General features: G+C 51.3%; 52 protein-coding genes and 1 rRNA gene. 32 read left to right on the top strand and 21 right to left on the bottom strand.

The features are described from left to right. Nucleotides 1-237 precede the first annotated feature (237 nt). Nucleotides 238-1,371, top strand: coding sequence for a TRAP transporter substrate-binding protein (locus Q0499_RS14080; RefSeq protein WP_299200375.1), 1,134 nt, complete (start codon nucleotides 238-240; stop codon nucleotides 1,369-1,371). 88 nt (nucleotides 1,372-1,459) lie between these two features. On the opposite strand, the gene Q0499_RS14075 is transcribed toward Q0499_RS14080, so the two are convergent. Together Q0499_RS14075 and Q0499_RS14070 are read right to left on the bottom strand one after the other, a co-directional pair. Beyond that, nucleotides 1,460-2,839: a TRAP transporter large permease subunit gene (locus Q0499_RS14075; RefSeq protein WP_299200373.1), complete on the bottom strand. Its 1,380-nt coding sequence runs from the start codon at nucleotides 2,837-2,839 to the stop codon at nucleotides 1,460-1,462. Next, nucleotides 2,836-3,390, bottom strand: a complete 555-nt coding sequence (locus tag Q0499_RS14070; RefSeq protein WP_299200372.1) for a TRAP transporter small permease subunit — start codon at nucleotides 3,388-3,390, stop codon at nucleotides 2,836-2,838. Before Q0499_RS14070 ends, Q0499_RS14075 begins: the two co-directional genes overlap by 4 nt. 190 nt (nucleotides 3,391-3,580) lie before the next feature. Here Q0499_RS14070 and Q0499_RS14065 point away from each other — a divergent pair, with 190 nt between their 5' ends. From Q0499_RS14065 to Q0499_RS14025, 9 genes are all read left to right on the top strand, one after another. After that, nucleotides 3,581-4,177, top strand: coding sequence for a YjaG family protein (locus Q0499_RS14065; protein ID WP_299200371.1), 597 nt, complete (start codon nucleotides 3,581-3,583; stop codon nucleotides 4,175-4,177). After that, nucleotides 4,177-4,437 (top strand): hypothetical protein, encoded by a 261-nt coding sequence (locus Q0499_RS14060; RefSeq protein ID WP_299200370.1) that lies wholly within the window; start codon nucleotides 4,177-4,179, stop codon nucleotides 4,435-4,437. Before Q0499_RS14065 ends, Q0499_RS14060 begins: the two co-directional genes overlap by 1 nt. Before the next feature lie 16 nt (nucleotides 4,438-4,453). After that, nucleotides 4,454-4,903, top strand: coding sequence for a hypothetical protein (locus Q0499_RS14055; protein ID WP_299200369.1), 450 nt, complete (start codon nucleotides 4,454-4,456; stop codon nucleotides 4,901-4,903). Between the two features lie 622 nt (nucleotides 4,904-5,525). Beyond that, nucleotides 5,526-6,332, top strand: coding sequence for a response regulator (locus Q0499_RS14050; protein ID WP_299200368.1), 807 nt, complete (start codon nucleotides 5,526-5,528; stop codon nucleotides 6,330-6,332). A 57-nt stretch (nucleotides 6,333-6,389) separates the two neighbouring features. Beyond that, nucleotides 6,390-6,752 carry a response regulator gene (locus Q0499_RS14045; protein ID WP_299200367.1) on the top strand — a complete coding sequence of 121 codons (363 nt, stop codon included), beginning with the start codon at nucleotides 6,390-6,392 and terminating at the stop codon, nucleotides 6,750-6,752. Nucleotides 6,753-6,765: 13 nt separating this feature from the next. After that, nucleotides 6,766-7,266, top strand: coding sequence for a chemotaxis protein CheW (locus Q0499_RS14040; protein ID WP_299200366.1), 501 nt, complete (start codon nucleotides 6,766-6,768; stop codon nucleotides 7,264-7,266). 40 nt (nucleotides 7,267-7,306) lie between these two features. After that, the gene (locus Q0499_RS14035; RefSeq protein ID WP_299200364.1) at nucleotides 7,307-9,445 is read left to right on the top strand and encodes a methyl-accepting chemotaxis protein; all 2,139 of its coding nucleotides are present in this window, start codon (nucleotides 7,307-7,309) and stop codon (nucleotides 9,443-9,445) included. Nucleotides 9,446-9,466: 21 nt separating this feature from the next. After that, nucleotides 9,467-13,288, top strand: coding sequence for a response regulator (locus Q0499_RS14030; protein ID WP_299200363.1), 3,822 nt, complete (start codon nucleotides 9,467-9,469; stop codon nucleotides 13,286-13,288). A gap of 13 nt (nucleotides 13,289-13,301) precedes the next feature. Next, nucleotides 13,302-14,099, top strand: coding sequence for a hypothetical protein (locus Q0499_RS14025; RefSeq protein ID WP_299200362.1), 798 nt, complete (start codon nucleotides 13,302-13,304; stop codon nucleotides 14,097-14,099). Nucleotides 14,100-14,106: 7 nt separating this feature from the next. Here Q0499_RS14025 and Q0499_RS14020 read toward each other — a convergent pair whose 3' ends face one another. Further along, the gene (locus Q0499_RS14020; protein ID WP_299200361.1) at nucleotides 14,107-15,051 is read right to left on the bottom strand and encodes an NADP-dependent oxidoreductase; all 945 of its coding nucleotides are present in this window, start codon (nucleotides 15,049-15,051) and stop codon (nucleotides 14,107-14,109) included. A gap of 144 nt (nucleotides 15,052-15,195) precedes the next feature. Here Q0499_RS14020 and Q0499_RS14015 point away from each other — a divergent pair, with 144 nt between their 5' ends. Both Q0499_RS14015 and cysZ read left to right on the top strand, forming a co-directional pair. Further along, nucleotides 15,196-15,420: a hypothetical protein gene (locus Q0499_RS14015; RefSeq protein ID WP_299200360.1), complete on the top strand. Its 225-nt coding sequence runs from the start codon at nucleotides 15,196-15,198 to the stop codon at nucleotides 15,418-15,420. A gap of 26 nt (nucleotides 15,421-15,446) precedes the next feature. After that, nucleotides 15,447-16,241 carry a sulfate transporter CysZ gene (gene cysZ / locus Q0499_RS14010; RefSeq protein ID WP_363317802.1) on the top strand — a complete coding sequence of 265 codons (795 nt, stop codon included), beginning with the start codon at nucleotides 15,447-15,449 and terminating at the stop codon, nucleotides 16,239-16,241. 68 nt (nucleotides 16,242-16,309) lie between these two features. On the opposite strand, the gene phoR is transcribed toward cysZ, so the two are convergent. The 4 genes from phoR to Q0499_RS13990 form a co-directional block, all read right to left on the bottom strand. Beyond that, entirely contained in the window at nucleotides 16,310-17,626 is a 1,317-nt protein-coding gene (phoR, locus tag Q0499_RS14005) for a phosphate regulon sensor histidine kinase PhoR (protein WP_299200359.1), read from the bottom strand. Nucleotides 17,627-17,635: 9 nt separating this feature from the next. After that, nucleotides 17,636-18,331 (bottom strand): phosphate regulon transcriptional regulator PhoB, encoded by a 696-nt coding sequence (gene phoB / locus Q0499_RS14000; RefSeq protein WP_299200358.1) that lies wholly within the window; start codon nucleotides 18,329-18,331, stop codon nucleotides 17,636-17,638. Nucleotides 18,332-18,435: 104 nt separating this feature from the next. Then, the gene (gene ubiA, locus Q0499_RS13995; RefSeq protein WP_299200356.1) at nucleotides 18,436-19,326 is read right to left on the bottom strand and encodes a 4-hydroxybenzoate octaprenyltransferase; all 891 of its coding nucleotides are present in this window, start codon (nucleotides 19,324-19,326) and stop codon (nucleotides 18,436-18,438) included. A gap of 16 nt (nucleotides 19,327-19,342) precedes the next feature. Continuing rightward, entirely contained in the window at nucleotides 19,343-19,885 is a 543-nt protein-coding gene (locus Q0499_RS13990) for a chorismate lyase (RefSeq protein WP_299200355.1), read from the bottom strand. A 91-nt stretch (nucleotides 19,886-19,976) separates the two neighbouring features. On the opposite strand from Q0499_RS13990, the gene Q0499_RS13985 reads away from it, so the two are divergent. After that, nucleotides 19,977-20,552 (top strand): DUF1415 domain-containing protein, encoded by a 576-nt coding sequence (locus tag Q0499_RS13985; protein ID WP_299200354.1) that lies wholly within the window; start codon nucleotides 19,977-19,979, stop codon nucleotides 20,550-20,552. Between the two features lie 15 nt (nucleotides 20,553-20,567). On the opposite strand, the gene Q0499_RS13980 is transcribed toward Q0499_RS13985, so the two are convergent. Further along, on the bottom strand, nucleotides 20,568-22,082 hold the full coding sequence (locus Q0499_RS13980; RefSeq protein WP_299200353.1) for a diguanylate cyclase: 1,515 nt from the start codon (nucleotides 22,080-22,082) through the stop codon (nucleotides 20,568-20,570). 238 nt (nucleotides 22,083-22,320) lie between these two features. Here Q0499_RS13980 and Q0499_RS13975 point away from each other — a divergent pair, with 238 nt between their 5' ends. After that, nucleotides 22,321-22,608, top strand: a complete 288-nt coding sequence (locus tag Q0499_RS13975) for a hypothetical protein (protein ID WP_299200352.1) — start codon at nucleotides 22,321-22,323, stop codon at nucleotides 22,606-22,608. 96 nt (nucleotides 22,609-22,704) lie between these two features. Here Q0499_RS13975 and phoU read toward each other — a convergent pair whose 3' ends face one another. The 5 genes from phoU to Q0499_RS13950 form a co-directional block, all read right to left on the bottom strand. Then, nucleotides 22,705-23,439, bottom strand: a complete 735-nt coding sequence (phoU, locus tag Q0499_RS13970; RefSeq protein ID WP_299200351.1) for a phosphate signaling complex protein PhoU — start codon at nucleotides 23,437-23,439, stop codon at nucleotides 22,705-22,707. A gap of 16 nt (nucleotides 23,440-23,455) precedes the next feature. After that, complete coding sequence (gene pstB, locus Q0499_RS13965; protein ID WP_299200407.1) at nucleotides 23,456-24,286, bottom strand: phosphate ABC transporter ATP-binding protein PstB; 831 nt, start codon at nucleotides 24,284-24,286, stop codon at nucleotides 23,456-23,458. Nucleotides 24,287-24,316: 30 nt separating this feature from the next. Beyond that, on the bottom strand, nucleotides 24,317-26,005 hold the full coding sequence (gene pstA, locus Q0499_RS13960) for a phosphate ABC transporter permease PstA (protein ID WP_299200350.1): 1,689 nt from the start codon (nucleotides 26,003-26,005) through the stop codon (nucleotides 24,317-24,319). 26 nt (nucleotides 26,006-26,031) lie between these two features. Continuing rightward, complete coding sequence (locus Q0499_RS13955; protein ID WP_299200348.1) at nucleotides 26,032-28,308, bottom strand: ABC transporter permease subunit; 2,277 nt, start codon at nucleotides 28,306-28,308, stop codon at nucleotides 26,032-26,034. Nucleotides 28,309-28,472: 164 nt separating this feature from the next. Beyond that, nucleotides 28,473-29,444 (bottom strand): phosphate ABC transporter substrate-binding protein PstS family protein, encoded by a 972-nt coding sequence (locus Q0499_RS13950; RefSeq protein WP_299200347.1) that lies wholly within the window; start codon nucleotides 29,442-29,444, stop codon nucleotides 28,473-28,475. 219 nt (nucleotides 29,445-29,663) lie between these two features. Here Q0499_RS13950 and Q0499_RS13945 point away from each other — a divergent pair, with 219 nt between their 5' ends. Further along, nucleotides 29,664-30,062, top strand: coding sequence for a hotdog domain-containing protein (locus Q0499_RS13945; RefSeq protein ID WP_299200346.1), 399 nt, complete (start codon nucleotides 29,664-29,666; stop codon nucleotides 30,060-30,062). An 11-nt stretch (nucleotides 30,063-30,073) separates the two neighbouring features. Here Q0499_RS13945 and Q0499_RS13940 read toward each other — a convergent pair whose 3' ends face one another. From Q0499_RS13940 to Q0499_RS13910, 7 genes are all read right to left on the bottom strand, one after another. After that, nucleotides 30,074-31,303: a spore maturation protein gene (locus tag Q0499_RS13940; RefSeq protein WP_299200345.1), complete on the bottom strand. Its 1,230-nt coding sequence runs from the start codon at nucleotides 31,301-31,303 to the stop codon at nucleotides 30,074-30,076. A gap of 104 nt (nucleotides 31,304-31,407) precedes the next feature. Then, nucleotides 31,408-33,624: a DNA helicase II gene (gene uvrD / locus Q0499_RS13935; RefSeq protein WP_299200344.1), complete on the bottom strand. Its 2,217-nt coding sequence runs from the start codon at nucleotides 33,622-33,624 to the stop codon at nucleotides 31,408-31,410. 313 nt (nucleotides 33,625-33,937) lie between these two features. Then, nucleotides 33,938-34,891, bottom strand: a complete 954-nt coding sequence (locus tag Q0499_RS13930; protein WP_299200343.1) for a homoserine kinase — start codon at nucleotides 34,889-34,891, stop codon at nucleotides 33,938-33,940. 16 nt (nucleotides 34,892-34,907) lie between these two features. Beyond that, on the bottom strand, nucleotides 34,908-35,195 hold the full coding sequence (locus Q0499_RS13925) for a DUF2782 domain-containing protein (RefSeq protein WP_299200342.1): 288 nt from the start codon (nucleotides 35,193-35,195) through the stop codon (nucleotides 34,908-34,910). Nucleotides 35,196-35,611: 416 nt separating this feature from the next. Further along, a complete protein-coding gene (locus Q0499_RS13920; RefSeq protein ID WP_299200340.1) occupies nucleotides 35,612-37,825 on the bottom strand; it encodes a PepSY domain-containing protein in 2,214 nt (737 codons plus the stop codon). Nucleotides 37,826-37,844: 19 nt separating this feature from the next. Further along, nucleotides 37,845-38,315, bottom strand: coding sequence for a DUF2271 domain-containing protein (locus Q0499_RS13915; RefSeq protein WP_299200339.1), 471 nt, complete (start codon nucleotides 38,313-38,315; stop codon nucleotides 37,845-37,847). 19 nt (nucleotides 38,316-38,334) lie between these two features. Further along, the gene (locus Q0499_RS13910; protein WP_299200338.1) at nucleotides 38,335-38,727 is read right to left on the bottom strand and encodes a PepSY domain-containing protein; all 393 of its coding nucleotides are present in this window, start codon (nucleotides 38,725-38,727) and stop codon (nucleotides 38,335-38,337) included. Nucleotides 38,728-38,915: 188 nt separating this feature from the next. Between Q0499_RS13910 and Q0499_RS13905 the strand changes: the two genes are divergently transcribed. The 7 genes from Q0499_RS13905 (at nucleotide 38,916) to polA (ending at nucleotide 48,372) form a co-directional block, all read left to right on the top strand. Beyond that, nucleotides 38,916-39,590 (top strand): response regulator transcription factor, encoded by a 675-nt coding sequence (locus tag Q0499_RS13905; RefSeq protein ID WP_299200337.1) that lies wholly within the window; start codon nucleotides 38,916-38,918, stop codon nucleotides 39,588-39,590. Then, nucleotides 39,587-40,924 (top strand): ATP-binding protein, encoded by a 1,338-nt coding sequence (locus Q0499_RS13900; protein WP_299200336.1) that lies wholly within the window; start codon nucleotides 39,587-39,589, stop codon nucleotides 40,922-40,924. Before Q0499_RS13905 ends, Q0499_RS13900 begins: the two co-directional genes overlap by 4 nt. Nucleotides 40,925-41,277: 353 nt before the next feature. Next, complete coding sequence (locus tag Q0499_RS13895) at nucleotides 41,278-42,324, top strand: AraC family transcriptional regulator (RefSeq protein ID WP_299200335.1); 1,047 nt, start codon at nucleotides 41,278-41,280, stop codon at nucleotides 42,322-42,324. Nucleotides 42,325-42,478: 154 nt separating this feature from the next. Further along, on the top strand, nucleotides 42,479-43,861 hold the full coding sequence (gene glnT, locus Q0499_RS13890; RefSeq protein WP_299200334.1) for a type III glutamate--ammonia ligase: 1,383 nt from the start codon (nucleotides 42,479-42,481) through the stop codon (nucleotides 43,859-43,861). A gap of 13 nt (nucleotides 43,862-43,874) precedes the next feature. Continuing rightward, a complete protein-coding gene (locus Q0499_RS13885) occupies nucleotides 43,875-44,741 on the top strand; it encodes a phytanoyl-CoA dioxygenase family protein (protein ID WP_299200332.1) in 867 nt (288 codons plus the stop codon). After that, nucleotides 44,738-45,469 carry a type 1 glutamine amidotransferase gene (locus Q0499_RS13880; protein ID WP_299200331.1) on the top strand — a complete coding sequence of 244 codons (732 nt, stop codon included), beginning with the start codon at nucleotides 44,738-44,740 and terminating at the stop codon, nucleotides 45,467-45,469. The genes Q0499_RS13885 and Q0499_RS13880 overlap by 4 nt, the downstream gene beginning before the upstream one ends. A 161-nt stretch (nucleotides 45,470-45,630) precedes the next feature. After that, a complete protein-coding gene (polA, locus tag Q0499_RS13875; protein ID WP_299200330.1) occupies nucleotides 45,631-48,372 on the top strand; it encodes a DNA polymerase I in 2,742 nt (913 codons plus the stop codon). Between the two features lie 234 nt (nucleotides 48,373-48,606). On the opposite strand, the gene yihA is transcribed toward polA, so the two are convergent. Further along, a complete protein-coding gene (yihA, locus tag Q0499_RS13870) occupies nucleotides 48,607-49,242 on the bottom strand; it encodes a ribosome biogenesis GTP-binding protein YihA/YsxC (protein WP_299200329.1) in 636 nt (211 codons plus the stop codon). A gap of 205 nt (nucleotides 49,243-49,447) precedes the next feature. On the opposite strand from yihA, the gene Q0499_RS13865 reads away from it, so the two are divergent. The 10 genes from Q0499_RS13865 to Q0499_RS13820 all read left to right on the top strand — a co-directional run. Beyond that, nucleotides 49,448-50,050 carry a c-type cytochrome gene (locus Q0499_RS13865; protein WP_299200328.1) on the top strand — a complete coding sequence of 201 codons (603 nt, stop codon included), beginning with the start codon at nucleotides 49,448-49,450 and terminating at the stop codon, nucleotides 50,048-50,050. 132 nt (nucleotides 50,051-50,182) lie between these two features. Next, a complete protein-coding gene (locus Q0499_RS13860; protein WP_299200327.1) occupies nucleotides 50,183-50,806 on the top strand; it encodes a thiol:disulfide interchange protein DsbA/DsbL in 624 nt (207 codons plus the stop codon). Between the two features lie 149 nt (nucleotides 50,807-50,955). After that, on the top strand, nucleotides 50,956-52,491 hold the full coding sequence (locus tag Q0499_RS13855) for a GGDEF domain-containing protein (protein WP_299200326.1): 1,536 nt from the start codon (nucleotides 50,956-50,958) through the stop codon (nucleotides 52,489-52,491). Nucleotides 52,492-52,595: 104 nt separating this feature from the next. After that, entirely contained in the window at nucleotides 52,596-54,233 is a 1,638-nt protein-coding gene (gene ubiB, locus Q0499_RS13850) for a ubiquinone biosynthesis regulatory protein kinase UbiB (RefSeq protein ID WP_299200325.1), read from the top strand. A 116-nt stretch (nucleotides 54,234-54,349) separates the two neighbouring features. After that, on the top strand, nucleotides 54,350-54,739 hold the full coding sequence (hisI, locus tag Q0499_RS13845) for a phosphoribosyl-AMP cyclohydrolase (protein WP_299200323.1): 390 nt from the start codon (nucleotides 54,350-54,352) through the stop codon (nucleotides 54,737-54,739). A gap of 8 nt (nucleotides 54,740-54,747) precedes the next feature. Continuing rightward, nucleotides 54,748-55,083: a phosphoribosyl-ATP diphosphatase gene (locus tag Q0499_RS13840; RefSeq protein WP_299200322.1), complete on the top strand. Its 336-nt coding sequence runs from the start codon at nucleotides 54,748-54,750 to the stop codon at nucleotides 55,081-55,083. Nucleotides 55,084-55,212: 129 nt separating this feature from the next. Then, on the top strand, nucleotides 55,213-55,458 hold the full coding sequence (tatA, locus tag Q0499_RS13835; RefSeq protein ID WP_299200321.1) for a Sec-independent protein translocase subunit TatA: 246 nt from the start codon (nucleotides 55,213-55,215) through the stop codon (nucleotides 55,456-55,458). Nucleotides 55,459-55,475: 17 nt separating this feature from the next. Beyond that, the gene (gene tatB, locus Q0499_RS13830; protein WP_299200320.1) at nucleotides 55,476-55,856 is read left to right on the top strand and encodes a Sec-independent protein translocase protein TatB; all 381 of its coding nucleotides are present in this window, start codon (nucleotides 55,476-55,478) and stop codon (nucleotides 55,854-55,856) included. Then, on the top strand, nucleotides 55,843-56,613 hold the full coding sequence (tatC, locus tag Q0499_RS13825) for a twin-arginine translocase subunit TatC (protein ID WP_299200319.1): 771 nt from the start codon (nucleotides 55,843-55,845) through the stop codon (nucleotides 56,611-56,613). Before tatB ends, tatC begins: the two co-directional genes overlap by 14 nt. Nucleotides 56,614-57,363: 750 nt before the next feature. After that, nucleotides 57,364-57,671: ribosomal RNA gene (locus Q0499_RS13820) — 16S ribosomal RNA — on the top strand; the annotation flags it as partial.

Here is a 57,671-nt window from a genome sequence, read left to right as displayed (position 1 = left end):
GTTTCCGTTTTCAGGTTAGGCATAACGGAGCAGAGTATATCAGTAATTCAGGTCAATAGAATAAATGCGTCCGTCATTCTGTGCGCATTCATGATTGGAAACAGACCAATAAGGCCTTGCTTACTATTTGAAATTGCAGCAATTATGACTTGGTGCTATGTTCAGTGGGTTATAAATGACAAAACAACAAAGATAGACAGTTATATAACTAAAAAATGACGATTAGGGAGAAGCCTTGTGAAACGTCGTGAAATTGTCAAAGTCCTCGGTCTGGGAGTCGCTGCTGCGGGCCTGGCAGCGTGTACTGAAGAGAAAAAAGCAGAGGTTGTCGATTGTAAACCGACAGCAGCACCTGCCGCACCAGTGGCGGAAAAGCCGGACGTTATTGAATGGAAAATGGTTACCACCTGGCCGAAGAACTTTCCGGGGCTGGGAACCGGCGCTAACTACCTGGCAGAACTGATCGGCCAGATGTCCGGTGGCCGGATTCATGTAAAAGTATATGGTGCTTCAGAACTGGTAGGCGCGTTGGAAATTTTTGATGCCGTTTCCAGGGGTACTGCGGAAATGGGTCATGGAGCGTCCTACTACTGGAAAGGAAAATCCCGCGCCGCGCAGTTTTTTGCCGCTGTTCCGTTTGGTCTGACAGCGCAGGAGATGAACTCCTGGTTGTATCATGGCGGCGGCATGGAGCTTTGGGAAGAGGTCTATGCTGAGTTTGGTCTGATCCCTGGCGCTGCGGGTAATACCGGTGTGCAGATGGGGGGCTGGTTCAACCGTGAGATTAATTCTGTTGAAGACCTGAAAGGTCTGAAAATGCGGATACCAGGTCTTGGCGGTGAGGTATTAAAGCGTGCAGGTGGTACTCCGGTGCTGTTACCGGGGGGTGAGATCTTCCCATCGTTGCAGTCTGGCGCAATCGACGCAACTGAGTGGGTAGGTCCATATAACGACCTGGCGTTCGGTCTGCATAAAGCGGCTAAGTACTATTACTATCCTGGCTGGCATGAGCCGGGCACCACACTGGAATGCTTCATGAACAAGGAGGCCTTCGAGAAACTGCCGGAAGATCTGCAGATTATCGTTCGTAATGCTCTGCGGGTAGCGAATCAGGATATGCTGGCTGACTTCACGGCGAAGAATAACCGCGCACTGGAACAGCTGGTAAATGAGCACGGTGTTGAGCTGCGTCCATTCCCTGACGATGTGCTGAAGCAGATTAAAGCGTTGTCTGATGAAGTGGTGTCTGAAGAAGCGGCGAAAGATCCGATGTCACAGAAAGTATTCGAGTCGTTTGTTAAGTTCCGCGAGCAGGCAATCAAGTGGCATGCGGTGTCTGAGCAGGCTTATCTGAACGCCCGGACCCTGTAAGCATCTAATATGGCGTGACAGTCGCCCGGCGCTGCGCAATAAAAAACCCGCTGATTCTCAGCGGGTTTTTTCGTTTTTGCCGTTCCGATTAACCATACACCAGATTCGGCAGCCAGGTTGCCAGTGCTGGCCACTGCGCCAAAGCCATCAGCGCCACCAGCTGAATCATAATAAACGGTATGACACCCCGATAGATCTGCATGGTAGAGATGCTTTCCGGTGCTACACCTCGCAGGTAGAACAGGGCAAAGCCAAACGGCGGCGTGAGGAACGAGGTTTGCAGGTTGAGGGCGATCATCACTCCGAGCCAGACCGGATCGAGCCCCATCGCCAGTAGAATCGGTGCAACAATCGGCACCACCACAAAGGTAATCTCGATAAAGTCGAGAAAGAAGCCCAGCAGAAAGATGATGAGCATCACTAATGCTACCGCGCCAAAGACACCGCCGGGCAGATCTGAAAGGAAGTCGCGTACCAGATCATCGCCGCCGTAACCACGGAAAACCAGCGAAAAGATCGACGCGCCGACGAGAATGATAAACACCATTGAACTAACCTGCGTTGTGGTGCGCATCACATCTTTCAGAATCGGCAGGGTGAAGCAGCGACGTGCCATTGCCAGCAGCATCGCACCCACCGCACCGACCGAAGCCGCTTCGGTTGGGGTTGCCCAGCCTCCCAGAATCGAGCCCAGTACCAGACCGACCAGAAACACCGGCGGCAGCAGCGCGAAGATTACCCGCTTAAACATGTTATCCATGGCGGCCCGCTCTTCCGGTGGGATTGCCGGCACGGTTTCCGGGTGGAAGATCGCTTTAAAAATCAGGTAAACGATATAGGCACCCACCAGCAACAAGCCTGGCAGCAGGGCACCGAGGAACAGATCGCCCACAGTCACTGTTTTGGGCGAGTAGATGCCCTGATCTAGCTGAGCCTGCTGGTATGCAGAGGAGATAACATCACCAAGTAATACCAGCACAATGGAGGGGGGAATAATCTGCCCCAGGGTTCCTGAAGCGCAGATGACGCCGGTAGCGACCTTGGGGTCATAACCCCGGCGCAGCATGGTGGGTAGTGATAGCAGCCCCATGGTGACCACCGTCGCGCCGACGATACCGGTACTTGCCGCTAGCAGCATACCGACCACGGTAACCGAGATGCCTAAACCGCCCCGGATAGGGCCAAACAGGGCGGCCATGGTGTCCAGCAACTCTTCTGCTACTTTTGATTTTTCCAGCATCACCCCCATAAAGACAAACAGGGGGACGGCGATCAGGACGGAGTTATTCATGATGCCAAACAGGCGGTTGGGCACCGCTTCAAGGAAACTGGCCTCAAAGTGACCGGTCATGATGCCGATGGCGGCAAAAATAAGGCCGGTACCCGCCAGCGAAAAGGCGACAGAATATCCCAGCAACAGAATAAAAATGGCTCCCGCAAACAGCAGTAGGGGTAACAATTCGATCATAACGGGTGCTCCTGAATATCGACTTCAGTCAGATGTGCCTGTCCGGTCAGCACCAGAATATTGCGCAGCAGCTCAGCAATACCCTGCAACATCATCAGCGCCGGCATCAGCAACAGCGAAGTCTTGAGCAGATAAAGTGCTTCAATACCGCCCGCTTCCTGAGAGCCTTCCATGGTGTGCCATGAGAAGCGCACATATTCCCAGGAGACCCAGAAGATAAATAGCGACACGGGAAGCAGCAGAAAGAGGGTGCCGAGGATATTAATCACCGCTTTGCCCCGTTCACCCAGCGGCCGATAGAAAATATCCACGCGCACATGGCCGTCATGCTTGAGGGTGTAGCCCGCCCCGAGCAGAAAGACGAAGCTATGCATATAGATGACTGATTCCTGCAGCTGGATATTGCCGATATTGAGGACATAACGCATCACAACGACAACAAAGGTAACCAGCACCATCAGCAGCGTTAGCCAGGCAATACTGCGCCCGGTCCATTCGCTGAAACTGTCCAGTCCCCTAACGACCATCGCGATAGGATTCTTGTTATTCATGTTTTAATTCCGATAAGAGCTTACTTTGCGGTTTGAGTATACAGTAAAAAAGCGTATTGAATCAGCGGATTAATACAGTGGATTTGAGTTTACATAGCGGCTGGAGCGTTGTCGGCAAATCGTGCATAACTGCTGCAAAATGATTCCTGCGATGTACAATAGGGGCAAATACAGTCTGGGAGTTTATCTGATGTCACAATGGTCACTGGAAAATGAGCTGAAAGCACTCGACGGCTGGCAACTGAGTGCCTTCTCTGTGGCGGTGACAGAGCGCATGTTTCCCAACTTTGCGCTGTTTTCAACGCTGCTTGAGTTTGGTGATCGTAATCAGGTGCGCAGTATTCTGGATGGTGTCTGGAACAAGCTGGGCAATACCGGTGCGAAAATGAATTTTGAGGTCCAGCAGGTCAATGTTGAGGAGAATATGCCGGATCTCGAAGCGTTTGATATGTATGGTGCTTCACCCGCGCTGGATGCGATGGTGGCACTGTACTCCACCATTAACTGTCTGCTGGAACCTAACCATACCGAGGCCGCTAATATCGGTAATCTGTCGCTGGAGTGTGTTGCTACCTTCATCGAAGTCACCGCTGATGCGGATATCTCGGATGAGGAGTTGCTGCATTACATTGCTCATCACGAGATGATGCTGCAGGAAGAAAGTTTTCAGGAAGAGGTGATCAGCCGGCTGAAGGGGATGAAGAGTGCCAGTGCTTCAGCTATCGGTGAGTTGAAACGGCTGGCTGCAAATGAAGGCGTGAGTAATATCGGGGTTAGTGAAGCGTAATGTTGCGACTCGGTTTGTTACTGCTGATACTGCCCGGCGTGGCATTGATGGGGGTGTTCTGGTCAGAACAGAGCCTGGTGAACGAGTGTCTTTCAGCGAGAGGCTCATTTAACTACAGTGCAGCGCTCTGCGATATGGAACGATCCCATCCATTTATCCCGTTTGCTGTGCGTTACCCTTTGTTTGTCAATCTGACGATGCTAGCCTCTGTCGCTGGCTTCTGTTGTTGTCTCTTCGGGCTTTATGTCCGGAGGCGTTAAAGAAAAGGATTTTAGGATGATGCGACGTTTTTGGCTGGGGCTGTTGCTGGCGATTATTGTGGGTGTTTTCTTCACCTGGTTGAACGCGCCTGAGTGGCTGGAAAACTGGAATGAAGAGAATAAGGTGCTGGTGGAACAACAGCGCCAGGAAGGGGTCACTGCCGGTCAGCAAACCGATCAGAGCGGTTGCCTTGCGGCGGCCCTGCAGCGGGTGGAGAGCTGTAAGGGTTCAGAGTATCGCTGTACGGTTGATGGTGGCACTTTCTTTAAAGCCTGCTGGGAAAACAGTCAGGCTTCAGCCGGTCTGTGTGACACCATTCCTCCCTATCATGAAAGCGCCACTGAAGATGACAAAGCCTGGGTTAAAGAACGTTGCACAGAGCTGGGTCTGTTGGCTAAAGGGTGCCGGTTGATTATGCGTCAGCAGCAACAGTTGTGTAGTGCGACTCAGGGCGCTGATGAATAATTCCAGATAGAATCGGCGACAAAGTCCCCAATTTGGGTATCCTTTTAAAGCTTGGATTCATGTCTCAGATCATTGACTTCAGGCGCGGGCTGTTTTCTGTCTAGCGCTTGATTTCTATGTGATCCTTTCTTATGCAGACCCTCGATTACTCAATTGACAGCAACCTCTTAACGGCTTTTATCTGTTCCTCTTGCCCTGTTCGGGGCTTGTCAATATTCTGCTTTCCCCGTAATTTGATACGATTGTTTGAACCGAACCTTTTTGGGTTGGCTTAACGAGATTAAAAGCACTGTTTACAGAGAATAAATACAATAAACGTACGTTGGTCTGGCTCTTCTTTGCATCTTTAATTAAGACCTTAAAGTCTTAAGTGTTTAGGAGCCTCATTTTGAAACGTGTAGAGTTAGTAAGCGACCTTTGTGTAGATCCTGGCGCTTATTACAGCCGCAATAGTGTTGGTCTTTATCTGTTTAAAGATTCTGCAATACTATCAGCGGTATTCTCCTCTGCTCTTTCTTTTATACGATTGTGTATTTATCGCTTTTTTTGATCAGCAGGTCCTGTTTTTATAGCTATCAGCCTTACGTGGCTGAGCAGGCATTGTGATTTATCAGGAAATCCCATGAATATTGGAACCTTAGGTTTTCCCGCGGATCAGCAGCAAAAGCTGTCACGGATACTCGAGCTATCGAGAAATCAACGCTATGAACTGGTGGCATTTGATCCTCAGATGCCACCGGATCTGCTGTTGTTGTTCGGCGCTGAAACACTTGCAGACCCGTCACTTGAGCAGCTGTCGGCGGGTTATCGCTCACGCATCATTCAGGTGAGTAAAGATGCCCCGGCAGACGGTAGTCTGGGGCATATCCGCTATCCGCTGGTTTCTTCCCGGGTCATCCGCACGCTGGATGAGATGACCTCTGAAAATGAACATCCGGATGAGCAAGAACTGCAGGCCGCTGCAGCCGCTGCTGAACAAAGGTTCAGTAAATATGAGGCGATTACGGTTGGGGATGAGCTACAGATCGATCAGGAAACCTACCGGGTGCTGGTGGTAGACGATAATCTCGCGATGCAGCAGGCACTGGCGCTGCAGTTACAAAAGCTACCGTCAACGGTGGAGCTGGCCTACGCAGAGAGTGGTGAACAGGCTCTGGATAAAGTCAAAGCGGAACGTTTCGATTTTATTTTTCTGGATGTGATGATGCCCGGTATAGATGGTTTTGAAACCTGCTCACGGATGCGGGAGATCCAGGATCTGAAGAAAACGCCGATTATTATGCTAACCTCGAAAACGTCTCCGCTTGATGAGGTTAAAGGGATTATGGCGGGGTGTTCTACCTATCTGACCAAACCAATCGAACCGGTTGAGTTTCAAAAGGTCATCAGCAGAGTGTCTGCCTGGGTTAATGAGTTTAAACGGGCCTGAGCATAAGTCTTGCCCGCGATTGAGAGTCTGGTAATTAAAATAGGGTATGGAGCGGTAATGAGTAAGAAAATTCTGGTTGTTGAGGATGATCCCGTACAGCAACAACATATTTGTAATGTACTGAGTAGTGTTGATGCTGAGATTATCCTTGCCGCTAATGGTCAGCAAGGGGTTGCCCTGGCACTTACAGAAAAGCCGGACCTTATTCTAATGGATGTGGTGATGCCTGAGGTCGATGGATTTTCCGCCTGTCGACAGATTACCACGGGTGAAGAGACCCGGGAGATTCCGGTGGTGATCGTTTCCAGTAAAAATCAGGAAGCGGATAAAGTCTGGGCTCAGCTGCAGGGCGCAAAAGCGATGCTTGCCAAGCCCTTTTCTGATCAGGAACTGCTGGATCAGGTAAAAGCATTTGTCTGAGGAAGGGTGATCAATGGAACAGCCGCCAATCAGTGTGGATAACGTTAATCCGCCAGTGGATATATATGATCTGCGGCATGGGTTTCGGGTGGGCTTTTTGCAGTTATTACTGCCCGCGCAAACCCGATCTGAGTTGCTGCGCTGCGAACACTTTTGCGCCATTCCTGAAACGCCGGATTGGTTTGTCGGGTTTATTAATCATCGTGGCGATGCGGTGCCGGTGTATGACCTGGCAGCATCGTTAGGATTGGGTCTTACCGATCCAAAACGGGGATGGTTATTACTTCTGGATGCGCAACCGGCAACCGCCGCGGTGTTGTTGCAGGATACGCCTCAGGGCATCACAAATCCGAGTGTTGCGGGTGACGCTCAGCCGCGGCCTGATCTGCTGGAAGGGATCTGTAGTGGCCAGTATCACTACCATAACTCCCTCTGGTTTGAGTTTGATCACCGGGCCTATTTTTCCAGACAGAAGCAACGTTTTATCAAGACAAATTCAGCTATTCCGGCCTGACACGTCGGTTTAAGTAGTTATTGAAACAGGAATATAACGTATGAGTTCATTCAGGCAGATAAACACCGAAAACGAACGCCAGGGGTGGGAGTTCCGCAATATACGGATGCCGTTCAAGTTTGCGATTGCCGGTGCTTTGATGGTGATAGGACTCATCTTTATGGGGGCCTCCTATTACCAGACCATCGTCATCGATGAGCAAGCCAAGGAACGTACTCAACAGGTGAATACGTTCTTGCTATTGGTGGATAAGATTAGGGCGAGCATAACTCAGGCCCGGTATTACGAGAAAAGCTTTCAGACTAACAATGATCTGATGCAATTAATGCAGTTTAACGGTGCGATGGCCAACGTAGACAAAGGGCTTCTTGAGCTGCAGCAGTATTTGCCCAGTGCCGATGCTCAGGAACGGGTGTTGTCGATGCAGTCAATTATCGACGATTATCAGGATGCCTTTTATGACGCGTCTGAGGCGGCCATAACCTCGGGCCTGAGTACTTCCCAGGGGCTTTCCGGTGAGATGAGGGCGCTGTTGGCCAGCACAAGAGCAACAGTGACCGCCACGCGTGATGAGACTCTGCGGCGTGAGTTCGAAACACTGAGTGCTGACATCAATGAATATATTTTCAGCCGCGGTCAGTATCCCAAAGATGCTATTGTGCAACAGCTTGAGCCGTTGCTGAGAGGGTTGGAAACTGCTGTCGCTGATAAGGTGCCGCAAAGACGAAATATTCTGGCTAAGGCTATTGAGATTAAACAACTTTTCGCGGATCTGTCTTACAGTCTTGAGCGCAGAGAGGGACAGTTTCGTCTGTTATCCGCGATAGTTGTAGCACTGGACCCACATATTATCCGCATCATTAAACTAGCCGATAAGCAGAAGTCGGAGAACAGTGCCCTGCAGGCAGACGAAACGCTGACGATGGTAACTTACTTCTTTATCTCGATGGCGCTGATGATTGTGGCGATGGCTGTGGGTCTGTCAATTATCAAGTATGGAGTAGTCGACCCGGTTAATAAGTTGCAAGACACCGTTAGCCGCGTACGGGATGGCGATGCTGATGCGCGTAGTCAACTGGAGTCCCGCGATGAACTCGGACAGTTTGGCCTGGTTCTGGATACTTTGCTGGATGAGAAGGAGGTGGCGCTGCAGGCAAAAGAGCAGGAGAACCGCCAGCTTAACAGTTCAATTATTGAGCTGATTAAGAGTGTATTTCAGATTAGTCAGCGCGACCTTACCGTTCGGGTTCCGGTTGCAGAAGATGTCACCGGTGCGATCGCTGACTCAATCAACCAGCTGACAACATCGATTGTGACGGTACTGAATGATGTAAACGCGGTATCTCTGCGGGTTAATAATGCATCTGCACAGATGAAGTCGCAGTCTGAAACGGTACTCACCTACGCTAGCCGGGAGCAGGAGGAAGTGGTGGAAACCCTTCAGGGACTGGACTCAGCAATCAAAGCGATGGAGTTGATCTCTAAACTGGCAGTGCTGACCAATAATGCCTCGCAGAAGGCGATTAAAACCTCAGAAACAGCAATGAGTTCGGTATCCCAGACAATTGAGAGTATCAACAAAATTCGCCAGACGATTCATGAAGCGGAAAAACGGATTAAGCGTCTGGGCGAACGTTCTCAGGAGATCGGCGGGATTGTAAATCTGATCAACAACATCTCCGAACGTACCCATGTGCTGTCTCTGAATGCGAGTATGCATGCAGCTTCTGCCGGTGAGGCCGGGCGTGGTCTTATGGTGGTGGTAGATGAAGTACAGCGTCTGGCGGAAAACTCCCGCGAAGCGACCTCCGAGATCGAATCCCTGGTAAACAATATTCAGCTGGAGACCGCCGATACTATCAACGTTATGAACACCGTAATCAGCGACGTAGTCGAGGGCACCCGTCTGGCAGAGGAAGCGGGTGAGCGGATGAGTGAAACCCGGTCGACCACTCAGACACTGGTTGAATCGGTGGTGCGGATCGCACAGAACTCAGCCAAACAGGCTCGTGTGGCCAAAGATCTGCGGGTGCGGGCAGGTAAAATTGATGAGTCAAGCCTGGCAACCAACAAAGAGATGCAGCAGCAGTCTGAACTCTCTGATGAGCTGGTGAGTGCTGCGCAGGAGCTGCAGCAGTCTGTCAGTGTATTCAAGCTGGCGGCCCCGGCTGTATCCTGAATAACCTGACAGGCAGATAGCATGATTCGTGAAAGTATCACCGCCGCAGAGCAGTTTCTGTCTTTACTAAAGCAACAGATCGGCTCTCAGCCGAATGTTGATGAATTGATTGAGGCGCTGCAGCAGCTGGTTGACCCCTTCAGTGAAGCCGAACTGTTGGGCATTGCCGATGGCTTAGCGCTGTTTGCAGAACAGCTTGAACATCTGAGTCAGATAGAAGAGCCTGCTGAACAGAAGGTCTTGCTGGTGGATTTTCATAAGGCACTGGATGATCTGATTCATAACCCGGTACCCGGTATATGGCAGTATCTGCTGGCCTGTCTGAGTGACAGCCACTGGCCTGAAGCGCTCACCGCTGAGGACTGTGAATTTCTGGCAGAACTGTTGGAGCAGGACTGTCTGAAGCTGAAGGCCTGCATCGGAGTGACGGATGCAGCTGAAGCGGTAGCCGTTTCTCCTGAGATAGCTGATGAGCCATGGTTATCGGAGATTAACCCGCTGACCACTGGCTGGGGTGAGTTTCTAAGCGGCTTGGCTGACGTTGATACCGAGACTGGGGTGGGCTTGCTGCACCAACTGGTGGAAGATGCGGGCGAGGCTGAGTACAGCGGTTTTGCCGATCTGTTTGCGCTGCTGGCAGAGCAGTGGGAGTCGGAGGCGGATAATCCGCAGCGGACAGCACTACATCAGCAGGCGATAGGCTTGCTTACAGCCCCACGTCCAGCGTCGGTTGAGTCGCTGCTGCTACTGATGAGCGATCAGTGCTGGCAGGAGCCTCTGCCGGAAGATGACCGGGCCTTTTTACAACAGTTGTTGTTGGATGATCTGCTAAGGATGAATCTGGCCAGCCAGAGCGTAGCCGATGAAAACAGCCTCTCCCGGTCAGAGCCTGTCTCGCCACCAGAATTTGAAATAGAACCGCCAGCGCTGACGGCTCAACAACCCACAGAGCCGTTACCCTCTTTCTGTCAGGTTGAGCTTGAACAGTTGCAACAACCGGCACCGCATCTGGACCCCGCGGTGTTGACGATGCTGACCGGATCATTACAGCAACTGGAACAGCTCTGGCAGTCAACCGTTGGTGGCGATGCCGTGGCTATTGAGCTGCTGTTGAATAGGTCACAAAAGCTGATAGACCCGGTGATCCGCGCGATGCAGACCGTGCATCTGTCAGGGGCGGCGGATATTGTCCAGGGCATCAGCGTTAATCTTGACTGGTTACAGCGTTATCCGGCGCAATTACAACCGCAAATGTTACTGCAGATCAGTGCGTTGCTGAGTGATCTGATCAACTATCTGGATGATATTAACGACAGCAGCCGACAGCAGGTGCTGCTTGACCAGCTTGAAGCGCTGGAGCTGCCCGCGAGTCCGACCGAGGAACAGATTAGCTATATTGGTGGGTTGCTGGCGATGGCGCTGCTACAGTCTGCCCAGAGCATTGAGCAGGAGCGGGCAAATGCGGCTGATATTCAGCTGAGTATTGCTGACGATATGGACCCTCAGCTGCTGGACATGTTGTTTAATGAGCTGCCGGTGTTATCAGAACAGTTGTCAGAGCAGCTCCAGCGGGTATCCGATAGCCACAGCCTGGATGCGATACGGGAGGCGCAACGCGCCGCCCACACCATTAAAGGGCTGGCGAATATGGCCGGTATTGTGGGCATCGCTAACCTGACCCACCGACTTGAAGATATCCTCGAGCTGTATACCGAGACGGGGCAGTCTCCGGCGAAACCCCTGTGTGATGATCTGACCGCGATAACCGATACCCTGGCGATGATGTGTGAGGCGGTGATCAATCAGTCAGCATCACCGGATAACGCTCTGGCAATGTTGCAGTTGTTGATGGACTGGCATTATCGCCTGCGCAGTCAGGGGCTGGAACAGTATGAGGCGGAGTGTTCTGATAGTTTACTTCAGTCATCCACAGCGCTTACGCAACCCTCAGAGACCTATGCTGCTCTTGATGAACCCACTCAGGAGCCAGCAGAGCTTCCGGCTCAGGAATTACCTGACAATCCTAGTCACGAACAGACGCTTTTCCGGGTGCCTCAGGTAACCCTTGATACACTGATGCGTCTGGCCGGTGAAGGCACGACCCTGAACACCCAGCTGCATGAACAGATCACGCAGCTGCGCAGTTATGTACGTCTCAGCCGCGATCGCCAGCGGGTATTGCAGCGGATTATGTTTGAACTGGAGCAACAGCTGCACGAGCAGTTTACCCTGCAGCCCGCTAATGATGTCGGGCATAGCTTCGATCCGCTGGAGATGGATCGCTATAACGAAATGCACACCAGTATGTCCCGCCTGCAGGAAGCGGCGGCGGATATTCAGGAGGTAGAGCAGCTGATGGATCGGCATATTCGTCGCACCGGTGAGCTGCATATAACGCAGACAGGGATTCAGAAAGAGACGCTGGAGCGGGTGCTGAGTACCCGTCTGGTCGAAGTGAAATCAATCACGCCGCGATTACACCGTGTCGTGCGCCAGGCGTGTCGTAGTACTGCAAAACAGGCGGAGCTGGTTATTCACGGGGAGTCAGTGCGGGTCGATAGTCACATCCTTAGTCAGCTGACCGACCCGCTGATGCATATCATTCGAAATGCGATTGACCATGGTCTGGAAACACCGGAACATCGGCTTGCTCAGGGTAAAACTGCGCAGGGACAGATTGTGTTGCGCTTCTCGCTGGATCGGGATCAGGTCAGAGTTGACTGCAGTGATGATGGCTGCGGTATTGATACTGACCGGATTCGAGAGGTGGCTATCCAGCGAGGCCTGGTCGATGTGGATGTTCAGTTAACTAAACAGGAAGCGGAGCGGCTGATTCTGATTCCAGGGTTCTCCACCCGGGAAGAGATCAGTCAGCTGTCTGGTCGTGGTATCGGCATGGATGTTGTGCATCAGCAGATCATGCGCTTGCAGGGTGTCCTCGATATCCGCTCTGAGACCGGCAAGGGCACCACCTTTGAATTGTCGATGCCGTCCAGCTCGCTGATGATTAAAACACTTCTGGTGCGAGCAGGCCGGGCGATCTATGCCCTCGCAAATCATGGCTTGGAACAAACGCTGATCTCTCTGGATGGTCGATTACTCGAAACCGCTGACGGAATGCAGTTTGAATATCGCGGAGAACAGTTTCGGGCCTATGGCCTGGAAGCGCTGCTCGGTGAGCACGGGACACCGTACCAAGCGGGCGAGGTTCACCCGGTGTTGCTGGTGAACCTGGGACAGGGGGAAAAGGTCGCGGTCATGGTGCGCGAAGTGATCGCTCACCGGGAGCTGGCTTTTAAGCAAATGGGCGATTATCTGCCCGATCTTCCGGGAATACCCGGATTAACCATTCTGGCCAATGGCGATACCGCGGCGGTCATCGATCTGCCCGCCAGAATCCGTTATAAGTCTGCTAGTCAGCAGAGCCTGTTTAATCCGCAGCTGTTGCAGAGTGATCTGAGCCTGCCGAAACTGCTGGTGGTGGACGACTCTGTCAGTGCCAGGGCCTCTTTGTCAAACCTGCTGCGGGATACCGGCTATGATGTCAGCACCGCAATCGATGGACTGGATGCCATGAATCAGATGCGCAAAAAACGCCCGGATCTGGTGCTTACCGATCTGGAAATGCCACGCATGGGTGGTATGGAACTGACCAGTATGATTCGTGGCCGGGAAGGGATGAATGATATCCCGGTGCTGATGATTACTTCGAGAACGACACAGCGTCATCGTGAAGAAGCAGAACAATCCGGTGTTAGTGTTTTTCTGACGAAACCCTGGACGGAAAACGCACTGCTGGATCATGTGCAAACTCTGTTACAAACAACCCATCAAACAGCCTGAAGACAGTATTGATATGAATACGAAAACAATCATCCAAGCATCACTTTCGACACTACTCATCACACTCTGTCTGACGGGATTAGCCCGGGCGGCAGATATTCAGTCCCAGGCCGCTGCGATCAGTATCGCTGCCGAACAGCGGACCCTGACACAGGTGATGTTAAAAAATTATCTGCTGTCAGGCCTGGGTATCCGCGCCCGTAAAGCAGATCAGGAGCTGGCTGGCGCGTTGCAGCAGTTCACCGCGCAGCAACAGCAGCTGGTTGGTTTTGTAACCGACGCACAAGTGCAGCAACAGTTAGCCCTGATGAGTGAAAGCTGGAAAACAGTACAGCAGCAGTACCGTCAAACACCCAATAAGCAGCGTTTTAAAACGCTTTATTCTGGCAATGAAGCGCTCCTGAGTCAGGGAGATGTGATGCTGAATAAAGTTGTTCAGTCTAAAGCGGATGATAGCGCTCAACCGTTGTCACTACTGGGTCAGCAGGAGCTGCTGTGTCAGCAGTTGGTTGTTATCTACGCGATGACCGCCTGGGGCGTCGCGTCAGAGGCTGATCTATCCTATGACGCTATCTCTGCGGATCTGCTGAAAAACATGGCTCTGTTGCAGGCGTTGCCGCAGAACACCGCTGAAATTAATGACCAGCTACAGCGGCTCAGTAACACCCTGGAGCAGACACTTGAAGTGTCTAAAGCCCGCCCCGGTGCGTTACTGCCTGCACTGGTAGACCGCTCCGTGGTTAAAGCTGTTCTGCAACTGCAACAGTTACGCTCAGAGTACCTCTCTCTGGCAGGGGCAAATAACGCTTAGTGGGTGATTACCCCGGTTGATTGAACGTCAGAATCAGTTTGCCGCAGACATGGCCGCTCTGGCTCAGTGCAAAAGCTTCAGCGGCTTTTTCCAGGGGAAATGTCTCGCCGATATGCAGTTTCAGATGCTCATCGGCGACCAGCTCCCCTATCTTCTTCAGCTGCTCAGCTGACGGCTCACAGAGAATCGGTTCAACCCGGCGTCGCTGAGCGGCACCCGCTGCGATTACCTGTTCCTTCGTGACCGAGGGGAGGGTGACCAGCACGCCCTCAGGTTTGAGACAGGGAAGGGCACCGATACCGGTTTCACCGCCAACACAATCGATAATCAGGTCCATGCTGTTGGTATATTCATTGAGGCTCTGATTACGGTAATCGATCGCATGCTGGCAGCCCAGGTCTGCGAGAAACTCATGGTTGTGAACCGAGGCAGTACCGGTAACATGGGCGCCCGCCCATTTGGCCAGCTGCACCGCTAAATGGCCCACTCCGCCTGCGGCACCCAGCACCAGCACCTGCTGACCCGCTTGCAGAGCACCTTTGTCAAATACCGCTTGCCAGGCGGTCAGACTTGCAGTCGCCAGGCCGCCTGCCATGGTCAGATCAACCGCATCCGGTAAGCGGGCGATCTGCTCTGCCGGAGCAGCAATATATTCCGCGTAGCAACCCGCTGGTTGGGGAAAGCGGATCATCCCGAAGACAGCCTCATCCACTTTAAAATCGGTATCGCCGGGGTCTGCGATGACGCCGGAAAACTCCCAGCCAGGAATAAACGGAAATTCGCTGATGAAACCACTGGCGCCACCGCCAGAACAGGTTTTCCAGTCAATCGGATTAACCCCGACAGCGGTGGTTTTTACCAGAACTTCTCCAGTATTCAGCTGAGGTCTGGGTTGTTTTTTGTAATTTAGCTCTTCAAGACCGCCAAACTGATGTATTGATATCGCATGCATAGGAGACTCCGGTGAATAACTGAAGAAGATAAATTGCAGGAAGTAATTTTATATTCACATAAAGTTATAGGCTAAACCAGCCACTAATGCCGATTATTTCTGTTAATCTTAGCCCTCTGAAATGTAACTTACGGTGATAAAAAAATGACTCTGGCGGTAGCTGAACAGCTGATAATGATGGTCGGACTTGGTGTGTTTCTGGCGTCACTGATACTCTATGTGGTGAGAACCAGCGATTTAAAATCGATACTGGTATTCTGGCAGGCCACGATAACCTTTACCAAACGGGAATTTTTGATTAACCGTATAGGCCTGTCGATGATGTTAGTGGCGGTGATTGTGCGTTTTTATAACCATTTTTTCGCCTGATGCAGATGCTTTAATCTATTGAGGACATGATGAAAGGAAATCCGTTACGCGGCGCAAACTATTTTTTGCGTGGTCTGGCGATGTTGCCAGAAAAGGGAATCCGGCACTTTGTGATAGTGCCACTGCTAATTAATATTTTTCTGTTTACCGGGGCTATCTGGTTGCTGTTTGAACAGATGGGTTACTGGATCGACTACCTTCTCAGTTCAATACTTCCGGACTGGAAATGGCTGGATTTTTTGCGTTATCTCCTCTGGCCGCTGGTGGCTGGGTTAGTACTGGTTTCGGTGTATTACAGTTTCAGTGTGGTCGCCAACATTATCGCCGCTCCGTTCAACGGTATCCTGTCAGAGAAAGTAGAGCAGCGCCTGCGGGGTGTAACGATAACGGATTCCGGCTGGAAGGAGATTCTGGCACTGATCCCCCGCACGGTCGCCCGGGAGATCGCTAAGCTGCTCTACTATCTGCCCCGTTTACTGTTTCTGCTGATTCTGACCTTTATTCCGGTGCTGGGGATGGTGGCGCCGATCCTGCTACTTCTGTTTGGTTGCTGGATGATGGCGATCCAGTACTGTGATTATCCTATGGATAATAACAAGGTCAGCTTCCGGGCGATGAAGGATTCCCTTAAGCAGCGCCGACTGACCTCGGTCGGCTTTGGCGGACTGATCTCATTCGGTATGATGATTCCGCTGTTAAATCTGCTGATCATGCCTGCAGGCGTAGTGGGCGCGACGATTTTCTGGGTTGAGGAATACACCGACGGGAGTGAGATTGATCTGACCGCAGGCAGTGGTCGCGAGCGTCTGGAGCATAAGTGAGCGGGACGTTTCAATACACAGCGCTATTAATCAGCTGAATAAAACGCACCGGGTTCGGGTGCGTTTTGTTATGACTGTTGTGCCTGTTCCCGGACCGTCGCCGGAATCACCAGCTCATTGGGAAAATGGCAGGTGAAAGTGCTGCCTTTACCCGGCTGGCTGCTGATGGTTAGCTTGCCACCATGCCGCAGCATCACGTGTTTTACAATTGCCAGTCCCAGACCGGTGCCGCCACTGTCGGATGAGCGGCTCTCATCCACCCGGTAGAAACGTTCCTGTAAACGGGGCAGATGGATGCTATCGATGCCCGGGCCGTCATCTTTGACGGCGAAATGGCCACCCTCTTTATCGGACCACCAGCGGAGCTTAATATTGCCTCCGGCGGGCGTGTAACGTACCGCATTAAACACCAGGTTGGAGATAGCGCTATAGACCTCTGACTCCTGTCCCAGTAATGAAGTAGACTCTTCCAGATCGAGTTCTATGGCCTGATTTTTTTCCTGCCCCAACACCAGACCATCCTCGCGGATGCGGGCGATCATCGAATGGATCGGTACCGGCAGTTCATCGGAGACATGGGCGCTGGTTTCCAGACGGGACAGTAGCAGCAGGTCTGAAACCAGGTTTTCCATCCGTCGTGACTGGCTCTCCATCTGACTCAGGCCTCTTAGCAGCGGACGAGGCAGCTCCTGATCGAGAAAGGTCTCAAGATAGCCGCGGATTACGGTCAGGGGCGTACGCAGCTCGTGAGAGGCGTTGGCGACGAAATCCTGACGGGTCTGCTCCAGTTGTTTCAGGCGGGTGATATCCCGGGCGACCAGAATCCGGTCACCGGCACCAAAACGGGTGATACGGTATTCGAGAACGGTATCTTTCTGCACTGGCGAGGTGAGTTGCAGTGGGTCATCGTAGAGGTTTTTGCGATAGTAGCGGACAAAGCGCGGATCACGCAGCAGGTTCATTACCGAGCGGCCTCGATCGGTCTGGGTTTTCATCCCCAGTAGTTTTTCTGCGGCCCGGTTCCACCACTCCAGATGGTTCTGAGCATCAATGATGACGATGGCATCGCTGAGTGCGGCAGAGGATTGCTGAAACCGGTGGATTACATTGCGCAGGGCCTGAGTCCGTTGCACCTGGCGCCGCTGATCTCTGGAGATCTCATCAAACAGTTCACCCCAGTAGCCGTTACTTTCCGGAACATCGGTATGATCTTCGCGCATCAGCCACTGCTGTAAACGGTTGAACTGCTTAACCTGATACAGACCCCAGAATAACAATGCAACGGCCAGCGTCCAGCCTGGATAACCGAGAATAAACCCCAGAAACAGACTGGCAGCCACTGTTAGCAGCAGGTTGCCGGCTATCGTATGGCTGGAGTTGTACATAGGTTAGGCTCAGGCGACCTGAGACGAGAAACGGTAACCGGTACCACGAACCGTCTGGATAAGATAATCGTGGCGGTCTCCCAGTGCTTTTCGCAGACGACGGATATGCACGTCAACCGTACGCTCTTCGACGTAGACGTTGCCACCCCAAACCAGGTCTAGCAGCTGACTACGGGTGTAGGCGCGATCCTGATGGGTCATGAAAAATTGCAACAGGCGGAACTCAGTAGGGCCCAGCTCCAGCGGTTTCAGTTCTGAACTGACGCGGTGAGAAACCGGGTCCAGGGTCAGGCCGTCAACGGTGATCGGCTCTTCAACCCCTTTGGGTGTGGTACGACGCAGCACGGTCTTCAGGCGGGCAACCAGCTCCCGGGGGGAGAACGGCTTGGTGATATAGTCATCAATACCGGTTTCCAGACCCTGAATTTTATTATCTTCATCGGTTTTGGCGGTCAGCATGATGATCGGGATGTCAGAGGTCATTTCGTCTTTACGCAGACGGCGCGCAAATTCGATACCACTGATGCCAGGCATCATCCAGTCGAGCAGAACCATATCCGGTTTGCAATCAACGATCATTGGATGTGCAGCCTGAGCGGAATCAGCCTCCATACAATCGTATCCAGCCATTTCGAGTGCAACAGCGATCATCTCGCGAATCGGAGCCTCGTCGTCAACAATCAGAACGCGTTTACCCGACGTCATGACCAATCACCTCATCTATTCATTCTATGTATTAAGACGGTCATATTAGATTATGAAACTGTTACAGAAATATGACAAAGTATCCTCTGTCAGGCTATTTGTCATCAAGTTGTCAGATAATGGAGAAATAAGCCGATAAAAACCGCCATTCCCGCGTAATTGTTGTTTAGAAAAGCGGTGAAACAGGCCTCCCGCTGACGCGCTCTGATCAGGTATTGCTGGTAGACAAAAAAACCGCCCATACCCAGCAGACCCAGATAGAACCAGAACGAAAGACCCAGATCGATACCCACCATAATGAAAATTGCCAGGGTGATCAGTTGCAGCAGGCCGATAATCGCTTTATCCATGTCGCCAAACAGCACCGCGGTGGATTTCACACCGATACGGATATCATCGTCCCGGTCGACCATGGCGTACATGGTGTCATAGATGATGATCCAGAGGATTGAACCTATATAGATCAGCCAGGCGATCTTTGGCACCTCATTCAGGGTGGCACTGAAAGCCATCGGTATCGCCCAGGAAAATGCCATCCCGAGTACAACCTGAGGCAGATGGGTATAGCGTTTCATAAAGGGGTAACAGGCCGCCAGTGCCACGGCAACGACGGACAGCCAGATCGTCAGTTGATTGGTGAACAGTACCAGCACGAATGAGGCGGCCAGCAGCCCACCAAACAGTATCAGCGTCTCCTTAGCGGAAATTCTGCCGGACGGCAGGGGGCGTTGGGCGGTTCGCTTAACATGACCATCAATGTTGCGATCAGCATAATCGTTAATCACGCACCCGGCGGAGCGCATCAGGAATGTTCCCAGCACAAAGATAATAAGTAAACTGACCGACGGGATACCATCGGCGGCAATCCATAAGGACCAAAGCGCAGGCCAGAGCAGCAGGTAGGTCCCGATTGGTTTACTGACCCGCATCAGTTCACCACAGGCTTTGAGCTTCTGTTGCCAGGCGGGGCTGATTTTGAGAGTACCCAGTTGCATAGTTAACGGCCTATATTCATTTTTTGCGGTAGTTTACCTGTTGCAGGGCTGGCAGGAAAACCTCGGCTACCAGCAGTGGTTTATTCGCCAGGTAGAATAGTGAGCGTCGGGCCCAGGCGGTGTCACCACTGCTTAGCTGTAGTCGACTCACCTGCAGAGGGCCGCGCTTCATGGTGGGATCGCGAAACAGCACGGTCCCCAATGAACGGCAACCCAGGCCGTTCAGCTGGCGTTGTTTGCCGGTCAGTGTCGATGCGGGGATGATGGTTCGGGCAAACACCCAGGGCTGATCATTGCCGATTAACCGGACCTCACGGATGAGGACACGCTGTCGTGGTGAAATGTTCAGTGCCATCGCCTCAGAGCGGCTGGCGCAAACCCACTGCTGGCGGACAACCTCAACTCTGAAGTGACCTTTGCTGGCGTGCACCAGGTGTTGAGTCAGCGAGCCTCTGTCGAGTAACCATCTACGCCAGTTACGTGGCGCATCGGTGGCTGCAGGGCGTCTGAGGGTATACCAGCGGGTATTAAAGCTGTTGCGGGTCAGAGCGGCAGGCACAATAATATCTCAGCAAAAAAACTGCCCGTATAGTACCCTACCGGGAGTTAAAAGTATCGGTTTCAGACCGTTCAGAATCAGGTAGAACGTCATGGCTAAAACACAACAGCACTATTCCTCAGAGCAGGTGGAAAAGATCACCCGGCAGTGGGTTGAAACAATGGTGGTGGGATTAAATCTTTGTCCATTTGCCGCACCGGTAGTGAAAGATAACTCGCTGCGCTATGCGGTGACTGAGGCGCAGGAGAGCGAGTCGCTGGTAGCGGCTTTTCTCGCCGAGATTGAGCTGATTCAGGCGGCTAGCGAAACGGATATCTCTACGACCCTGTTTATTGTGCCGGTCGGGCTGGAAGATTTTTATGATTACCTGGACCATCTGCGTCTGTTTGAAGAGCTGCTGGTTGAGTCAGGCCTGGATGGTGTGCTGCAGCTGGCCAGCTTCCATCCGGGCTATCTGTTTGCCGGGGTTCCTGAGGATGATCTGAGCCATTGGAGCAATCGCACACCCTGGCCGGCCTTTCATATTATCAGGGAGGCGGAGATGGGTCGTGCGCTGGCCCACTACGCAAATCCCGAGCAGATTCCTGAGCGCAATATTAAATTGCTACGGGAGTTAGGGCGGGAGGGGTTGATAGAACGTTTTCCTCCCTTTGCGGATTACTGCTAAAAGGCATGACTAACCCTAAGCGCTAAACAGTTCGACCCGGTTGCGCCCCTTGTGCTTGGCCTTATAGAGCGCGCTATCGGCTTCCTGAAGCAGCTGTCGGGGTGAGGCATCCCGGTTGGCGGGCAGTGCTGTGGCAACGCCCAGGCTGGCCGAGACCGGCTTGTTGTCGAACGCCGGGGCGTGTGCAATCGCTAACCCTGTAATGCGTTGACGAATGTTTTCCGCCAGTGTCCGCGCCCCCTCCTGATTGGTTTCTGGCAGCAATATGACAAACTCCTCTCCACCATAGCGACACACCAGGTCCTGAGCTCTGCGGGCCGATTCATGGATAGTCGCGGCTATCTGTTGTAAACAGCTATCGCCCTCAAGATGGCCAAAGTTGTCGTTAAAGGCTTTAAAGTTGTCTATATCCAGCAGGATGATAGAGATGGGTTGTCGTGATCTCTGGCCTCTGCGCCATTCGGTTTCAAAGCATCGCTCAAATTCCCGACGGTTATACACCTGGGTGAGTGCATCGATGCTGGCGGCTTTTGACAGCAGATCGTGGGCACTTTTAAGTTGTAACAGGATGTTGATCCGTGCCCGGATAATGACCGGGTCCCGTGTCTGTATGAGGTAATCGGAGATCCCCAGGTCGTAGAGTTCTGCTTCTTCTGAGTCACTGATAGGCTGACCGATGACGGCGATCGGCACCCGTTTTTCACGGATAAGATGAGAGATCGCCCGGCAAATATCATTCAGGTCCCGGTGTTGCCCTGAATTGTTCAGCAGTATCAGGTCAGGGCAGCGTTCCTGCGATAGCAGCATATCATGGAGCGCTTGCATCGATTGAGGCAGAAGAATATTGCTTTCATTTCTCAGTGTTGAAAGCACCCCCCAGATCTCAGTGATTTTTTCATCACCGTATATCGCGATCGTCATCTGGCTCTGTTGACGGGTGTTGCTGGTCAGCTCCTGGTTAATCTCAGCGCCCTGGAGAAAGTCGAGGACGGCTTGCTGATTCAGAAAGCCTGCCAGACGACGGCCGTCTTTAGCCTGAATTACCGGCGTTTGCAAACCGAAATGGCTGGCTTCCCACTCGTTTTGACGGCACAGAAGGGTCTCTTCACAGGCGTTGTCGATATCCAGTTCAGTGGGTAGCCCTGCTTCTTCAAGGGCATCATAAATCACCGCCGGGGAGGAGACATCTTTGCCTTTAATCCACAGCGCCCGGTAAAGCGTGCGCAGAAAAGATGCCGCACGCTCGGGGTCGATCAGTTGCGCGGCTGTAATACAGAGGGAGGGGAACATGCTATCGCCCAGCGTCCGGGGCAGGGCAATGGTAATATCCTGAGCCCGGTTACGAATATTGAATATATCATTGGCCAGTTCGGCCATATTTTCTGCACTGCCCTGATATGAACTGGATATGGCATCATGCTCTACCATTCGCCAATCCACCCTGTGCATAAGATTCTGATTGCATAACATTTCGTGCAATGCATAGCTGAAAGGGCAATTGATGTCACCATAGACTACATATTCAGCCATAGAGATTCCTGTTGTATGACGTCTGATTTCCATTTGAGTGAAATAGCTATCGGCAGAGTTCGTCAGGATCTGAACAATTTGTGAGTTTTCTTGTAAATCACCAAATACGTAGTACAACACCCTTTTTAATTGCGTTAATATTGATCTATAGCATATAGAGCTGGAATGGTTTGCGTGGTCTTATGCTAGCGATTTGAGTTGTAGGCTGAATTAAACGCAATCAATACAGGGTGGAAGCGTGCCAGTTGATCTAAAGAGGCAGCCCCAGGGAAAGCTGGGGGATCGGAGTAATAAACTACATAAAGCGGGTGAAGCAGTCTGTGATATGAAAGGTGATTTCTGGGATCTTGACGGAGTTTTTCTGCTCTCAATGAAACAGATTTCGCCGGGTTGGTGTGGCGGGGAGCTTCCTGCGGATATCATGGATGAGTTGAAAAATACCGGCCGATATCAGGCGCATGGTCTGCAGCTTACTGCTCAGCCAGTCAGTGGCGGAAAGATCGCCCTGCGTATAGCAAACTTTTGAGACATCTCTTATCAACAGTCTTGCATCAGGTTCTTCTTTAAGTACGACAAAAAAAGGCAGCTTTTCAGCTGCCTTTTTAATAAGTGGTAGAAGCGCTTATTTTTTCTGCTCGACTTCGCGGACAGTACGCTTAATATCTTTCAGGCTACTATGGCGAACGTCTGTGCCACTAACCAGATAGATCAGGTGCTCGGCCATATTTCGCGCATGGTCTCCAATCCGCTCCAGTCCACGCAGTATCCACATAACATTCATGATACTGGTGATATAACGCGGATCTTCCATCATGTAGGTCATCAGTGAGCGCATCGCGGTGCGATACTCTGAATCCACCTCTTTGTCCTGCTTCGCCACCTTATATGCCATCTCAGCATCACTGCGGGCAAACGCCGTGAGGCAGTTTTGCAGCATATCGCGCACCAGATTACCAATATGGCGAACTTCCTGATAACCCCGGACGTTCTTGCCATCATTGGCCAGCTCAATCGCATAGCGGCAAATACGGCTGGTTTCATCGCCGATTCGTTCCAGATCACTGGTGGCTTTGCTGACCGAGATAATCAGGCGCAGGTCGGCTGCCGCAGGCTGGCGACGGGCGATGATCAGTGTGCACTGCTCATCAATCATCATCTCCATATCATTGATTGCCTGGTCGCTTTTGCGTGCCTGTTCAGCCTGTTCAGTATCACCGTTAACCAGTGCATCGACAGCGTCGCTGAGCTGTCGTTCAACGAGGCCACCCATGGTTAGTAGTTCAGTGCGGATCTGCTCCAGCTCTTCATTAAAGCTCTGGGAGATGTGGTTGCTGTGACGGTCCTGTTCGTAACTCACTGTGATTCTCCCCTAATTAACCGTAACGACCGGTGATGTAGTCTTCTGTTTGCTTCTTTTCCGGGTTGGTGAACAGATGGTCTGTTACGCCAAACTCGATCAGATCGCCCATGTACATAAATGCAGTGTAGTCGGAAACCCGGGCCGCTTGTTGCATATTGTGGGTTACGATGACGATAGTAAAATCTCTTTTTAGCTCATTAATCAGCTCTTCGATCTTCAGTGTGGAGATCGGGTCCAGGGCTGATGCCGGTTCATCCAGTAGGAGTACTTCCGGCTTAACCGCGATAGTACGGGCGATAACCAGACGCTGCTGCTGACCACCGGACATCCCCAGTGCGCTCTCGTGCAGACGGTCTTTAACCTCATCCCACAGCGCTGCAGACTTCAGTGCCCACTCAACGGTTTCGTCGATGGTACGCTTTTTATTGATCCCCTGAATACGCAGACCATAGGCAACGTTTTCATAGATGCTTTTCGGGAACGGGTTGGGCTTCTGGAACACCATGCCGACACGGCGGCGCAGGTCCGCGACATCGACACCGCGTTCATAAATGTTCTGGCCATACAGCGCCATTTGTCCCTCAATACGGCAGCTGTCAACCAGATCGTTCATCCGGTTAAAACAGCGCAGCAAGGTGGATTTACCGCAACCGGACGGGCCGATGAAGGCGGTAACCCGGTTTTTCGGGATATCCATGGTGACGCCATGCAGCGCACGCTTCTCGCCATAATAGAGCTGGAGATCACGTACTGTCAGGGCAATGGTTTCATCTTCAAGTCGCAGACTCTGGTTCTGGCGCTGAAGAGCGGAAATATCGATTGAATGGGTCTTAGTAGCTTCCATAGTCATCATTAAACCTATCTAGTGTTCGGCTTACATCTCAAGCGCTTTGTATTTTTCGCGTAAATGGTTACGGATCGCAATGGCTGACATGTTCAGCAGTGCGATAACCAGAACCAGTAGCAGGGCAGTGGCATACACCAGTGGCCGTGCTGCTTCGACGTTAGGGCTCTGGAAGCCCACATCATAGATGTGGAAGCCCAGGTGCATAAATTTCTGATCCAGGTGGATAAACGGGTAGTTACCATCCAGTGGCAGGCTCGGAGCCAGTTTAACCACACCCACCAGCATCAGCGGTGCTACCTCACCGGCAGCACGGGCGATCGCCAGGATTACCCCGGTCATCATCGCCGGGCTGGCCATCGGCAGAACGACTTTCATCAGGGTTTCAAACTTGGTTGCACCCAGTGCCAGGCTGCCTTCACGCACCGCACGCGGTATCCGGCTCAGGCCCTCTTCCGTGGCTACGATGACTACCGGTACGGTTAACAAAGCCAGTGTCAGCGATGCCCACAACAGACCGGGGGTCCCGAATGTGGGGGACGGTTTGGCAGCAGCGAAGAACAGATCATCGATGTTGCCGCCAAGAAAGTAAACAAAGAAGCCCAGGCCAAATACCCCGTAGACAATCGAAGGTACACCGGCCAGGTTGTTCACCGCAATACGAATCAGTCGGGTGACAAAGCCCTGCTTGGCGTATTCGCGCAGATAAACCGCCGCAATCACGCCAAACGGTGTTACCAGCAGTGACATCAGCAATACCATCATCACGGTACCGAAGATCGCCGGGAAGATTCCGCCTTCAGTATTCGCTTCACGGGGATCGTCGCTGACAAACTCCCAGAGTTTAGCAAAGTAGTGAACGATCTTCTGACCAACATTCATATCGTTGGGACGGAAAATGCGGACAAGTTTAGCCAGCTGAACGTCAACGATTTTGCCGCCGGCAACTTCAACAGTCATCGAGTCACGGTTAATCTCTGAATACAGATCGATAAGCCGTTGTTGCAACCCTTCATAATCGGCATCCAGCTCTTTGCGGCGCTGGGTTATCGCATCATAAAGACTCTGTTCTTTAACTTCTTTAAGCTGCAGCCCCCGCTCTTTTAGACGAAGACGTTCCAGTTCATAGTTGATCGTACCGATCTCATGCTTTTCGATCTCGAGAATATCTTCGTGAATCTCCAGTGCGCGCTGAATCCGCTGCTGCAGGTTATCCCAAAGAGCGAGATATTGTGCCGACTTATCATTGCCATCGTAGCGCGCAACCTCTGTTCCTGACTCTTTAATGGAACGAAGATAGCCATACAGGTTACCCCACTCGCGACGTTCAGCGACAAGCAGCATCTCCGGGCGGTGCTGCTCAGTGAAGTAATGTTCAAGGGCCCAGGCAAAGTCTGAGCCATAAACATCGCGGTTACCGATTTTTAGCAGGTGGCGGGTCGAAAATTCATTCTCTTCCGGAAGTTTCATACCCGCTTCGATCAGCTGCTTGGTAAGCACTTCGTTACTTTCAACAATCTCACCGGCCAGGGTGCGAGGCTGTCCATCCAGTGTGTAGACCCCCTGGACAACGTCAGCGGGCCAGAAGTGACTCAGACCACGCACAGCGATCAGACCCAGCAGGCCGACAACCATAATAAGGCTGATAGCAACTGCTCCGGCATTCATCCATACCCAGGGTGAACCGGATTTAAACCATTCTTTTACTGAGATGTTCATATCTGTAATTTCCTCAACAACTCAGGTTAAAGGGAGCCATATTTATTGCGCAATCGCTGGCGGATTACCTCTGCCAGCGTGTTCACTGCAAAGGTAAACATAAACAGCACAAAGGCAGCCAGGAACAGGATTCGGTAGTGAGTACTGCCGACTTCTGATTCCGGCATCTCAACAGCAATATTTGCTGCCAGGGTCCGCATACCCTCAAATATGTTGGCATCCATAATAGGGGTATTACCGGTGGCCATCAGTACGATCATGGTTTCGCCCACCGCGCGCCCCATACCGATCATCACCGCCGAGAAGATACCCGGGCTGGCGGTTGGCATGACCACTCTGGTGAGGGTTTGCCAGGGGGTTGCACCGAGAGCAAGTGAACCATAGCTCAGGTGTTTAGGTACGGCGAAGATCGCATCCTCTGTGATTGAGAAGATCGTTGGAATGACTGCGAATCCCATGGCGATGCCGATGACCATGGCGTTACGCTGGTCATAGGCGATGCCCAGATCATTGGTTAGCCAGTGACGCATGTTGCCGTCAAACAGTACCAGCTCCAGTGAAGGGCTGATGGCGATGCTGAACCAGGTAGCCAACGCAATCACCGGAATCAGCAGTATCGCATCCCAACCCTCCGGTACCAGCCAGCGAACTTGTTTCGGCATCTGCGCCCAGCCGAAGGAAAAGGCGAGCACTGATAGCGGTATCAGCAGCAGGGTGACAAAGATCCCCGGCAGATTCTCCTCCATAAACGGCGCCAGCCAGAGGCCCGCGAGGAATCCGAGAATAACCGTCGGCAGAGCTTCCATTAGCTCGATGAACGGCTTCACCTTACGACGCAGTGATGGTGCCATAAAGTAGGCGGTATAGATCGCGCCACAGATGGCCAGAGGCGTCGCCAGGATCATCGCATAGAACGCAGCTTTCAGCGTGCCAAATGCCAGCGGCATCAGGCTGAATTTAGGCTCGAAGTCGTTGTTTGCCGCAGAGGACTGCCAGACATACTCAGGTTCTTCATAACCTTCGTACCAGACCTGACCCCACAGAGAGCTCCAGGATACTTCCGGGTGCTCATTGTCGATATGCAAAAGCGTCAGCTTGCCATCTTCTTCGATCAGCGTTGCATTAGCACGGGGCCCCATGGTGATCATCGAAGCGTTTGCCTGAGCAACTTTCTGAACCAGGACGTTAACGTTGGCGGTAGTATTATAGAGGCGAAGGTCACCCGCAGCATCAATGGTTGCGAACCCTTTGCGCCGGTGCTCAATGGCCAGATCAACGATTGCGCTGTTGCCGGTTTCAAAAGAGCGAATTTTAGTCATCTGCCACGCGCCCTGCTCGTCACGTACCAGGAACCACTGGGATACTTCACCTTTTTCATTACCCAGTAAAATAGCGTTGCCGCCCAGCAAAAGGTCAAATGTGGTGATCTTGCTGCTTGAGGCGTTCAGCACCTGAGTAATAACGGGATCATTATGATCACGCATATTGACGACCGCCATCTTGCCGTTCTGTCCGGCAACGAACAGCCAGGTAAAGTCAGGCATTACCAGCATCTTTTTAATCTTGATGCCCAGATCCGGCAGTGCCGTAGTGGATTGTTCCAACTCTACTTCACCGGTGAACAGATTCTCTGTCTGGGAGATGAATACCGCTTTCAGATTTCCCTGATTACCGCCGATCAGAGCATAGCTGCCTTCATTGCCGCTAATGGTGAGGTGTTCCAGTGCGGTCGAGGCTACATCGATTGGCTGATCACCCAGTGGGTAGGTAATCGTTGGCAGGATAACGCGCACACCATCGGGGTAAGTAGACTTATATTCGTGTTTAAATACCAGAGCCTGACCATTGCTTAGTCCCAGGGCAAAGGTATGACTGTTTTCCGATGCCAGCGCAAAGCTGGAAATTGTTGTTTCACCGGGAAGAGCAGCCTGAATGCTTTTGATTACTTCACCTGAGGTGGTGCTGAAAAATAGCATTTCACCCAAGTCGGTAACCCGCAAGCCGATTTCTGCCTGTTCTTCCATTGCCATATAGAGGGTATTGCCGGCTCCGGGGACGGCATAGGGCTCAACCACCTGACCGTTCTGTTCCCATGGCTGAACTTCAGCTGAGCGAAACATCGGTATTACTTCATAGAGAAGATAGAAAAAGATCAAAAGTATTGCGACGATGACACTGACACCGCCCAGACCTATGCCGACGGTAGCCATCTTGTCTTTGATGGCCCTGAATTTTCGCCCTCGACGCGCAGACGGAGAGTCAAAATCCAGATCAGGAATAACGGAACTGTTCTCTATATTCATGACAAATTTCTACAATGATAAAAGTGATGGCGCAAAGATAAACATAGTTCATGACAGAAATGTTACAGAGCTGTAATAAAACTTTTACATATAAAAAAAAGGAGCCCATCGGGGCTCCTTTCTTAGCAGTTGGATCTGTCTTCAGACCCGGTAACTCATCTGTATTACAGACCCAGTTCTTTCATCTGCTTTTCAACCAGAGCGGCTGGCAGTGGGATGTAACCATCCTTCACTACAACTTCCTGTCCGACTTTAGCCATTACCATTTTCAGGAACTCACGCTCCAGAGGAGCAAGATCCTGACCTGGCTTCTTGTTTACGTATACATACAGAGCACGAGCCAGTGGGTAAGAACCGTTCAGTGCATTCTCAGGAGACGCTTCAACGAAAGGAGTGCCGGCTTTCTTAGTCAGTGGCAGAGCACGAACTGAAGAGGTCTTGTAACCGATACCTGAGTAACCAATACCGTTCAGAGAAGTAGAAACAGATTGAACAACAGACGCAGAACCAGGCTGCTCATTTACATTGTTGCGGAAGTCGCCTTTACACAGAGCTTTGCTCTTGAAGTAGCCGTAAGTACCGGATACTGAGTTACGACCAAAGATCTGAAAACCCTGAGCAGCGATTGCGCCAGTTGCACCCACATCACCCCAGGTGTTGACGTCTTCAGCCAGACCACACTTACGGGTAGAAGAGAAGATAGCGTCAACCTGAGGAATAGTCAGGCCTTCGATAGCGTTGTCTTTGTTGACGAACACAGCCAGTGCATCGATAGCAACTGCTACAGGAGTAGGCTTGTAACCGAATTTCTTTTCAAACGCTTCCAGTTCCTTGTCTTTCATCTTGCGAGACATTGGGCCCAGGTTAGAAGTACCTTCGGTCAGAGCAGGTGGCGCAGTAGAAGAACCCGCAGCCTGAATCTGAACGTTAACGTTCGGGTAGTTGCGCTTGAACTCTTCAGCCCACATGGTCATCAGGTTTGCCAGAGTGTCTGAGCCTACAGAAGACAAGTTACCAGAAACACCTGAAGCCTTAGAGTAAGTTGGCAGGTTAGGATCCAGCATGTCAGATGCGGAAGCTGTCAGACAGGTTGCACTCAGGGCAACAGCTGCAAAAATTTTCTTCATTGGTTTCATTACAAGCTCCATAGAGGATGGTTTGAACACTTTTCACAAACGATCAGTTTTGATTCGATGAGCGCAATATAAGGGCGTTGTGTGACAACTATGTGACAAAGCGAAACATTTTTTTTGGTGTAATAGGCGGATTACACTGTTTTTAGCTAGACCTTGGTCGGGTAGTTGATAGTAAAATATGTCCTGCCAATATAAATACAAAGCGGGAACCGAGCGCATATGAACACCGATAAAACACTGTTAAAGCCCGAAGGTGAACTCAGCCTTCGCTGTCCCGCTTCCGGGGCTGCCGCTAATATGTTTGGCGATGTGTACGGTGGTTGGGTTGCATCCCAGGCGGTTCTGGCTGCTGAAATTCGTGCAGGGGAAGCGGCTGAGGGACGGGTTGCCACAGTATCAATTGGTGCGATGAGTTTTATGGCGCCGGTACTTGAGGGCACTATTCTGAGTTTCTATACCCGGATCAAAGAGCAGGGCACCAGCTCTTTGCGCATCAATGTTGAGGTGTGGGGGTGCTGTCCCGATGGGCGGGATCTGCGAAAAGTGTCAGAGACCGAGTGTGTTCAGGTCGCTATTGATGGTCATGGACATATTCGCGCGCTGGATTTCGGCCAGTAATTCTTTCTTATCTATCCGAAAAACCAGTATCCCACCACAATCGCACTGACAATGCCTGCCAGGTCGGCGGTCAGACCGCAGGCCAGCGCATGGCGGGTGTGGCGAATGCCGACCGAGCCGAAATAGACCGCCAGCACATAGAATGTGGTTTCAGTTGATCCCTGTATAATGGCGGCTAACCGTCCGGCAAAGGAATCCACTCCATGGGTAGCGATGGCATCCAGCATCATCGCCCGGGCGCCGGAACCACTCAAGGGTTTCATCAGCGCGGTGGGCAGCGCATCAACAAAACGGGTATCCACACCCAGCAGAGCAATCCCCTCGCGCAACAGCCAGATCATGCCATCCATCACGCCACTGGCGCGGAATACCCCAATAGCGACCAGCATCGCCAGCAGATAGGGGATAATCATGATAGCGACGGAAAAGCCCTCTTTAGCGCCCTCGACAAAGGTTTCATAGATATTCACCCCTTTCAGATGGGCGACCCCAAGAAAACAGATGATCGCGCTGAAAATCATCAAATTGCCAATCAGTGATGATTGCTGCTGTAACTGGTCAACGGTCAGGGTGGCAAAATAGCCAATAAAGGCCAGCAAAAGGGCGAAAAAGCCGCCTAGGTATAGCAGCGTCACCCGCTCCCACAGACGGATCTTCTGTACCCAAGCCACCGCCAGTAGGCCGGCCAGAGTGGAGCAGCAGGTGGCGATCAGGATGGGAATAAAAACCGAGGTCGGATCCGGCGCGCCCTGTTGGGCACGGTAGAGAAAGACAGTGATGGGGAACAGGGTAACGGATGAGGTATTCAGTACCAGAAACAGAATCTGGGCGTCTGTGGCGCGTTCTTTATCCGGATTAAGTCGCTGCAGATCCTGCATCGCTTTCAGCCCCAACGGTGTAGCAGCGTTGTCCAGCCCGAGCATATTGGCCGACAGGTTCATGGTCATCGAACCGATCGCTGGATGGCCTTTGGGCACCTCTGGCATCAGCCGGGTAAACAACGGGCTGAGACCGTTCGCCAGCTTTTCCACCAGCCCGGCGGCTTCGGCGAGTTTCATGATACCCAGCCAGAACGCCAGTGTGCCGATCAGCCCCAGTGCCAGCTCAACCGAGAGCTTCGACATATCGAAGGTTGACTGCACCATGCGTTGAAACACCTCAGCATCGTCCAGCGCCAGCCATTGATACAGGCCGCCGGCAAAGGCGAAGAGGAAAAACCCCAGCCAGATTCTGTGTAACATCCCGGTTCCTCTCAGACTGTTTCAGAACATTCTAGCGGCGAAAGCAGGCTGAAGAACAGCAAAAAGGTAGACATCACCTGCCTTAGTTGATCGGCTTTGTCGGATCAGAGTGGTTGTAGATTGGCATAGCCAACCACCAGCCACTTACTGCCTTCCGCATCGAAATTAACCTGCACCCTTGCTTTAGGGCCTGACCCTTCATAGTTCACCACAATACCGTCGCCGAAAATGGCGTGTGACACCCGTTGCCCCAGAATGATCTGTGTGTCCGGCACTTCGGCGTGATCAAACATCGATGAGCGTTGTGGCTGTCGGGCGGTGACCGGTCGGCTGATACTGGCGTTGAGGCGTACCTCCTCCAGACAGTTGTCCGGTATTTCACGAATAAAGCGGGAGGGACGGTTAAAAGTTTCATTGCCGTGCAGACGACGGGATTCGGCATAGGTGATAAACAGTTTCTGCATGGCGCGGGTGATGCCCACGTAACACAGCCGTCGCTCCTCTTCGAGGCGACCGGGTTCCTCAATCGACATCTTATGGGGGAACAAGCCCTCCTCCATTCCGGCGAGGAACACCAGTGGAAACTCCAGCCCTTTGGCTGAGTGCAGGGTCATCAGTTGCACTGAGTCCTGATGCTCTTCCGCCTGGGCTTCTCCGGCATCCAGCGCAGCATCGTCGAGGAATGCGGTCAGCGGTGTACTGTTCTCGTTGCCCTCTTTGTCCGGCTGCCAGGTCGACAGATACTGACGCGCGGCACTGATCAGCTCCTCAAGGTTTTCCACCCGTGCCTGGGCTTTCTCACCTTTCTCTTTCAGGTGGTGGTCGATCAGGCCGGACTTTTTGATCGCGTGTTCGGTCTGCTCGTGCAGATCGGTGCCCTCGGTTTCCTGAGCGATCTGATTCACCAGATCGATAAAGGCCTGCAGGGCATTCGCCGCACGGGCACTGAGCTTATTGAGTTCGATCACCTCGTTCGAGGCGCGCCACATGGACACGCCCTCAGTACGGGCGTGCAGACGTATCTCTTCAATGGTCTTGCCGCCGATACCGCGGGTGGGCACATTGATAACCCGTTCCATCGCCGTATCATCATCGCGATTGCTCACCAGACGCAGGTAGGCGAGGGCGTTTTTAATCTCCAGTCGATCATAGAAGCGTTGTCCGCCGTAGATCCGATAGGGCATTCCTGCGCGGATCAGTGCTTCCTCCAATACCCGGGACTGGGCGTTGGAACGATACAGAATGGCGCTTTCGCTGCGCAGGTTGCCCTGTCGCACCCAGCTGCCAATCTGATCAACAATAAAGCGGGACTCGTCCTGCTCATTGAAGGCGGCATAGAGGGAGATCTGTTCGCCGTCGGCCTGATCGGTGTGCAGCTCTTTGCCTAAGCGGCCCTGGTTGTTGCGGATGACATCGTTGGCGGCCTGCAAAATGGTATTGGTGGAGCGGTAGTTCTGCTCCAGCTTGACCACCATGGTGTCTTTGAAGTCCTGATTGAAACGCTGAATATTTTCGATCTTGGCGCCGCGCCAGCCGTAGATTGACTGGTCATCATCACCCACCGCCATCAGCTTTTCCGGTTTCGGTTTGCGTGGATCGAGCGGTTGGCAGAGCATCTTCAGCCAGGCGTACTGGATCGAGTTGGTATCCTGAAACTCGTCCACCAGAATATAACGGAAACGATCCTGATAGTGCTCCAGCAACGCCGGGTTATGATCACGCAATAGCTCCAGACAGCGTAGCAGCAACTCGCCAAAATCGACCATGCCACCGCGATCACAGGCGTCCTCATAGGCGGAGTAAACATTCACCATCACTTTTGTATGAGGGTCTCCGCCGGGGTCGATATGACGGGCCCGCAGGCCTTCATCTTTTTGTGCATTGATATACCACTGGAACTGCCGGGCAGGCCAGCGGCTATCATCGAGGTTCATCTCTTTTGCCAGCCGCTTGATCAGCCGTAGCTGGTCATCGGAATCCATAATCTGAAAGTTTTCCATCAACCCGGCATCACGCCAGTGAGCCCGCAGAATGCGATGTGCCAGACCGTGGAATGTCCCTACCCACATGCCGCTGGGGTTCAGTCCCATCAGCTCCTGAATTCGCCCGCGCATCTCTTTGGCCGCTTTATTGGTAAAGGTAACTGCCATAATCGAGTAGGGCGAGAGCCCCTCGGTCTGTACCAGCCAGGCGATCCGGTGCACCAACACCCGGGTCTTGCCGGAACCGGCACCGGCCAGCACCAGCATATTACAAACCGGCGCAGAGACCGCTTCGCGCTGGGCTTCATTGAGTGAATCAAGGAGATGAGATACGTCCATAGGGCTTCTTCAGATAGCTGTATAAATATTCAGTAGGGGATTATAGCCGCCGGGGCGGCTGGAGGCCAGATGCAAAGCGGGTAAGAGCAGTCGTTAGTCGCTAGGTGTCACTAAAAATGTGACTTGATAGTGGTTAGGAAAAGCCTTCTTATCTGGAATATCAAAGGGCTGAAAATAGTGGAGCTTTAAAAGGGAAAAGTTGACGCTCCGCATGAGATATTCAGAAAATCCTGCTAGCCACTAGCCACTAGCCACTAGCCACTAGCCACTAGCCACTAGCCACTAGCCACTAGCCACTAGCCACTAGCCACGACTATGGCAACGCAGCGGGTGTCGCTATCCGCTGTAGCAGTATCCGGCGGAACTCTTCCGGGTCTTTGATCTTTTGGGTGGAGTTGGGGTCCAGTGCCGGGATCAGTCGTGATAGCCAGAAACGCATCGCGGCGGTTTTTACCAGCTGGGGCCAGGCGAGGTATTCGTTCTCTTCGAAGGGCCTGACTTCTCCGTAGGCGGTCAGTAGAGCCAGTTCCCGTTGCGGGTCAATCGAGCCATCCGGATTAACGCACCAGTCATTGGCGACAATGGCCAGGTCATATAATAGGTAGCCGGTGCAGGCGTTGTAGATATCCAGAATCGCGCTCAGCTTATCTCCCTGAAATAGCGCGTTATCATGGAACAGATCCCCATGAATCGCGCCCTGGGGCAGGTTCCAGGGTTGTTCCCTCAGTTGTTCAAACATTCTTACTTCAGTGCGCAACAGTTGTGCATCTTCAGCACTGAGTTTGCTGGCAATCTGCTGCGATTCCCGACGCCACCAGAAGACTCCGCGATGGGCCTGACGCTGCAGGTAGAAATCACGACCGGCCTGATGAAACTGGCCCAGGGCTGCGCCGATCTGCCGGCAGTGTTCCGCTGTTAGTGCTTCAATATGATTACCGGGCAGGCGTGGCTGAAGCAGTGCAGGGCGGTTATGCATCGTTTTCAGCCCGATGCCGTTGCTGTCTTTGAATGGAAAAGGCACGGGACAGTCCCGACCAGCCAACCAGGTCGTCAGCTCTACAAAGTAGGGCATCTCATCCAGGCTAAGGTCTTCAAACAGAGTGAGCACATACTCACTCTCCTGCTGATCTTCGCCGCAGAGCGTAACGAAGTAGTTGGTGTTTTCGATACCGCCATCGATACCTTTAAAGCTGATCAGCTGACCCAGTTGAAAATCCTGCAGCAGGTTTTCAAGATCTGACTGGCTTACCTCTGTATATACTGCCATAAATACCGCTTATTAATTACCAGCTGAACAAAATCCACTTGGGCAACATCAGGGTTGAGTCTTCAAACTTCTGAAACTCGCCATCTTCGGTGGGCCGCAGATAATAGGTTTTGCCAACGACGGGCTCGACTTTAATCTCTTTCAGCTTGCCGTTAACCCGATACTCAAAGTAAGTCGCTTTCTCGCCGTGACGGATGGTGACTACCGGCTCGTTGTCATCAAATTCAGGTAATACATCTGCTGCTACTAAAGGGGCGAAAGATATCGAACACAATAGGGTAAAGAGAAGCACTATTTTTTTCATAACCATTCTTCTTTTCATAATCACTCCGTGAATTGAGACCGTTCCATCTGAGTCAGGCAGCGAATTTACAATGATGACTCATCCGGGCACCAAACCCGATAACAATATCTCCTGATGGTCAATGACTGCAATACCATGACCATAAATACTTCTTTCTATAGGGTAGCTGATACGAGGGTATACGGATATCTGAACATTTCCGGTTGTTGTGTGCCGATGATCAGTCGTTAGTACATTAGTTGATTGAGTATCGCTTGTTGGAGGGTGACATTAACGATCGCCGCCAGCATACGAGATTTCCTCAACTCGCCGATGGGCGCTGCGGATCCTCGAATATTGGCGGGTGCAATTACATAATGAAACACGGACGCCAATGCAATACGCGCATGACTATGTTCTATATGCCGTGCTTATTGCTAATACACATCTTCACGGTAGCGTCCTTGAGTCTTAAGCGTGGCAATGTCCAAATCGAGCGGGGCGATGATTTCGGTGAACGCTGCGCTAACACTGTTCGCCATGTTTCTCCCACCGCAAACCAGTATCTGTGCATCCTCCTCAATCAATTGACGTAGTTCTTTACCATCTTCCGCGATCTTGTTCTGCACGTAGGAACGTTCGCCGACTCTGGAAAAAACAGCGTTTAGCTTTGTTAGTCGTTTATCAGCAAGATAGCTTTTCAGTTCTGGCTCATAGAGGAAATCTGACTGTGGACAACGACCACCCCAATAGAGATGTATGGGACGATGTGCTTTGTTGTGGCGAATAAAGCCGATCAGCGGGCCAATACCTGTACCGGCACCGATTAGCACTATCGGTGCTTTCCCCGAGGCGGGGCGAAAGCTCGGGTTGGGCTGAATGAAGGCCTCGATGGTGTCACCGGCAGATAGTGCATGGAGGAAACTCGAGCAAAGCCCGTTGGGATGATGGCGCACGCAAATCTCTAACATGTCATCCTTTGACGCAGAGGCCAGCGAATAGAATCGCGGTGCGCTGCTGCCTGATGCAAGAACTCCGACCAGGTCGCCGGCCTCGAAACGTGGTAAGCCGTTATGCCGATTAAAGTGGCTAAGGAGGCCTTCCCTGTTTGATTGAGGGGCGTTGAAACGCATCACGGAAGTCGGAGCCTCTACCTCTACACCATAATCTACCCGTTCGATAAGTGCCAAAGTAGTTGTGGCTGGGTGAGTTGGGGTATGGGTCAGTGTTAACTCGGTATTGATCACCGAGCTGACAGCCTCCCCCCAACGGGAAAACTCCTGCGGCGACTGGCGGTTGATTGTATCGAGCGGCAGTAATTGCGGCCAACCTCTGGCGCTCAGTGCGGCCTCAACGTCTTTTGCGAACCGGCAGAACTCAGGAAATTGTCGATCTCCGAAACCCAGAACGGCAACGGGGAGCTTGGGCAGCTTCTCAAGGTTAGCCAGGAACCGGCTGGCCGAGGCTGGTGCATCGCCATCGCCATATGTGGAGGTCAGAATAAACAAGTGTTTCGCCTCTGGGTAATGAGTTGCGAAGCTGTTCATTGATGTGGTGTTTACACGATATCCGGCTGAGGTAAGTGCCTCATGAAGCGTTTTGGCAAACCCCCATGTGCTATTGCTCTCACTGCCAACCATTATCACCGTATCAGCGAGGCGGGGGGCGCTATTATTGTTGATAGTGATGGCTGACTGCTTTCGTCGCCACCAAATCTGGATGCCACTCCATGCTATCAGTGGCACACTGAGTGAGCTCAGGCCTAGGAGTAACCCGAGCCACCATAGTCCTTCGCCAGTGTGCAGCATGTAGATGAGTTCATAGAGTTTCTGACTGCTACTGTAAGGTTGGTAGGATAGTAATTGACCTGTTGACTGATCAATAAAACCGCTGCCTTGATCGGTTGTGATTGAATAAAAAGCGCTCGGGTCTCCTGGGTACGGATAAATCAGCTCTCTAAGCTCAGTAATAGGGATCGCTTGTAACGCTGACAGTGTCTCAATTGATGCAGGTTTACCTCCATTTGTATTTTCCGGAAAAGCGGGTTCAGCGGATTGATATTCAGGGATGAAACCAAATGTCACGGCGGACATGTAGAGGCCGGTGGAGGCGGATAAAATCAGCCCAAGCAGGACCCAACGGCCCACTTGAGAGTGCAAGCGCTGTTGAGTGGGGCCTTGAATCGGTCGAAAAATTTGTCGCCAGCCGCCCAGTCGATTGGCCAGCATGAAGGCGCCTGAAATCGTGAGTACGAGCATGAGAAAAGCGGCAATGCCTGCCCCGGCCCGGCCGGGCGTATCAAGGAAGTATGACCGATGCAGGTTTTTTACCCAGACGCTAAATTGTGAGGTTGAATAAGCCCCAATGGTTGTACCCGCTATTGGATTGAACAGATCCGCTCCCGTCTGATCGCCGTCAGTAAAGTAGACGATAATGCTTCCTGAGGGGTTTCGTTGTATTTGCTCTGCGCCAGGGTAGCGAGACGCTATTTTTCCAGTTAGCTCGGCAACACTTATGGATGATGTGCCTGCTACCTTGGCTTGCGAGCGTTCCAGAAACGGATTGATCGATAGAACTGCACCTGTAATGGATAGAAGCACCACCAGCAACGTGGACGTCAGACCAAACAAAGAATGAAATTTACGCAGCATGGGGGCCCCGATCCGTGGTTTAAAATGAATAAGTGAAGGCTTTGACGTAACCACGACCAGAGGTAGGTGTATCGATACCTTCGCTGGTGAATGGCACAACTACATCATTGCGATTGTCTCGCATGTCTTCGACTGCTGAATCTACTCTGAGCTGAAACCCTGAATCGATGTAAGTATCAGCCAGATCAAGGGTTACCTTTAATGTTTTACCGCTGGTAACACTCGCGCCACTCAGTCCATCATATTCACTTGTTTTCAGGCCGCTGCCTCGCGCCCAACCACTTAAGTGTTTGTAATATTTAGATTTCTGTCCAGCGACCCATAATGTTTTCTGGTACTGTCCTTCTGCGTTGGTTAAATATAGCGCCAGATAGGCACCATCACCGCCATAGCTTTTCAGCTCAGTCGTAAAGGTGACTTCACGCGCATTGGTTTGAGCTGATAGCAGCGTTGAAGAAAGCAGGCAGAGTATCATTGCAAAATGTTTCATCGTCTTAACTCCAGGATATTTATTCGATAGTGACTTTGGGTTTGTTTTTGGCTGTATCACTTGCGGAGTTTATGTAAGTGTCAGATTTTTCTTGACTGCTTTGGTTGCCCAAATCCAGATAGTCAGATGCATCACCTGAATCATCAAATTCAACAGCAAGCTCAATGATTTTTAGGGAAGCCGGCGAAAATTTAGCTTCTATCCGGTTTCCTTTACGATCAAATCCCTTCAGTTCATAACAGCCATCGTCCACTTTGATCCGTTTTACTTCCCAGCCATTCTCCGTCATCTTTTGATGAAGACGTTCTTTGGGTTGCCAGTCTGCCACCGAGTCATTGCAATCATCGTCTGCTAAAACCGTACCGCTCATTAAGCATGAGGTTATAAGGGCAGTAGTGAGTGTCTTGTTCATGATGTCTCTCCTCTTCATTTGATGACTCATTCTAAACGTGTTTGCTGACAGTAAGCTGAAAGCAACGTTGTTTTATGCTGATCGCACTTTTGCATGGAGTTTCAGGGGTTGATCTGCCGGGATCTTTCAGAATATTGTCAGGAAGTTGGGTTATGATCTGTCTTACTCATAAGATCTGAAGGTGTTAGATGCGTATATTGTTGGTAGAGGATGCCGAAGGTTTAGGCGAGGTGATACAGGATCAAATCGCAGATGAAGGTCATGCGGTTGACTGGGTCAAAACTATTTCCCATGCAGAAACCAGCCTTCAGACAATCCGCTATGATTTAATTCTTCTGGATCTGATGCTGCCAGACGGTAGCGGGCTTGATCTGTTGAAAAAAGTACGCAAATCGGGCGAGATAGCTCCGGTGATTATTTTAACGGCCAGAGATCAGCTTTCTGATCGGATACAAGGTTTAAATGCCGGTGCCGATGATTACCTTGTAAAACCCTTTGAACTATCTGAACTGTCCGCCCGCATAGCGGCAGTTTCCAGACGCTATGCGGGGAACCCAAATCCCATACTTCAGATCGGCACATTGGAAGTGGATCTGACCAGACATTGTATTTCTCGTGATGGTCTTTCGATCAATTTAACGGCACGGGAATGGGCTTTGTTAGAAGCCTTCATTCAAAGACCAAATACCGTGCTGTCAAAAGCACAACTGGAAGATCATCTTTATGCTTTTGGGGCAGAAATTGAAAGTAATACCATTGAGGTGTATATCAGTCGTCTGCGTAAAAAATTGGATAAAGATCAGTTAGAAACCGTTCGCGGCTTGGGATATCGCATGAGACTTTCAGGACCTGACAATAAATGAAGGCACCGCAAAGTCTTCAGAAAACGCTTGGCGTTGGTTTAACTGCTGGTGTGACGTTACTGTGGATGCTGGCGCTTTTAGGTGCCTTATATGTCTCACAAAATAAGCTGAATGAGCTTTTTGACAGCACCCTGGCCGAAACCGCTCACCGCATAATGCCGTTAGCGGTTGTTGAAATAATTAACCGAGAAAACCTCGATCAACCGCAGCAGATAATGTCCTTCGAAGCCCACGATAAGCAATTTATCTATCTTGTTCGTGATGCGCTTGGACGGATTTTATTGCAATCGCATAACGCTGATCCGAGCATTTTTAATCAAACATTAGTGAAAGGGTTTAGCTCATCGAAGACCCATCGGTTTTATAGAACATCTGCCATACAAAATACATTGCATATAGAAGTTGCTCAGCCGCTGATTGACAGGAGAGAAGCAATAACCCAGATGGCAATAACTTTATTATGGCCGTTGATATTGATTATTCCTCTGTGTTTTATCGGTAGTTTGGCATTCGTTCGCTACAGTTTCCGATATGTTATTGCTTATCGGGATGAAGTTGAGTCCCGCGGTAGTAGCGATCTCTCACCGGTCAAAATGGACGGCTTACCCACTGAAATTATTACTATCGCTGAGTCGGTCAATAATTTATTGGATCGCTTGCGCAGAGCACTGGACTCAGAGCGTTCGTTTACAGCGAACAGTGCTCATGAGTTACGTACACCGATTGCCACAGCATTGGCACAAATTCAGCGGTTACAACAAAAAGTTTCAGCCGGGCCAATTAAAGACAGTATGGTCAAAATTGAAACGACAATACGAGGTTTGTCAGGTTTGTCAGAGAAGTTGATGCAATTAGCCAAGGCCGAAGGGGGAGGATTGTTATCCACCGAACGACACGACCTGATTAGCCTGTTAAGCATGATCGTAGATGACACCCGGCGATCCAATCCCGGTAAAATAATTACGCTGGCGATACCTCAAAACGAAGCGTTTATGTCTGTTATAGACCCGGATGCTTTTGCTATTTTGATTAGGAATTTACTGGATAACGCCATCAAGCATGGGATCAGCAATCAACCGGTCGAGATCAGTTTTTCCTCCAAAGGCGTGTTGAGTATCGCTAATGCTGCCAGTGTTATCCCTGTTGAAACGCTCACACAGCTACGACAACGTTTTGTCAGGTCCAACCTCTCGGTTCAAGGTATGGGACTTGGGTTGGCCATTGCTGATGCAATAGTCACTGGTGTCGGTGCAACCATGACGTTTAGCTCCCCTGCAGCAGGACGAGTGGATGGATTTGAAGTGGAAGTAGACTTTTCGATGATTCTGAAGTGAATTTAACCTCGATCTGACAGAGTATTCCCTTAGCGGTTCGGTTAGGGAGCGTCAATGATCGTCGCATCAATCAGCGTTCTTTGCTTTTTTTCAATTCAGAGCGTTATTCCCAAGTTGCCTGAAGTATATTTCCGTTAGATGGTCAGGCCATTCCCTGTGATCAGCCATTTGTGCTGAGTTGAGTCCGGGGAGGTTGCCAGTTTGGCGCATACTGACCGGAACTGCGCTGAAATAGTGCGCTTCGATCCTATTTCGAGAGCGTTAGGGGATAACCAGCGCGCCTGTCGGGTGATTTTTTGTTGGGCATAGAACATGCAGGGCTTGCTGATATATGAAAACAGGGGCAGCCCAATATGAATGTTCAATCCAACGCTCTTCAACTTAACCCTCGAAATGAGTCTACCGTGCTGGGTTCGGTGACCTTTGGTCTGGAGGAGTTTATTGATCAGCAGGGAGGCCAGAGTAAAACAGTGCTTTCACGGGCGGGCTTGCAGCCCGGGATGTATAAAAAACCCAATGAGCCTATTCCATTGCAGAGTTTCTGTAACTCGATGCACGAGGCCGCCTGCAGTACCGGTAATGAACATTTTGGTCTGAACTTCGGTGCCCGGTTCCAGCCAGAAGGCCTGGGGGTGTTCGGCTATCATGCGATTACCGCGCCCTCTCTCCGGGATGCACTTGAGGGGATGCTGAGCTCGTTTAATGTGTTTCAGAAAAACAGCCTGCTGCGGCTGACACAGCATCAGGGTATCTGCTCGCTTGAGTATCGCCTGTTAGATGGTGATATTAAGGATCGGCGTCAGGATGCTGAGGTCACGATCGGCATGCTGAATAACGTTTTACGCCGTGCACTGGGGCCTCACTGGACGCCACTGAAAGTGCATTTTCAGCATCCGGCATTGGTTGATGCTCTGCGGCATCGCGATGCATACCAGTGTGATGTCAGCTTTCAGCGGGAGAGTAACTTTATCTTTTTCCGTGCGGGTTGCCTCGACTCGCCGATGCCCGATGCGGACCCGATTCTGCATGGCATTACGCTGGATGCTATTGCTCAGCTATCGGGCAGCGTGGCGCAACGGCTGTCTGTGGCACAACGGGTGCGCGGTGAGGTGGTTGATCTGCTGCCTTCTGGTGAGCTGTCTCTGGAACAGGTGGCAGAACGTCTGTTGCAGTCGCCCCGCACACTGCAGCGGGCATTGTCAGCGGAAAATCAGTCGTTTAAGACGATTGTGGAGGTAACCCGGCAGGAACTGGCCGATTACTATCTGTCTTATGATCAGCTCAGCTTGTCGGAAGTCGCCTTCCGGCTGGGCTATTCGGAGCTCAGCGCATTTACCCGTGCATTTCTGCGCTGGAAGAGTGTTTCCCCCAGTCAGTGGCGCCAGGCGGTTAAGCGTTAACCTGTTTGGGCCATGAGCTAAGCGATCTTACCGGTGGCCCTAGGCCATAGTAAGTTGGCGCCAAATGTCAAAACTCTGATTTCTGCGGTCAAGGGAAAACAGCTCTGCTTCTGCGACACTCATCTCATCAAATATAGACAGAGGACGAGATGAGATGTCTGATTCAACTAAAACACCCACAACCGTGTGGCAATGCCCGGACGAGGATGCACTCCAGTCAGCTGAGACCTTTCTTGCCGATAACGGTGTCGAGTATCTGTTAGCGCAGTTCGTTGATCTGCATGGCTGCAGCAAAAGTAAAGCGGTGCCCGTAAGCTGTTTGAACATGCTCTGTCATGAGGGTGCCGGTTTTGCCGGCGGTGCGGTTCTGGGGTTTTATATGAGCCCGCAGGACCCGGAATATATCCTCATCGCGGACCTCTCAAGCCTTAAGCTGATGCGCTGGATGCCGGGCTTTGCGTCCATCAGAGGCTTTGGTTATGTCGGGGGGCAGCGATACGGCCTGGACTCGCGCAATGTGCTGGCGAAGCAAACCGCACGTCTGGCGGCGCAGGGGCAGCGATTGATGACCGGGCTGGAGCCGGAGTTTTACCTGCTCAGTCGTGATGAGGCGGGCACTATCGTACCGTTTGATCGCACCGATACCCTGGAGACGCCCACCTATGATTACAAAGGGATCACCCGTAATGCCACCTATCTGAGAGAGTTGCATAAAACACTGGAGTCCACCGGTCTGGAGGTGTACCAGATCGATCATGAAGACGCTAATGGCCAGTTTGAACTGAACTATAAATATGACGAAGCGCTGGTCTCCGCTGATAATCTGCAGTTTTTTAAAATGGCGGCCTGTGAAATCGCCAACGAGATGGGCGCAATCTGTAGCTTTATGCCGAAGTTGAGCGCCACGACAACGGGAAACGGCACCCATATCCACTGTTCGCTGGTGGATGAGGCGGGCAACAATCTGTTTCTGGATGAGTCTGACCACAGCGGCATGGGGTTATCAAAGACCGCTTACCATTTTATTGCCGGTATTCTTGAGCATGCAGCGGCATTGACCGCTATTCTCTGCCCAACAGTAAATTCCTACAAGCGGCTGGTCACCGGTACCCCCGACCGTCCCAGCTGGGCGCCGGTGTATGTTGCCTATGGGGATAACAACCGTTCAGCGATGGTGCGTATTCCCTATGGGCGTATCGAAGTACGTATCGGTGATGGCGCGATGAATACCTATCTTGCCACCGCCGCAATCATCGCTGCAGGCCTTGATGGTATCGAGCGGGAGCTGTCGCCGCCGCCGGCACAGAGTCTCAACTTCTACGATCTCACTGCGGTGCAACTGGGAGAACTGGGCGTTAGCCGACTACCGGCAACTCTCGGAGATGCCCTGACGGCGCTGGAACAGGATGTGTTACTTGCTGAGGCGCTGGGCAGCCAACTGATCAACAACTATATCATCCTTAAACGCCAGGAGTGGAACGCCTACCAGGCGACGGTATCCGCCTGGGAGATCGACCGTTATCTGACTTTTTATTAACAGGGGTTTCATCATGATTCAGCTTACACAACAGCAGATTGAGCAGTTCCGTAAAGATGGTTTTCTGATCGTCGACAAAATTATTGAGCCTGAAGCGGCGGCAGATATTCTTGAACGTTTTCCGCTGATCTTTGAACAGGGTCTCTATGAGACCGGTATCCGTCCGGATGAGGTGAATCTGCCGGAGGGGAGTCCCCCCTTTACCAGGCAGATCTGTAATGCCTGGAAATCGGATCTGACCATTGCCCGACAGGTATTGTCTGAACAGATGGGACGCGTGTGTGCACAACTGGGAGGCTGGAGCGGCACCCGTCTGATGATCGATAACCTGCTGTGGAAACCGGTTAATGGTCGGTCTATCGGCTTTCACCAGGACAGTATGTATTCGACCTGGATCGATAAGCCGGAGCTGGTCAGTTGTTGGCTGGCGCTGGACCAGACGACAGCGGAAGGGGGGACGCTGGTTTATATCCGCGGTTCCCACAAATGGGGTGAAGCAAAGCCCATTATGCAGTTTCACGGCCCTGAAGATGACCTGAAAGAGGTGCGTGAATGGGCGGCAGCGAATGATCTCGAGTTAGAGCTGGTACCGATTGAAGTCCCTCCCGGCGGTGGTGCTTTCCATGATGGCTGGTTATGGCATGGGTCGCGTATCAATAATGCAGATGTGCCGCGCCGGGCGTTGGCGATGCATTACTTTCAGGCTGATATTGAGTTTAACCCGGCTAATTTGAAGGTGGGGAATGGCCCGATCTACGGCCGTTATAAGAAGTTCGGCAGTAATGAGCTGGATGAAAGTTATTTCCCGATTACCTGGACCGACACCGGCTATCGCAGCCCTGGTCTGGATGAGTATCTCAACGAGGGCCACGAAAAATGAGAATTCTGGCCATTATGGCAGGCGGTATGAATGGTCCGGTTGAATCCGGTGTTATCGGCAAAGTGGTTGAGGCCCGGGGCCATCGCCTTGAGTGGTTTTACCGGCGGCATGGTGATGCTTTGCCGGAGGATATTGACGTCTATGCTGCTCTGATCGTATTTGGCGGCGAGGTCAGTGTGTATGACCCGTCACTGCACCCCTATTTTGATCAACTGTCTGCTTTGATTCGGCAGTTTGTCTCTGAGGACAAACCAGTTCTGGGTTCCTGTTTAGGGGCTCAGGCTATCGCTTACGCCTTTGGCGCGGAGGTGCGGCCGCAGGGCTTTCTTGAATATGGCTTTACCCAGTTGCAGCTGACCGATGCCGCAGCGGATGACCTGTTATTTCAGGGGTTGCAGAGTCAGCAACAGCTGTTCGAAATGCATTCCGATACCTTTGCCCTGCCAGACGGTGCAACGCTGCTAATGCAGGGGGATCAAGTGGTGAATCAGGCCTACCGGTTCGGCTCAAACATCTATGGTTTTCAGTGCCACTTCGAGGTTGACCCGCAGATCACCGCCACCTGGAATCAACGTGAACTGATCGGTAATCCGAACCGCGATCAGGCACTAGTCAGTCAGATGATTGATCAGGCGGACAATGACTTTGTTCTGTATCAGGATGCCCAGCAGCGCTTTGCAGAAACGGTTGTAACCCGCTGGCTGGCGCTGGCTGAGCCACGGGGATAGGGCGTTTAGCGAGGGTATCTTTGCGTTTACCAGCGTGGCCATTGCCGCTGAAATGCGCAACAGAGCTTTAGGCAACCCACGGAATCGAATATGATGGAGCCCTCGAGGCCGAAGTGATACTCCGGCCACACTCTTTTCAGACGGACAATGACTGCAAAACCATGACCGCAACTACTCCCCCTATTATCTTAGTCGATGGCTCTTCATACCTGTACCGGGCATTTTTCGCATCTCAACAGGCCGATATGCGCACCTCTGAAGGGGTCCCAACCGGGGCTGTACGGCTGGTTACCAGCATGTTACGCAGTCTGATTAAACAGTATCCGCAAAGTCCTGTGGCGGTGGTGTTTGACGCTAAAGGCAAAACCTTCCGTGATGATATTTATCCGGAATACAAGGCGCAGCGGCCATCGATGCCGGATGATCTGCGCACGCAGATTGAGCCGATTCATAATATTGTCCGGGCGATGGGCTTTCCGCTGGTCTCAGTTGAAGGGGTCGAGGCTGATGATGTCATCGGTACGCTGGCTCGTGAGGCCAGTGCCAAGGGGTTAGACACGGTTATCTCTACCGGCGATAAGGATATGGCGCAGCTGGTGGACAAACATGTCACTCTGATCAACACCATGAATGATGTCCATATGGATATCGACGGCGTGAATGAGAAGTTTGGTATACCGCCGGAACTGATTATCGACTATCTGGCGTTGATGGGGGATAAGGTTGATAACATTCCTGGTGTGCCCGGGGTGGGAGAGAAAACCGCTCTGGCGCTGTTACAGGGGATCGGCGGCATCAACGACCTGTATGACAATCTGGATAAAATTGCTGAGCTGGGGTTTCGTGGTTCGAAAACAATAGCGAAGAAGCTCGAAGAAAACCGGGAGTTCGCCGAGCTTTCCTACCTGCTGGCCACCATTAAAACCGATCTTGAACTGGAATGCGGCATAGAAGACATTCCTGTGCCGGTGGCCGATAACGAGCAACTGCTGGAGCTGTTTCAACAGTGTGAGTTCCGCAGCTGGATTAGTGAACTGGATGCGGCCGCCGCCGATGGTGCGAGAGTAATAGAGAACGAGTCGCAGCTGCCGGATGAGATTGTTTATGAAACGATTCTCACCCAGGATGAGTTTGATCGCTGGTTTAAGGTGTTAGAGGCCGCAGAGTTGTTTGCCTTTGATACCGAAACCGACAGTCTCAATTACATGGAAGCCAATCTGATCGGCCTGTCTTTCTCGGTAGAGCCGGGCAAGGCTGCTTATCTGCCCGTTGCCCACGACTATATGGGCGCGCCTGCCCAGCTGGATCGTAATGCCGTGCTGAAACAGCTGAAACCCTTGCTGGAGAGTGAATCCCACAAAAAAGTGGGACAGCATATTAAATACGATATGAACGTCCTGGCCCGTTATGACATTGAGCTGAAAGGGATCGCGTTCGATACCATGCTCGAATCCTATGCGCTGAACTCGACCGCTTCGCGACACAATATGGATGCCCTGGCAGATTTTTATCTGGGGGTTAAAACCGTTAAGTTTGAAGAGATTGCCGGTAAAGGTAAAAAGCAGCTGACGTTCAATCAGATCGAGATGGAGCAGGCGGCGCCCTATGCGGCTGAAGATGCCGATATCACCCTGCGTCTGCATCAGGTGCTGAGTAGCAAACTGGCGCAGGACCCGGCACTGGAAAGCGTATTCTCCGATATTGAGTTACCACTGATCCAGGTGCTTGCCCGTATGGAGCAGCACGGCGCGATGGTTGATGCGACTCAGCTGGCCATTCAGAGCCGGGAACACGGTGAGCGGCTGGTTGAGTTGGAAGCGAAAGCTCATGAGTTAGCGGGTGGCCCCTTCAACCTGAGTTCGCCTAAGCAACTGCAAGAGATTCTGTTTGATCAGCAGAAGTTACCAGTGATTAAGAAAACTCCGAAAGGCGCGCCCTCCACTGCAGAAGAGGTGTTGCAGGAGCTGGCACTGGATTATCCTCTACCGAAGATGATTATTGAGCACCGTAGCCTGAGTAAACTGAAGAGCACCTACACCGATAAGCTGCCACAGATGATCAATCCGGCCACCGGGCGGATACATACCTCGTATCATCAGGCGGTTACTGCAACCGGGCGGCTCTCTTCATCCGACCCTAACCTGCAGAACATCCCCATCCGCTCCACGGAGGGGCGGCGTATTCGTCAGGCGTTTGTCGCGCCGAAGGGGTATAAGCTGGTGGCCGCGGATTACTCTCAGATTGAGCTGCGCATTATGGCGCATCTGTCTCAGGACCAGGGGCTGCTGAAAGCCTTTGCTCAGGGGGAAGATGTTCATAAGGCAACTGCTGCTGAGGTGTTTGGTGTCGCGCTGGATAAGGTAACCTCTGACCAGCGTCGCAGTGCTAAAGCGATTAACTTTGGTTTGATCTATGGCATGTCCGCCTTTGGTCTGGCGAAACAACTGGGCATCGGCCGGAATGAAGCGCAAACCTATATTAATCACTATTTTGAAACCTATCCCGGGGTGCAGCGTTATATGGATGATATCCGTAGTCAGGCGGCGGAAAAAGGATATGTAGAAACCCTGTTTGGTCGTCGTCTCTATCTGCCGGAGATAAAAGCCAGTAATGGTATGCGTCGTCAGGCGGCAGAGCGAACTGCGATCAATGCGCCGATGCAGGGTACTGCTGCGGACATTATTAAAAAGGCGATGGTTAAAGTGGATAGCTGGTTGCAAGGTAGTGATAGTGGTGCCCGGATGATTATGCAGGTACACGATGAGCTGATTCTTGAAGTGCCGGATGCCCAGGTGGATGCGGTATCAGCGCAGTTGGTTGAGCTGATGCAGTCGGCTGCGGACCTGGATGTGCCATTGCTGGTGGAAGCGGGAACCGGTGATAACTGGGATCAGGCGCACTGATCGCCAGGGGATAAGTTGATTAGATGAATTCATTAGATGAACTTGCCGGGGGAGCTTGTCAAAGGAACTTATTCAGTCTCTTATGAGTCACAGTAGTATGGGAGTTGTATTGACTTACCCTGCCAAGGGCGGCTCTCATAGCTACTAAGCATACGGTAACAAGTATGCCTTGACGCTCTCGAAATCACACGGTTCCCCCATTATGATTCGAGAGCATTTTTTATCCGGGCAAATTTATTCGCTCGCCTGGGTTTCTTCATCATCTTCGAGTAACCAGCGATTAAGATGGTCACGCAGCTGGTCGACACCGGTTGTTTTCAGCGCAGAGAAGGTTTGCACTGTTAGCAACGGGTTATTTTTCACATCCAGATCCTGCTTCATCTTTAACAGAGCATTCTGTGCTGCGCCACGATTCAGCTTGTCGGCCTTGGTCAGCAGAACATGCAATGGCATACCTGCTTCACCGCACCATTGAATCATCATCTGATCAAACTCTTTCAGAGGATGGCGAATATCCACCATCAGCACGACCCCGCGAAGACACTCACGATTCTGCAAATAATCATCGAGGTGTTTCTGCCAGTGTTCTTTCATGGCGATAGGAACTTTGGCATACCCATACCCCGGCAGGTCAACGATGCGCACCCCTTCCACATTGGTATCGAAGAAGTTAATCAGCTGTGTCCGGCCCGGTGTTTTACTGGTGCGGGCCAGCTTTGCATTGGTTAGCGTATTGATCGCACTGGACTTACCAGCGTTGGAACGACCTGCAAACGCAACCTCCGCTCCGGTGTCCTCAGGACACTGGCTAAGCTTGCTTGCACTGGTGTTAAAGCGTGTCAGATGGTACTGAATTTGGGGTAAAGACATATACTTTTTGCCTATCAGCCTGTGAATACAGACATTTATCGTTCCAGTTTGTATGGATATTAGGTTATAATTCCGCCGGAATTCTACCTGTGGCTGCAATATTACACCAGCCCGGGTGTTGGTTAGGTCGCCCTGTTTCAATCTGATTAGCTTCAAATTGTTACAGAAACCATTAGCAATCTATAGCAAGAGTCTGGGTTAGTCGATGAATAAACTACTGATCGCCATACTGGCAAGCGTGAGTATCATAAGTGTTGCACATGCGGCGGGAGATGCTGCAGCAGGACAGGGTAAAACCGCAATCTGCGGTGCATGTCACGGAGCTGATGGCAACAGTGCTGTCGGAAACTTCCCTAAACTGGCTGGGCAGAATGAGAGCTACCTGCTGAAACAGTTGCAGGATATTAAAGCAGGCAATCGTACCGTCGTCGAAATGACCGGTCTTCTGACAAACCTGAATGATCAGGATCTGGCGGATATCTCTGCGTATTACTCTTCTAAAACCATTCAGGTTGGCGCGGCTAAAGCGGATCTGGTTGCCGCCGGTGAAAAGATCTACCGTGCTGGCGTTGCAGCTAAAGGTGTTGCTGCCTGTACCGCTTGTCACGGTGCACAAGGTAAAGGAATTGAGACTGCAGGTTACCCTGCCGTTGGTGGTCAGCATGCCCAGTACGTTGAGACTCAGTTGAAAAACTTCCGTGTAGGTGCCCGTGCAAATGATCCTCAGGCGATGATGAGCACTGTGGCTGCGAAACTGAGTGATAAAGAAATTCAGGCAGTTGCCAGTTATATCCAGGGCCTGAATTAAAATTCAGCTCTGAGTCAGGAAAGGCAGCGTAAGCTGCCTTTTTTATTGGCAAAAATATTTGCGCCAGGGCTGAACTTGACGCATATTCACCGGTCATATGAGACTGATTTTTCTGAAAGGTTGGAGACATATATGTTTAGAATACTCGCTATTGGGCTATTAATGACCCTGACCGCAGTCACCGCGCAGGCAGAAGAATATAAAGCCGGCATTAACTATGATGTGATTGCTATGCCGGTTCCGACCGCTGACAAATCTAAAGTTGAAGTGGTTGAGGCGTTTGGCTATCTGTGTCCTCACTGCGCTAATTTTGAGCCGCTACTGCATAGCTGGACAGCAAGGTTGCCGGCGGATGTTGATTTTGTTCGTATTCCGGTGGTTTTTTCCCGTTCGTGGGAGCCATTGGCCCGGGCATATTACTCCTCTGATATTCTTAATGGTCTGGATAAAACTCACCAGGCTACCTTCGATGCGTTGCATAAAGAGCGCCGTCGGTTTAACAGTATGGATGATCTGGCGAACTACTATGCCGATCTCGGTGTTGATAAAGAGAAGTTCACTAAAATGACGCAGTCCTTCGCGGTGAATATGCGCATGAATCAGGGCGCATCGAAGGTGAAAGGTTATGGTATTCAGGGAGTGCCGACTCTGGTCGTAAACGGGAAGTATCTTGTAACTGCTGATAAGGCTGGCGGCCATGCAGGGATGCTTAAAGTTGCAGAATATCTGATAGAGAAAGAGAAAAATGCTCTATGAGCGTAAGTTATATCAAGAAAGCCGCTTTTAGCGGCTTTTTTATTGCATATTGAGTAATGAATTGCTGCACAGGGACTGGCTTGACGCACCTGAAGTGGCATAACATTAAGTATTGTCATTTTTAATTGGTCGGTCCACGGGTATAAGTAATGGAACAAGACGACTGGAAAGAACGCTATAAATCACTTTCTGAAGAAGTGGATGGATTACAGGCAACACTTGATGATCATCCTCTTCGGCACCTTGTCTTGCAGATGGCTGTCGCGTTGGATGGACAATCAGAACAGCTTGACCGATCGTTAAAAACGCTATGTGAGCAGATCAAAACCGATAAAGCCGGTAAGGCAGATACAATCAGTCTGCTTGAGAAGCAGCTTCGGGGACTGGATCTCGAACAGCAACAGCAGCGCAATCATTTGTTGCAGGGGCTGCAAAAGTGGATATATCAGCTGCGGCTTAATCTGACCACCGACCTTAGCAATCAGAGATTGAGTGCGATTGAGGAGGGTATGATGCCCTTCACCGGACAGCTTGCTGATATCGCTTCCCTCATCAACGACCTGGTTGCTCTGCAAGCGCATATTCTAACCGATGATTTTAATGGTGGGCGGCAACACGGCATTCTCGAAGAGCTGGGGCATGAAGATGAGGTGCTGTTAGAAAAGATAGCGTCTGAACTACTCAGTCTGATGTCAGGCCTGCACATCCCTCAGGGAGAGATGTCCCTGGCGCGGGAGTTAGTCAGCAGAATCGAACGGGGTCTATCGTTGAGTGGCCTGCCTGCAATCATTCAGGATCTGGTAGGTTTGGTAGCCCGACTCAGCTCTTACAATAGCGAGGACTTTGAAGACTATCTGCTCAATCTTACTGGCCAGCTGGCGGAAGTGCAGGCTTATGTTGAAGCAAGTCAGCAAGATGAATTACTGAATGAAGAGACGGCGCTGTTGAGTGATGGCATCCATCATGATGTTCAGGCGATACAGAAAGCGATGCAGGACTCAAGTGACCTGCAACAGCTGAAGAGCAATGTTTCATCTCAGTTAATGAATATTGTGAAGTCAGTGGATCTGTTTAAACAGAAAGAAGAAAGCCGTGAGAAGCGGTTGCATGAGCGTTATCTTCAGCTTCAGGATCGCCTTGAGCAGATGGAGGTGCAGACACAGCAGATGAAGGTCCATGTGGAAACGGAGCGACATAAAGCGCTCACCGACTCGCTGACATCGTTACCGAACCGAGCCGGGTATGATCAGCAGATTACCTCTGAGTTTGACCGCTGGAAACGCTATGGGCAGGCCTTTTCGATAGCCGTTGCTGATCTTGATCTCTTTAAACGGATCAATGACTCTTATGGGCATCAGGCGGGTGATAAGGTGTTACGTCTGGTGGCTACAATTCTTGGTCGACAATGTCGTTCTACTGATTTTGTTTCCCGCTATGGTGGAGAAGAGTTTGTTATTCTGATGCCAGGCACCACTGCGGAACAGGCGGTTACTGCGGTCGATAAAATTCGTCAAGCTGTTGAGAGTAGTCCCTTTAACTTTCATGGTCAGCCGGTGCAGATCACGCTCTCACTGGGGGTTGCTCAGGTGCAGCCGGACGATACAGTTGAAGTGCTGTTTGGCCGGGCAGATAAAGCCCTCTACGAAGCCAAGCGTCTGGGGCGAAATCGTATTGAGCTAGGTTAAGCTTTGCTACTCCGGTATGATGCAGCTCTTTACCTTGTGTGCCGAAGTGGGCAATATGCCTGCCTTACTTACTCCAGAACAACTGACCACGGAACCTAACAGCGGTGCGACGTTTACTCCGAATTTTTAAAATTGCACGGGTTTTTGCTCGATACCGGCTTGATACCCTTTTTGATCAGCTTAACCTGCATTGGTATGCTCGCCTGCTTATAAAGTTAATGTTCTGGCGTTATCTGATTCCGGTGGGTTCGAAGTCTCAGGGGCAACGGCTGCGCTTAGCGTTGGAAGAGCTTGGGCCGGTGTTTATTAAGTTTGGTCAGATGTTATCCACCCGTCGGGATCTATTATCCGAAGACCTGGCGTTAGAGCTTAAAAAGTTGCAGGACCAGGTACCGCCGTTTGAAAGTGCCTATTCGCAACAACTGATCGAACGGGCGTTGAATGCTCCGGTTGAAGAGATTTTTGCCGAGTTCAATGCCACCCCGATGGCCTCAGCCTCGGTCGCACAGGTGCATGAAGCGCTGCTGCACAGCGGTGAAGAGGTGGTGGTCAAGGTGATCCGCCCGGGCATCGAAAAGACTATCAGAAAAGATATGGCGGTGTTGTATACCATTGCTCAGTTGGTGCAGGCTCTGTGGGTTGAAGGCCGCAGACTGAAGCCGGTAGAGGTGGTTGCCGATTATGAAAACACCATTTTTGATGAACTGGATCTGCGGAAAGAGGCCGCTAACGGTTCACAGATCCGGCGTAACTTTGAAAACTCTCCCATTTTGTATGTACCAGATATCTATTGGGATCTGACGCGCCAGAATGTCTTAGTGATGGAGCGGATTCACGGTATTCCGGTGGCTGATATTGAGCAGCTTAAAGCCCAGAATACCGATATGAAAAAACTGGCGGAGCAGGGGGTCGAGATCTTCTTTACCCAGGTTTTTCGCGATAGCTTCTTTCATGCCGATATGCACCCGGGGAATATCTTCGTCTCCCGGGAAAATCCCTCGTCACCGCAATATATTGCCGTCGATTTTGGCATCGTGGGCTCTCTTTCCCCGGAAGATCAAAGCTATCTGGCGCGTAATTTTCTGGCCTTTTTTCAACGTAACTACCGCCAGGTTGCGCAGCTGCATATCGATTCCGGCTGGGTGCCGCCGGATACCAATGTACAGGCATTTGAAACGGCTATACGAAGTGTGTGCGAACCCATCTTTGAAAAACCACTGAAAGATATCTCTTTCGGCATGGTGTTGATGGGATTATTTCAAACCGCCCGGCGTTTCAATATGGAGGTTCAGCCTCAGTTAGTCTTATTGCAGAAAACTCTTCTGAATATTGAGGGGTTGGGACGTCAACTCTATCCAGAGCTGGATTTGTGGGAAACCGGACAGCCTTTTCTTGAACGTTGGATGAAAGAGCGCATGGGACCGAAAGCGGTCTATCGTTCGATGAAACAACAAGCTCCGGACTGGCTGGATAAAATGCCTCATCTGCCACAGATGGCATATGACGCCCTCAATCAGCTTAAAAATCTGGATGATAGCCGGCGACGGGATATGCTGGCACTGAGTATCGCCCGCCAGGAGCTGCAGCAGCAGCGTAATCAAAAAGGCCACTGGCTGGGCCTGGTGTGTCTTATCGCTGCGTTAGGCTTTGCGGTGAATGATCCGATGTTCGTGGCCCGCGAGCTGCCAGTAATAAGCTGGTTATTGGGTGGTGCTGCTGCGGTACTGCTGTTACGTCACTGAATTGCAACAATAAGCTATTACTCTTGCCGCCTCCCTTTTTTCGGGGATAGCCAGGGGATAGTAGTGAGGCATGGGATCAGGTATTCTTGCCTGCTTAGATTTTGAAGAATATTAATATGACAGAGTTGTGGTTAGACCAGGTTCGATGGAATAGTGATGGACTGGTGCCGGCAATTGCCCAGGATCATCTGTCCGGCAAAGTGTTAATGGTTGCGTGGATGAACCGCGAGGCGCTTGCACTGACCGTGCAGGAAAACCGGGCTATATACTGGTCGCGTTCACGACAGAAGTTGTGGCGTAAAGGGGAAGAATCCGGGCACGTGCAGCAACTGCACGATATTCGCCTGGATTGTGATGATGACGTCATCCTGCTGAGTGTAGAGCAGTTAGGCGGTATCGCCTGTCATACGGGGCGACAGCACTGCTTTTTTAAGACCCTCAGAGACGGGGAATGGGTTGCTGTTGAACCTGTTCTGAAAGATCCGCATACGATTTATGATAAGTAAGGCCTTATATGAGTGATGTACTGACACAGTTGGGTGATATTCTGGAGCAGCGCAAAGAGGCAACTGCTGAAAAATCCTATGTTGCCAGCCTGCATGCTAAAGGGCTTAACAAAATTCTGGAAAAGGTCGGCGAAGAGGCGACTGAAACGATACTAGCCGCCAAAGATGCTGAAATGAGTGGCGACTGCAGTGATGTTATATATGAAACTGCGGATCTCTGGTTTCATACGCTGGTCGCTTTGTCTCACCTCGGGGTTCGCCCAGAAGCGGTGGTTGATGAGCTTGCCCGACGCTTTGATATGTCAGGCCTCGAAGAGAAAGCATCCCGGCCTGAGCAAAAATAGATCAGATCGTGATAGCTGTATTAACCTGGTTCGCGATGATTGATAAAGCGGGCAGTCTGGAACAAGATAACTTATTTCATTTAACCGGCGGAGATGCTTCGCCCAAGTAGCAAAGCGGAGAACAATAATATGTTAGGTGGTATTAGTCTGTGGCAGTTAGCTATTCTTTTAGTCATCGTTGTACTGTTGTTTGGTACTAAGAAGCTGCGCAACATTGGTGGCGATCTGGGCGGCGCGGTTAAAGGCTTCAAAAAGGCGATGAATGAAGAGCCTAAAGAGGAAGACAAGAAGATCGAGGCGGATGCCGACTTTTCTGACACTGGTAGCGCTGAAGCAAAAGAGCAGACCAAAGAAGAGCCAAAAACGGATAAGTAACCGACAGGTAGCTGTAGATGTTTGATATCGGTTTTGCTGAGCTGCTGATCATTGCGGTTGTCGGGTTAGTTGTGCTGGGGCCTGAAAAGCTTCCAGTTGCTGTCCGCACGGTTGGCCTGTGGGTGAGTAAAGCAAAGCGAACCCTCGGCAGTATTCAATCAGAGATTAGCGAAGAGTTGCGTCTGGATGAGATGAAGCGTCAGATCGTGATGAAGCAGGAAGAGCTTGATCGGGAGCTTGATGAGATGCGTAGGCCATCATCTGAAGCCGAAGGTGGTCGTGCGTCAGTCGTTAAAGAAACGTCTGAGCTTAAAGGGCCTGTTGATCAGACGGAAAATGAGCCAAATACTCTAGTGCAGCCCGAACAGGAAAATACCAAGGCCGATGATAGACCCTAACCAGCCCCATTCAGAGGAAGATCAGGAGCAGCCCATTGTCTCCCATCTGGTAGAATTGCGTAGCCGTCTCATGCGGGCGCTGCTGGCAATTCTTGTTCTATTCCTTTGCCTGTTTTATTTTGCCAATAACCTCTACGAAATTGTTTCTGCGCCTTTGACTGCGTTGCTGCCAGCAGGCACTAGCATGATCGCTACAGATGTTACATCGCCATTTTTTGCGCCCTTTAAACTGACTTTGGTGCTGTCAATCTTTCTGGCGATGCCGCTTATCCTGCATCAGGTATGGGGCTTTATCTCTCCTGGCTTATACAAGCATGAGAAACGACTGGCGGTGCCGCTATTAGCGTCCAGTATTGTGTTGTTCTACTCGGGAATCGCCTTTGCTTATTTTGTGGTGTTTCCTCTGATCTTTGGTTTCTTCACCAGTGTCGGGCCGGAAAATGTTGCGGTAATGACCGATATCAGCAGTTATCTCAATTTCGTGCTGAAGATCTTCTTTGCATTTGGTGTTGTTTTTGAAATTCCCATAGCGACTTTGCTGCTGGTATGGAGTGGCATAACCGATGTTAAAAGTCTCAGAGAGAAGCGGGCATACGTCATTGTTGGCTGCTTCGTGCTGGGCATGTTGCTGACACCACCTGATGTAATCTCTCAAACCTTGCTGGCTGTACCGATGTGGTTACTCTTCGAGTTGGGCATTGTTCTCGCTGTCATCGTTAAGCGGAAAGCGCCAGTGGAGGAAGAAGAGGCGGAGTAGATTTAGGAGCTAGACGCGACTTCGTCGCTTGCTAGTGGCGAGAACGGAAACTGCGTTTCCTGCTAGAAAAAGCCAAGGAAAAACATTAAACCGCCGCGAGGCGGTTTTTATGTTTCAGGTTTAAGGGATTTTATTCTACGGATTCGCTTACAACGTGAGCTTTCACAACACCCATAAAGAAGGCTCTGCTAGCGACTAGCAAGTCGCGAAGCGACGTCTAACAGCGGCGCAGCCGCGTTCTAACGACTCGCCGTTAAAAACTTCGATGTTTTTTACAAATTCTTAACTTTTTCGTGCTCCCCCTGTTGACTCCTCTGCCCCAGAATGTAGAATGCGCTCCTCGCTTGAGACAGCCACCGGAAACGGTCACTGAAACAAGCCGAGCTGTTAAGTTTAACGCCTTGATAACACAGAGTTAAATCTGTTAATCGGGTCGGAATAACGAAACAGGAAGCCGATCAGGCGGTTTGAAAATTTGCTAAAAATTCTCAAACAAAATGGTTGACTTCATCAGGGTGTTGAGTAGAATACGCACCTCGCTTGAGACGACTCACTGGAAACGGTTGAGCGTTGATAGCAACGCTCTTTAACAGATAGATCAGATAATTCGTGTGGGCGCTTGTTGAGATGAAGCACAAAAGCTTTATCAAAGTAAGCGACACAGAAGTGAATTCATGAAAATGTTTTTATGCAAGTTGTTTAATGCTTTGAGCTAGATTTATATATGTCTTTTTCCGACATATTTGATTAAAACTGAAGAGTTTGATCATGGCTCAGATTGAACGCTGGCGGCAGGCTTAACACATGCAAGTCGAGCGGTAGAGAGAAGCTTGCTTCTCTTGAGAGCGGCGGACGGGTGAGTAACGCGTAGAAATCTGCCTGGTAGTGGGGGATAGCCCAGAGAAATTTGGATTAATACCGCATACGCCCTACGGGGGAAAGCAGGGGACCTTCGGGCCTTGCGCTATCAGATGAGTCTGCGTCGGATTAGCTTGTTGGTGAGGTAATGGCTCACCAAGGCGACGATCCGTAGCTGGTCTGAGAGGATGATCAGCCAC

The sequence above is a fragment of the uncultured Amphritea sp. genome, from assembly GCF_937127095.1.
GTDB lineage: Bacteria > Pseudomonadota > Gammaproteobacteria > Pseudomonadales > Balneatricaceae > Amphritea.
Note: the sequence above shows the minus strand (reverse complement) of the source record. Positions and strands in the feature narration are given on the sequence as shown.

Coding starts and splice junctions, on each gene's coding strand:
- Q0499_RS14075 (WP_299200373.1), bottom strand. CDS start 2,839: ATGATCGAATTGTTACCCCTACTGCTGTTTGCGGGAGCCATTTTTATT.
- Q0499_RS14070 (WP_299200372.1), bottom strand. CDS start 3,390: ATGAATAACAAGAATCCTATCGCGATGGTCGTTAGGGGACTGGACAGT.
- Q0499_RS14065 (WP_299200371.1), top strand. CDS start 3,581: ATGTCACAATGGTCACTGGAAAATGAGCTGAAAGCACTCGACGGCTGG.
- Q0499_RS14060 (WP_299200370.1), top strand. CDS start 4,177: ATGTTGCGACTCGGTTTGTTACTGCTGATACTGCCCGGCGTGGCATTG.
- Q0499_RS14055 (WP_299200369.1), top strand. CDS start 4,454: ATGATGCGACGTTTTTGGCTGGGGCTGTTGCTGGCGATTATTGTGGGT.
- Q0499_RS14050 (WP_299200368.1), top strand. CDS start 5,526: ATGAATATTGGAACCTTAGGTTTTCCCGCGGATCAGCAGCAAAAGCTG.
- Q0499_RS14045 (WP_299200367.1), top strand. CDS start 6,390: ATGAGTAAGAAAATTCTGGTTGTTGAGGATGATCCCGTACAGCAACAA.
- Q0499_RS14040 (WP_299200366.1), top strand. CDS start 6,766: ATGGAACAGCCGCCAATCAGTGTGGATAACGTTAATCCGCCAGTGGAT.
- Q0499_RS14035 (WP_299200364.1), top strand. CDS start 7,307: ATGAGTTCATTCAGGCAGATAAACACCGAAAACGAACGCCAGGGGTGG.
- Q0499_RS14030 (WP_299200363.1), top strand. CDS start 9,467: ATGATTCGTGAAAGTATCACCGCCGCAGAGCAGTTTCTGTCTTTACTA.
- Q0499_RS14025 (WP_299200362.1), top strand. CDS start 13,302: ATGAATACGAAAACAATCATCCAAGCATCACTTTCGACACTACTCATC.
- Q0499_RS14020 (WP_299200361.1), bottom strand. CDS start 15,051: ATGCATGCGATATCAATACATCAGTTTGGCGGTCTTGAAGAGCTAAAT.
- Q0499_RS14015 (WP_299200360.1), top strand. CDS start 15,196: ATGACTCTGGCGGTAGCTGAACAGCTGATAATGATGGTCGGACTTGGT.
- cysZ (WP_363317802.1), top strand. CDS start 15,447: ATGATGAAAGGAAATCCGTTACGCGGCGCAAACTATTTTTTGCGTGGT.
- phoR (WP_299200359.1), bottom strand. CDS start 17,626: ATGTACAACTCCAGCCATACGATAGCCGGCAACCTGCTGCTAACAGTG.
- phoB (WP_299200358.1), bottom strand. CDS start 18,331: ATGACGTCGGGTAAACGCGTTCTGATTGTTGACGACGAGGCTCCGATT.
- ubiA (WP_299200356.1), bottom strand. CDS start 19,326: ATGCAACTGGGTACTCTCAAAATCAGCCCCGCCTGGCAACAGAAGCTC.
- Q0499_RS13985 (WP_299200354.1), top strand. CDS start 19,977: ATGGCTAAAACACAACAGCACTATTCCTCAGAGCAGGTGGAAAAGATC.
- Q0499_RS13980 (WP_299200353.1), bottom strand. CDS start 22,082: ATGGCTGAATATGTAGTCTATGGTGACATCAATTGCCCTTTCAGCTAT.
- pstB (WP_299200407.1), bottom strand. CDS start 24,286: ATGGAAGCTACTAAGACCCATTCAATCGATATTTCCGCTCTTCAGCGC.
- pstA (WP_299200350.1), bottom strand. CDS start 26,005: ATGAACATCTCAGTAAAAGAATGGTTTAAATCCGGTTCACCCTGGGTA.
- Q0499_RS13955 (WP_299200348.1), bottom strand. CDS start 28,308: ATGAATATAGAGAACAGTTCCGTTATTCCTGATCTGGATTTTGACTCT.
- Q0499_RS13950 (WP_299200347.1), bottom strand. CDS start 29,444: ATGAAACCAATGAAGAAAATTTTTGCAGCTGTTGCCCTGAGTGCAACC.
- Q0499_RS13945 (WP_299200346.1), top strand. CDS start 29,664: ATGAACACCGATAAAACACTGTTAAAGCCCGAAGGTGAACTCAGCCTT.
- Q0499_RS13940 (WP_299200345.1), bottom strand. CDS start 31,303: ATGTTACACAGAATCTGGCTGGGGTTTTTCCTCTTCGCCTTTGCCGGC.
- uvrD (WP_299200344.1), bottom strand. CDS start 33,624: ATGGACGTATCTCATCTCCTTGATTCACTCAATGAAGCCCAGCGCGAA.
- Q0499_RS13930 (WP_299200343.1), bottom strand. CDS start 34,891: ATGGCAGTATATACAGAGGTAAGCCAGTCAGATCTTGAAAACCTGCTG.
- Q0499_RS13925 (WP_299200342.1), bottom strand. CDS start 35,195: ATGAAAAAAATAGTGCTTCTCTTTACCCTATTGTGTTCGATATCTTTC.
- Q0499_RS13920 (WP_299200340.1), bottom strand. CDS start 37,825: ATGCTGCGTAAATTTCATTCTTTGTTTGGTCTGACGTCCACGTTGCTG.
- Q0499_RS13915 (WP_299200339.1), bottom strand. CDS start 38,315: ATGAAACATTTTGCAATGATACTCTGCCTGCTTTCTTCAACGCTGCTA.
- Q0499_RS13910 (WP_299200338.1), bottom strand. CDS start 38,727: ATGAACAAGACACTCACTACTGCCCTTATAACCTCATGCTTAATGAGC.
- Q0499_RS13905 (WP_299200337.1), top strand. CDS start 38,916: ATGCGTATATTGTTGGTAGAGGATGCCGAAGGTTTAGGCGAGGTGATA.
- Q0499_RS13900 (WP_299200336.1), top strand. CDS start 39,587: ATGAAGGCACCGCAAAGTCTTCAGAAAACGCTTGGCGTTGGTTTAACT.
- Q0499_RS13895 (WP_299200335.1), top strand. CDS start 41,278: ATGAATGTTCAATCCAACGCTCTTCAACTTAACCCTCGAAATGAGTCT.
- glnT (WP_299200334.1), top strand. CDS start 42,479: ATGTCTGATTCAACTAAAACACCCACAACCGTGTGGCAATGCCCGGAC.
- Q0499_RS13885 (WP_299200332.1), top strand. CDS start 43,875: ATGATTCAGCTTACACAACAGCAGATTGAGCAGTTCCGTAAAGATGGT.
- Q0499_RS13880 (WP_299200331.1), top strand. CDS start 44,738: ATGAGAATTCTGGCCATTATGGCAGGCGGTATGAATGGTCCGGTTGAA.
- polA (WP_299200330.1), top strand. CDS start 45,631: ATGACCGCAACTACTCCCCCTATTATCTTAGTCGATGGCTCTTCATAC.
- yihA (WP_299200329.1), bottom strand. CDS start 49,242: ATGTCTTTACCCCAAATTCAGTACCATCTGACACGCTTTAACACCAGT.
- Q0499_RS13865 (WP_299200328.1), top strand. CDS start 49,448: ATGAATAAACTACTGATCGCCATACTGGCAAGCGTGAGTATCATAAGT.
- Q0499_RS13860 (WP_299200327.1), top strand. CDS start 50,183: ATGTTTAGAATACTCGCTATTGGGCTATTAATGACCCTGACCGCAGTC.
- Q0499_RS13855 (WP_299200326.1), top strand. CDS start 50,956: ATGGAACAAGACGACTGGAAAGAACGCTATAAATCACTTTCTGAAGAA.
- hisI (WP_299200323.1), top strand. CDS start 54,350: ATGACAGAGTTGTGGTTAGACCAGGTTCGATGGAATAGTGATGGACTG.
- Q0499_RS13840 (WP_299200322.1), top strand. CDS start 54,748: ATGAGTGATGTACTGACACAGTTGGGTGATATTCTGGAGCAGCGCAAA.
- tatA (WP_299200321.1), top strand. CDS start 55,213: ATGTTAGGTGGTATTAGTCTGTGGCAGTTAGCTATTCTTTTAGTCATC.
- tatB (WP_299200320.1), top strand. CDS start 55,476: ATGTTTGATATCGGTTTTGCTGAGCTGCTGATCATTGCGGTTGTCGGG.
- tatC (WP_299200319.1), top strand. CDS start 55,843: ATGATAGACCCTAACCAGCCCCATTCAGAGGAAGATCAGGAGCAGCCC.